This window comes from Mesonia sediminis (assembly GCF_042684705.1).
Classification (GTDB): domain Bacteria; phylum Bacteroidota; class Bacteroidia; order Flavobacteriales; family Flavobacteriaceae; genus Mesonia; species Mesonia sediminis.
In genome coordinates, this window is sequence record NZ_JBHULZ010000004.1 from 1 (window position 1) to 57,671 (window position 57,671).

Sequence of the window (57,671 nt, forward strand, 5' to 3'; positions counted from 1 at the left end):
AATAGGTCAGGGTGAAATTAGCTGGTGTTGCTTCATTGGCCAAAATGGCTGCAGATTGACTGGTTAAGTCAAAGGTCTGCACACCATTTTGCGCATCGTCACAAGCTTCTAAAGCCGGTAGATTGGTCACCAGGTCTGGACTAGGCAACACATTAAGATCTACTGCAATTGTATTATAACAACCAGCAGGGCCGTTATCTTCTACTCTTGCATAAATTGTAGTAGTTACTGTACTGTAATTCATGGGCAGCGTTGCCGTTGCATTGTCTGCATCGGCTTGTGTAGGATGGTAGGTAGTGGTTACACTTCCTGCCGCTCCACCTTCAATAGTCGCCGTTAGGCTGGCTAAATTAAATGTTTCGCTACCGTCTAAATTCGCATCACACAATTCAAGTGGTCCCGCAGGATTCACTGTTGGTGAAGCCACTACTTCTAAATCTAATTGATCTACTATAGTACAACCTGTTGTGGTATCTTCAATCAATACATAAATAGTCTGATTGTAAGGAGTTGTATTATCATAGTTGTTAGCTAAAGTATTCGTATTAGCAGCATTCGCATCTGCTTGAAGCTCATAATAACTCAAGTTAAGATTAGCAAAACCAGCTGTTATTTGTGCGGTTGCTACACTTAAATCGAAAGTAGCAATACCATCTTGTGCTCCTTGATCACAAATAGAGTACAAGTTAGGCGTATTATACGTTGGTAATGGGTTTACTACAAGGTCAAAACTAATGGTTGCAATACAAGTATTAGCCCCTTCTACTTCAACCACAATACTTTGCGGATTGCTTATGTTGTCATAAGCCGTAAGGTTAGCGCCAGGTATAGGCGTACCGTTATTATAGTCGGTTTGACTCGCATAATAAGTTAAGGTTGCACCAGCGGGATTAGCCATATTAGCCGTAATTGCCGCCGCTTGTGAAGTCAAATCAAAGGTTTGAACACCGTTTTGCGCATCGTCACAAGCTTCTAAATTAGGTATAGAAGCAGGAAGATTTGGCGCATCACCGATTTCTAAATCAATGGCTACTGTATCATAACAACCTGCACCCGAAGTATCTTCTAAACGTGCATAAATAGTGGTAGTTGCACCACTAGCTGTATAGGGCGAATTCAAAGCAGCTGTACCGGCTTGAGCATTAGCCAAGCTTGCATGATAGGTTACTGCTAAGTTAGCTCCACCTCCAGATATGGTATTATCCATAGCGGTTAAAACAAAATCTTCGCTACCATCGCCGTCACTGTCACAGGCAAAAAGCGGACCAGCAGGATTGGCTACTGGAGCAGGAATAACATCTAAAGTTAATGGTTCTACTACATAACAACCGTTAGAAGTGTCTTCTATATACACGTAAATCGTTTGTTGGTTGGCAGTAGTATTGGTATAGTTTAAAGGCAATAAATCGCTAGGATCTTGTGCATCGGCTCCCGCTTGGGTTTCATAGAAGTCTACCGAAGTATTTGGGTTTCCTCCAATTATTTGATTTGCCGCTGCATTTAGATCAAATTGCGTAAATCCGTCTTGGGTACCTAAATCACACTCCGCGATATTTGCTGGCGGGTTGTAATTTGGTGGCGTACCTACCACTACATCAAAAGTTGTGATTTCATAACAACCTTCTGCATTCTCTACACGGCCATATACCGTTGTGGTTACTGCCGGACTATAGTTAGTTGGATTGGCAATAGGAGACAAATTATTTTGTGCATTATTTAAATCGTCAAAATAAGTAACGCTAACCATTGTGGTAGCTTGCGCTGAAGCCGCCGCATCTTGAGTGGTTAAATCTACAGTTCCCCCACCACAAATATTCATATTTGCGATAGTAGCTGGAACAGCAGGCACATCACCGATTAAAATATCTAAAGGCACTACATCATAACAATCGGCAATGGCTGGTATAGCATCTATACGGATGTACACCGTTGTAGAAGTGGTTACTGTATAATTATTTATGTTGGCTGCTGGAATCTGTGAAGGACCAGAACCATTTAAGGCGTCGTTTTGATCTGTCCAATAGGTAAAGTTAAGATCTGATGCATTCATACCATCTAATACGGCACTTTGCGTGTTAGGATCTTCTAAGTCTACACTAAAGCTAGAACCTGTGGTACCACAGAAAGAAACAGCTGGCGGACAACCGGCAGTAGGACAAATTTTAAAACCATTACTGATGGCCTGTACTGGGTAGGTATATCCTACACCACCACAATTATCCATTATATACTCTGCATTACCCACAAAGTTGTAAGTACCATAACCTGATGGTATGTCAGTTTGATCAATAGTGTAGTAATAATAACCGGTTACAGGATCTGTACTTACTGTCGAAGGCACGGGAGAGTATACCGAATTCCCATTTGCATCAAAGATATCAAACTGCAATTCGTTTAACTGCCCACCGATAGGGGTATCATAATCAAAATATACATCTATAGGGAACTGTGGGTTCAAAGCAGGTAGCGCTGGCGCACAATTAGGATCTTGAGGAACATCAAATAATGAACACGAAGCGTAAGTATCTGGTCCATCATCCAAAGGTATAATAGATAAATAACCAAAAGCAGAATCATCGCAAACCCCTGCTACATCATCTCCGGTGTAAAAGTTATCCAGATAACCCGTCGCCCAGTGACCGCCTCTATCACAGTCTCCAATGGTTACTTGCAATTTAGCTTTTTGTCCTTGTAACTCACCGGTATTTAATTTAATACACGACCATTCACTATACAGAATGGGCGTTGGACCGCTATTAGGATTAGCTATCTCAAATATACAATCTTCCGGATTTGACACCACACAACGGGTTTGTACTAAATTTCCGTTTTGATCAAATACCCGAATCGTCATAAAAGGTTGCTCTGGAAAACTATGATCTGAAGGATTCTCAAAAATCAAAGCAAAATCAAAGACAAGCACTTCACCTGCGATAAATTCTTTTTCTAAAATACCAACGGTTTTACCTCCCCCAGTGTTATCATTCAACTTAATAGAGTTAGAAGAACAACCAAAAGGACTGGTGGTAGGAATATATACTGAATAAGGCGTCAAAACCGGTATATTATTACCGGCGGTAGCATAAGAAATCGCTGCGGCTTGATCATTGGCTGGAATACTGGCTCCGTTTATCGAAGTTGCTCCAGGCATATAATCCATCCCTTGACAAGCCGTAATACTACTAAAGGAATTGGAGTAAAAATCAAACCCAGCTGGAGCAAAATTACCGCCTTGGTCTTGGAAACTTGGATTCTCCAAACAAGCACACTCTTGTTCTGTCACGGTTATAGCCAAAAGATCACTTTCACAACCTAAAAAAGTTTGACTTACGTAATAGGTTTGCCCTTGTACCAAAGCCGTACTAGTTGGAATAACTGTTGTACCCGCCGCATCTGAGTACCAGGTTAAATTTTGACCACAAATAATTAAATCTTCTATGGTGTCACCGGGCTGGGCAGGAAAACCTGCAGCCGCCCAAGTGGCCGCTGTACAAAATTCTTGCGTACTGGCCGCTTCGGGTACTGGCGATTTGGAACTGATTTGCACCGGCACCAAAGCACAACCTAAACCTAAATCGGCATAATAAATTTCCCTAAATTGCAATTGGGTATTACTCGGTAAAACGGTGGTTCCCAATGCATCATCGTACCAAGTAATACTAGGATAATTCCCCAAAATAGGGATATCGTTTTCTAAATCGGTTAAATCTTTTACATCTCCCCTACACAAGTCGTCATAGGTAAAACCAGTGGTAATTAAAGTAATATCAAAAGTATCTTGCCCACAACCTGGTATGGTAAAGGTACCGGTATATTGATAACTGGTATAATCTTGCGCCCCAGAGACGGGATTGGTGTTACCAGCACCACCTGCGTGCGGGTTACCGTTCCAATACACACTAGGCAATGGAGGTGAGGTTTGACCTGAACCTCCAGGATTTGGCAATGGTCCCGTTTGACCAGGAGCCACATAAATCCAATCATTATTGTTTAACGTAAAAGTTAGTGGCGCACCCCCAGCATCTTCCAATGTAATTTGAAGTTCATAGGCCGGATCTACAATATAGAGTCCGGTAGCTGGATCGGCACAAAGCACAGGTGCGGTAGGATCTGTATACGCCACCGTAAGGTTAGGTGTACATTGCCCAAACGCCGCAAACCTAGCGAGTACTAACAGTAGTAGTAGGGTAATTTTCTTCATAAGTAATCTTTTAATCCAAGTTTTTATCTTAATGGTTACTTATAAAACAACTATGCAAGGAAAACTCCTACCTCAAAGTTGTTTTATTTATGATAATTTTTGAGTTTCGAAATTTAAACAATTTTTTGGACTTCTCTTAACAAGTATTTAACCTTTCTTTTAAAAATGATGAAAACAAAAAAAGCCTGTGAACAATCACAGGCTTTTTTGAGATTAAAAGTAAGCTAAGCTATTCTTTAACAATCTTAAATTCAGATCTACGGTTTTCTTGGTATTGCTCTTCTGTACAAGGTGAACATTCAACTTTTGGTTGACTCTCCCCGTAACCTTCTCCATCAATACGACTTGCATCTATACCTTGATCGATAACATATTGCACCGTGCTCTTGGCTCTAGCTTGAGACAACTGTAAGTTGTAAGCTTCAGAACCGCGTTTATCGGTATGTGCACGAACAAAAATCTTTAAGCTGTCGTGTTTTTTCATAATTGCCACCAATCTGTCTAGCTCATAAGCACCTTCTTTGGTAATTTCAGACTTATCAAACTCGAAGTAGATAGGATTCAATACAATTTCTTCTTCTTGAATCATCGGTTTAATCGGCGTAAGCTCGATAGTGATTTTTTTAGGTCCTTCTACACTAGTAACGGCAGCCGAATTACTTTCGTATTCTTCTGCATTAACTTGAACTGCATAATCTTCTTGTGAAGAAAGAACAAATTTAGCATTTCCTTTTGCGTTGGTACCGGAAGATTTAAGCTTCTCTTCTGCTTGGTTATACACCGCTACTTCTGCATTAGCAATGCTTTCGCCCGTTTCCATATTGATTACGTTTACCATAAGCTCTAGATCTCTGATGATATCTTTGAACATATAGATATTATCGTTGGCGATATTTTCTAAAACTTCGCCACGATTTGAACTCACAAAACCGTATTCTCTACTTGGGTAGTAAGCAAATGCGAAATCATCTCCTTCGCTATTAATCGGTTTACCGATATTGATAACTTGACCGTTTTCGTATTTAAAAACATCTAATCCTCCTACTCCTAAATGCCCATCACTTGAGAAGTATAAGATTCCGTTTTCATCAACAAACGGGAAACTTTCTCTACCAGAAGTATTGATTGCAGTTCCCAAATTTTGAGGCGAACCAAAGGTACCATCCTCATTGATGCTCACTTTATATAAATCTGATTGACCTTCTCCTCCTGGCATATCGCTAGAGAAGTAAAGCGTACGACCATCAGGGCTAAGTGCAGTATGACCTGTAGAATAGTTTGAGTTGTTAAAAGGCAAAGGCTGTACATCTGCCCACTCCCCTTCTAACAAGGTAGCTTTAAAAACCTTTAATTGGTTGATTCCTGTGCTATCCTTTTCGTAATCACCGTCGTAATAATCATTACGCGTAAAATACATAGTTTGCCCGTCTGGAGTAATACTCACTGTACCTTCGTGGTACTTAGAGTTTACATCTCCTGGTAACAAGCTAGCCTCTGAATATTCACCAGCCATTTTGGTAGCCACATAAACATCTAAAGTTGGTTGCTTGTTCCACCCGTAATCTTTTCTTGATTTATTACGTGAAGAAACAAAGTACAATTGATTATTGAATTCATAAGCTCCAAAATCTGAAAGTTCTGAGTTCAAGTTCTCTAGAGCCATCATTTCGTAAGCAGGTTGTTTGCTTAACAAATCTTGCATATAGTTAGGATTTGCCATAAAGCTACGTGCTCTACCGTCTCTTGGAAACTTTTGTGCAAAATCTTGCATCGCCTTTTGGGCTAAATCATACTTTTTATTGGCTTTAAGCATTTGAGCATAGTTGTAATACTCTTCTGCCGAAGCATCTTCTGCAGTCTCTAGGTACAATTTATAATAACGCTCTGCTTCTTTGGTGTTGTAAAGATTGTAGTAGCTTTTAGCTAATCTCCCATACACATATGCATCTGCGTCTCCGTCTTCTACGATATCTAAATATTTATCGGCTGCTTTTACATATTGCAAGCGCTCAAAATATTTGTCGGCCTTTTTGGCATCGTAATTTTGTGCAAAGCCCATGGTCATAGAACCCATAAAGCCAAGTATAAATAAATAATATATTTTTCTCATAATTAAATTCACTTAAGTTTTTAGCATTAGAAGTAACGAGGCGATCTATAGGTTTTCTTGTTGAAGAACACATCAAATATGATGAAAGCTTCGTACGAAGGCTCATCGATATCAGAAATTGAGTTATCATATGCAAAACCAATATGCATCCAATCGGTTGCTCTAACTCCTACCAAACCACTGATAGCATCTTCATAACGGTAAGAAGCCCCTATTTCAAAACGGTCATAGAATAAAAAGTTAGCATTCACATCGAATGACAAAGGCGATTCAAAAGAAGCCTTAACTAAGGTAGAAGGTTTAAACTTTAAGTTTTCTCCTAACTGAAAAACGTAACCGGCCGTTGCAAAGTAATGCATTTCTTCATTACCATACTCTCTCCCGTCTGGATCTGCATCAAGGTGAGTTGACTTAAGAAAGTTTGGCGCCGATAAACCGATGTAGTAATTGTCTCCGTAAAGCAAAACACCAGCACCTACATTAGGATAGGTATTGTTGATGTTACTGGCAAATGCTGGATCTGCCGAATCATCTAATTGCAGGCTATTCAAGTTAACATCGTGAAAAGTAGCTCCCGCTTTAAGACCAAAAGCCAACTTGGTAGTTGCCCCTAAGTTTAAAGTATACGAGAAATCTGCATATACGTTAGTTTCTTTTACAGGCCCTATCTCATCTGAAATAGCCGATAGCCCTAATCCTGTTTTTTCTCCTACAGGTGAATGAGCCGAGAAAGTGAATGATTTGGGCGCACCATCTAGACCACTCCACTGATCTCTGTACAATAAGCCTATACTCAAGTTCTCTTTTGAGCCAGCATAAGCGGGGTTCACCACGTTCATATTGTACATATACTGCGTATACTGTGGATCTTGCTGCGCTTGGGCGTCAAAACCGAAAAGCGACATCCCTGCGAACAGTAAAATATATAGTTTTTTCATATTTAATATTTCAAGTTTTATAAAGCACCCCACCCATAGGTTGAGGTGCTTGATATACAATTATTAATTAGCCTCACGGTTAATGTAAATCCAACCTTTTTTAGATTTACCAAAAACAGCATCTTCTTGCTTGAATTCGATCACATAGAAATAAGTTCCTGTTGGTAATTTATTTCCATCTTTATCTTGACCGATGAATGAATCTCTGTAGTTGTTCTTTTCAAAAACAATTCTTCCGTAACGGTTAAAAACCTGCAAAGAGCTTATTCCTGTTCTGTCATCTAAGAAAGCTAAGTCAAAATTATCATTTTCTCCTGGGGTAGTATCAGGCGATAAACCTTGTGAAATCACACAATTTTCATTGGCATAGAAACCTACGTTAACCGTTGATTCTCCAAAGCAATTACCTACTCCTACTTGATTAACTTTTACTTTATAAACACCTGCTTCACTTACGTTAAGCATAGTTCCTGTTTCTCCTGTAATTTCAACATCATCTCTAAACCAAGTAAATTCAAGGCCACTAGTATCGGTAAAGTTAGAAACATCGGCCATCAATTGGTTAGACTCACCCGCACAGAAAGTAATATCCTCTCCTAAAGAAACAATTGGTTCAATGGCCAATTGTACATTAATCATTTCGGTTACTGTACAACCCTCGTAAGTTACATCAACTGAGTAGTCTCCAGACTCAGTAACATCTATACTAGGAGTGGTTTCACCATTGCTCCAAGCGTAGGTTACCTGACTCATATCCATACCTGCTGAAGTATTGTCAATAATATTAGCGGTAATCGTATAAGAAGAATTACTACAAATTTCTACCATAGGGTCTCCTAAATCTACATCAAACTCTATTACTTCTACGTTTACGGTTTCTGAAACCTCACAATCATTATTCGATACGGTAAAGGTATATTGACCAGGTTCTGTAGCGGTATAATAACTACCTGTATGTGGCAACTGTACGCCGTCTTTGAACCACACATATTTAATATCTTCTAGATCTGCTAAGTTATCTGGTGTAGCCACAATATTTGTAGAAACCGATGAACTAGACCCACAAACGGTTCTATCGGTATCGATATTGATTACTGGAAGAGCATCTACATTTAGCTCAACTTTTACCAAGTAGAAGCAATCACTTCCGGTAACACCGTTTGGATTCCAATCTACACGAGCATAAATAACTTGCTCATAAGCGATGGTATTATTATAAGCCGATAGGTTGGTAATTTCATTTCCACTTGCTGCAAAAGCATCTGCCTCGGTTTCGTAGTAAGTAATATCTAAATCACCTGCCGCCCAAGAAGCTTGAATTTGAGGTGTTGCTTGAGTTAGATCAAAAGTACCGATACCTGTTCCTGTATCATCACAAACCGTGATTGGTGCAGGACAACCTGCATCTGGACAAATATCTATAGAGGTTTGATCATCTATTGGCACCACTTGTGGTTGACCACAGTTTAACCCGAATTCTGCATAGGTTTCAAAATTAAATTGTCCATATGGCGAAGCATTTACATCTTGCGCTGTTACAGTAAAACAGAAAGTTCCGTTTACCGGATCTAAAGTAGGATTGGTAAGTGAACCAACTACTGTATTATTCTGAATGATATCTAACCTAAACTGATCAATTGTAGCAGGATTTCCTGAACTCTGTGGCAATACATAAGTACCACAAACTTCTAATGGAAAAGGTAAAGCGTCGGCAATATTAGAAGTACCACAAGCACCAGTAGTAGTGCTGGTTGCTCCAATCACACATCCTTCTTCTCCATTGTTCCCTGTGGTTTGTAGGTTATCAATTGCAACGTAACCAAAAGCAGGGTCATCACAATTTGCATCTGCCTCGTCACCCACGAATAAATCATCTATATACGTATATCCGTAGTGACCCCCTAAGGTACAGTCGGTTGCTGTAAATTCAACGCGTACACGCTGGCCTACTAAACCAAGTGTATTTATTTTAACGCAAGACCATTCACTAAATAAAAGGTTGTTACCCGTATCATCTGTAAAAATACAGTCTGTAGGGATAGATACAATACATCTATCGGCATACAAATCGCCTGAAGCCACATCATATACTCTCACCTGGAAGTGCGGTAATTCATCATAAGTATGTGGGTTTGACGGATTTTCCAAAATCATTGAAAAGTTAAAAACAAAAACTTCTCCAGCCACAAATTCGGTTGTTGCATGTGCTACCTGACCAGTACTATTACTATTCAATCTAAGTGAACGCTGCGAACTTGGGTTGTTAGGATTGGTCATAGGCACATTGGCTGTTTGAACCATTGGATCTATTCCCGAAGCTACAATCGATGCATCTTGATCTCCACCAGTTATAGTATTAGCCCCTAAAGTTGTTCCTCCACAAGTTTTATGACCCGCCTGATAGGGTTGCTTATAAAAGCTATAACCCGAATAATCGGCTTGTCCCTCTTGTGTTTCAAAGGTTCTGTTTTCTATACAACCACAGCCTTTGTCGTTTACCGTAATAACTAACGGGTTACTTTCACAACCTCCGGCTGGCGTCTGGGTTACATAATAGGTAGCCCCATCTACCATTTCTTCGGCTGATGGATTAGCAATTGGGTTTCCTGGAACCCCATTGTTATCATCATACCAGGTTAAATTCTCACCAGAGATAAGTAAATCGGTTAAAACATCTCCTTCAGAAACGTTAAAACCTCCATTATTCCAACTGGTTTGAGAACAAAAATCTTGTAAGGATTCTCCAACCGGTGGCGGCGTGGTACATTGAGCCATTGCCGAATTGATAGAGAAACCTAAAACACCAACTAATATAACCAACCAACGGGTATCTATTAGCGGTAAGTTGAGTAATTTCATATTCATTTTATTAAAGTTTTATAAGAGCAAGCTCAGTAACCACTAAGCTTGCTCATATTTTAATTGATTAATCTCTTATTATTCTAACCATTTTAGCGGTTTGATTCGATACTACCTTCACAAAATAACTACCCGAGGCTAATGCACTAAAGTCAATTTGCGCACGGTTATTATTTACTTGCTTCACCATAATTTGCTTACCAGAAATGTCATACACTTCTAAACGCTCCATTTCAATTTGGTTTTCAAAGTTAACCAAGTTTGAAGTTGGGTTCGGGTAAAAATTAAATCCGATAAAAGCTGGGTTAGCGCTACTTAAGTTATTGGTATCGAAGTTAATTGTTTCTGTATTACCTCTTACCGGGTTCGCACTATTTCCATCACAAATCGTTGAGAACTCTAAGGTATAGTCTTCATCTAGCGCTAAGTTTTGGAATATAGCGAAGTCATTACCTACGGCCACATTCTTTTGTGCTATTTGATTTGATTGGCTATCTAAAAGAATTAACTCATAATCAACCACACCATCTAACATGGCAGGCTCTGTCCAAGTTACCACTATGCCTGCGGTGGTAGAGCCTGGTTGCTTAGATGCGCTTACCGTTACATTAGTAGCTTCTGGACACTCCATTGCCACTGTCACAGCAAGATAATCGCTTTCACAATTACTAGTAGACTGTGTCACATAGTAAGTTTGTCCATCGCTTAATGGCTCATTGATGGTTACCTGTTGGTAATCACCATTATTATCTAAAACATACCACTTCAAATTGGTTCCTGTTACCACTAGATCACTAATGGTTCCTGAACCAGTATAGGTTTGGTTAGCCGCTCCAGTAGGTGCAACTACCTCGGTTACATTTACTGTTACAGTATTGGTCACCGGGTTACAACCTAAAACATCTAAGCTTGCGGTATAAGTAGTTTGCCCATTGGCATTTCCTTTTACGTAAACCACAGAAGCTGGTGAACCATCATAAGGTAAAGTTCCTTGATCATCAAAATACAAATCGGTAGTAGGTGTCCACTCCACTTGCGCATCTAGGTAAGATCTTGCAACTGAGACATTGTCTACAGCCCAATACCATCCCCAACCGCCTTCGTGACGGAAACGTACGCGTACATCATTAGAACCTGTATAGTTAGAAAGGTCGACAGTTTGCATTGCAAAATTATCTGGTGTTCCTACATCAGGCGAAGGGGCGTCATACTCCTTCAACAACTGCCAAGCACCCTGATCTACAGAAACTTCCACTCTAGCTGAAGTAGTTTGGTTGGTCATATTACTAAAGTAACCTTTAAAGTAGTGGTAGAACGTTAATTCTGCCGAAGATACTCCTGCTAAATCAATAGAAGGTGAAACTAAACTTGCATCTAGATTAGCTCCAGGTCCTAAATCATCTGCATTTGAAATATAGAACGAAGAATTATCGTTACTAGCGATTGAAGTTAACTTAATACTATAAGGAGAATTCACTTTTACCCAATCTGAAGAATTTGGATTCAATCCAGAAACTTGAACTGTTGAATTGTTCACATTGGTCCATCCCATTGGTCCTGATTCGAAATCATAAATAATACTACCCGCTTCTAAAGCAACTACATCATTCTTACAAATGTCTACGCTTGATGGCGCTACAGGTAAGAAGCTAATACCTTTTGTGATAATATCAATAGTGTTTACATACTCACAGTTGGTTACTGAATTAACAGCAGTAACGGTATAAGTTGTATTTCCGTTTGGATTAACGGTAATGTTAGCACCAGTGTCGGTCTGCAATTGACCACCACTATTCCATTCCCAAGTATATACATAATCTGGGTCTGTACTAGTTACCGATAAATTCACAGGGTCACCTACACAAACTAAAGTGTTATCTGCTGAAACAGTAGTTGGAATAATGTCTTCTACAACTGCGTCAACTTGCGTTCTTGTTGTTTCGCAAAGAACGGTAGGTCCTGTAATGGTCCAATTATAGAAGTAATAATAATTACTTGAAGTTCCCCAACTTGTTCTACCTCCGGTAACTTCACCCGACTGCCCTAAAGCATATGGGAATGTAGCATTACTTGAAGTACTGTATAATAAATTCGCATTATTGGTTTTAACCAAACGGTAAGTACCTGGATTAGTAATTTCCCAATTTAAATTCACTTTGGTTAAAGTAGGGTTATTAGAGGTACCACTATTTAATGGAACTAATGCAACATCACCTGTTGGGTTTCCACTTCCATCTTGCAATTCTAAAGCTAGATTACCTGAACCAGCAGAATATACATCTATACTAACAATGGTCATTGGTTGGTTAACCGTAAAATCTAGACCATAATCTGTAGAACTTGAAGTTGAAATGGTAGTAGGTCCTGGCTTGGCCTGACCGTTAATTTGGCCTTCTCCTAAAAACACTTCAGACACCCAGTAAGGAGTTGTTTGCGTAAGGTTAGGAGTAGTAAATGAACTACCTACCCCTACTACCTCTCCACCAGTTGGCGCATCATACCAATAAATTTTAGTAGGATCTGCTGCGGTAGCTTGTAAAGTCATTGATCCTGATTCACAAACATAAGCATTGGTAGTACTGGTAATTCCTGCTAAATCGGTATTACAGTCAAACTCATCAAAAGTTACCTGCAAAGCTGGGCTTTCACAAGTTCCAATATTTTGAGTCACCCAATATACGTCTTGATCGTTTAAGTTGATACTAGCCAAGTTGGTAGTAATTGCAGCTCCTTGCGCACCGTTATTATCTTGGTACCAAGTTAAAGTAGCTCCTGTGATAGTAGGCTGAACCCCTAAAGATGAATCTGAAAAATCATTCAAAGTTTGACCTGATACAAATTGTATATTACTAGCACCGTTTGGAGGTGTCCAAGTATTACAATCAAATCCTTCGATATCAATAGTGAAAGACGCATCTAATGGCTCAAAAGTATTATCTGTACTTGCTAGAACAAAGTAATAAGTTTCACCTTGATTAATAAAAATACTGTTTACATTGATTGGTGTTCCATCATCAGAAAAACCACCTGCAACGCAGAAGTTTCCTATATCGGCACAACTTTCATATACAAACAATCCAACATTAGCGTTGGTTGGTAAATTAGTCACGTTAACCTCAAGAATATCATCTTGCGAACTTGTATATTCATAAACTACTTCATATCCGTTAAGGATAGCGGTAGCTACTCCACAATTAGCACCTGGGGTTCCTGATTCAAAATCACCATAAACCATAGTCTGGCCAGATTGAGTATAAGGAAGGTCTCCAGCAACTGGATTATTTGGATCTGCATTAATCACTAAAGGATCATTACAGCTCGAACCAATGGCAATAGTTTGAAACTCCACTACTTCAGACCAACTGCTATCTCCGTTAGTTCCTCCACAAAGGGCTCTTATATAAACGTAATAGTTGGTTGCATCATTCAATCCTGTTAAACTAAGCGAAGTATTGCCTGTTACAATAGTGTTGGTACAAAATGCAACATTCCCAGGTAAACCAGGTAGTGTACATACAGACACTTCATATTGTGCAGCGTTTGGATTGTTTATGTCTTGCCATGAAATATCTGCGCCAGTAGTTGTAATCGAAGTTTCATCGATATCTACATAAACCGGTTGAATACAAGCTAGTTCTTCATAAGCATAAAAATCATCTACAAAAACTTGAAAGCTACCATTCAGACGGTTGGTAATTAGTTTCCAACCAAAATTTGAGCCAGCTGGCAAGTTAGCTGCTGGAATAGTAAAAGAATGATTAGCACAACCTGAAGCTTGCACATCTGTTTGATCTAAAGTCTCGTAGGTAGTCCAAGTGGTTCCACCATCTGCAGTGTACTGCAAGTCAATGGTTCCAAAATTACCGGTAACCGGGGTGGTCCCATTAGAACCTGTAATTTTATAATCAAAGGATACCGTAACGGCTTCACCCGTGGTGGTATTTGGCGACAAATAACGCACAAAAGAACTTAGTGTTGTAGCATTATTCTCTGCTTTGATGGCTTGGCTCCCTTCACAAGCATTAGAGGTAGTCAAAATAAAAGGCGGAAGTGGAGAAAACCAACCTGGAAAGTCGGTGACCATTGAGCCGTCCTCGAAGTTTTGAGTCTCCAAGACTTGAGAATGTAAATTGCTAAACGTCATAAACAAGGTAATAACGCTTAAATACAAGTATATTTTCTTCATATTTAAATAAATTTAGTTGTGTTACAATAATAAGATATTTTTTAACACAGAGAGCAATAAAATTCACTCTCTGTGCTAAAAAATTTACATTAATTTTTAATTAATTTAACAATAACCCAATTACTTCCCACTTTTACACGCATGAAGTATGGACCACTAGCTAAATTACCAACATCAAGGCGAGCTTCGTTAGCTCCTACTTTTTTACTAGCAATTTCTTCGCCTAGCAAGTTATATATGGTTAAACTTTCTATAGGTGAAGTATGCGTAACTTGTATAAAATCAACCATCGGGTTCGGGTAGTATGACAAACCTTCTAAAACTGGGTTGGTTGCACTTAATTCTGAATGCACCGTAATTCCAAGCAATTCACTTTCACATTCATCTGTAGGCGTTTGACTTACATAGTACGTCGTTTGGTCTACTAATGCTTCTGTGGTTGGATCTGCTATAGGATTTAGTCCGAATGCATCGCTATACCAAGCCAAGTTAGAGCCCGTAACCACCAAGTCGCTTACCATATCTCCAGCTCTAAAGCTTTGGTTTCTGTTACCTGCTGGCATTGACGCTTGATCAAGCACAACTACCGTAACCGCCAATCTTGAAGTACTTTCGCAAGCATCTACGGTTTGGGTTGCATAGTAAGTTTCTCCATTCACCAAAGGAGTAGCCAATGGTAAAGGCGAGTTACTTGTGTTTGAGTCATACCATTGAATATCACTACCAGCAGCCTGCAGATCGCTCACACGTGCATCTTCACAGAAATTCTGTGTGGTCGCACCAGAAGGTACTCCTGTAGGTTGATTATTTACGGTAACCGTTATTGCTTGTCGTGGTGATTCACATAAAACTGTTCCTGTAGTAATGGTCCAATTGTAGAAATAATAATAGTTTGAACTCGTCCCTGTTCCACTAGCGCCATTGGTAATCGAACCATACGAACCACCCGGACCAATATCATAAGGGAAATTATTCCCTGAAAAATCACGTATCATACTAGGACCCGACACCGCCTCTAATCTATAAGTTCCTGGTGTAATTGCAAAATTAAGATTCGCAATATAAGACGTAGGATTACTGGTTGTTCCGACTGGAAGCGTAACGGTACGGCTATCTATAACCGCTCCCGAAGGGTCTTGTAACTCTATCACTGCTGGACCTCCACTTCCTGAACTAAAAAGCTCAACGCTAATTAAATTAAAAGCTTGGTTGGCGTCAAAAATCAATCCATACCCACCAGAAAACGGACTTGTTCCTGAGTTTCCTGTCGGGGCCACTTTTCCACTTCCGGAGCTGGCCGACTCGCCATCGATATACACTTCGGTAGCGTAGAAAGTAGTAGTATTACTCACATCTGGTGAATAATTTGGACCTACATTAACTAATTGACCTGCAGTTGCGGCATCATACCAATAAACTTCTGAACCAACACCAGATGGGGTTGCTGTTAAGTCAACTACACCACCGGGAGCACAAATAGTAGTATCTCCTGAGGTAGTAATTCCCATTAAATTACAGTCGAATTCAACTGGAGTAATAGCAAAGGTCGCACTCTCACAACCCAAGATTGTTTGGGTTACATAGTAAGTAGTACCACTTACAAGAGCTGTACTAGTCGGGATTGAAATTGTACCCGCTGCATCACTATACCAATTAAAACCAGTATTATGTACAGAACCAGTTACCTCTAAATCAGCAATCGTTTCACCTGCAATAAAATAAGGCGCTTGATCACCTTGTGGAAGATCTACGTTTGCACAGTCTAAACCTTCAATGGTTAAAGTATAATTGGTTGAACCGGACTTAGAACTCACTACAATAAACAATTGTTCACCAGCCTGAACCAAGTAATCTTCAATACTAATTACAGAAGCTCCCTGGTTTTCTACCCCATCAATACAATTTGTTCCTACATCACCACAACTAGAGTACAGGTACATACCCGTTTCTTGATTGGTAATTCCTGACAATTCAATATTAATTATATCATCATTGGCAGGATCTGCAGTATATTGATAAATCACATCATTTCCGCCTAAATATCCTGCTCCAGGACAGTTTGAACCTGGATCTCCATCAAAATTATCACCAAAAACCGAAGTTGAATTCGTATCAACATAAGTTAAATCGGTATAATTCACTTGAACATCACCAGTTTGGTTGATTGTTGCTGTAACTTTTGTTCTAGGGGACTCACAAATTACTTGTCCCATCATTACTAAATAATCGTGGGTTTCTCCATAAGTACCTCCAGCATCACAAGAATCTGTAGGCGCCCCTAACCAGCGTGAGGTAACACGCATTCGAGTAACACCTCCTAAGGCATTTCCTGGAATGGTAATCGAACCACTATGAGCATTCGCTCCACTTGTTGAGGCATAAAGCATCTCTCCTGGATCTTCAAATGAACCGTTCTGATTGGCATCTACCCAAATTTTCACGTAGTGCCCAGAATAATTATGAGTAGTTGAGAAATTATACGTTGAACCCGGCGCCATCATAGCATGTAAACTTGGATCATTAGTAAAGTCTCCATAACCATTAGGAGAACAACCCGTGGCTAGATGATTAATACCTGCATCATTCATAATAAAGTCATTAATATCATCACCTACACCACAATTTTTGTTAGGTGGGGTACAATAACTATTAATACCTCCAGATCCTCCTCCGGTCTCGGTTTTTACTTCTGCCACCCAATAATCTGTAGTGGTTGTAATCTCTGGAGTTGTAAATGAAGAACCAATTCCTATAATCTGTCCTCCAGTTGCAGCATCAAACCAATAAATATCATCACCTGTACCACTAGCGGTTGCCGTTAAAGTCAATTGACCTTTACAGCTAGCTGAATCATCTGTTGTTGCCGTTATAGCTAAAGTAGTACAATCTATTTCGTTTACAGTAACTGCGGTTAATCCGCTAATACATCCATTAAAATCTTGACCTACATAGTAAGTAGTTCCATCAACCAAAACAGTCGTATCAGCAATTGGGTTATTCCCTTGCGGATCACTATACCAGACTAAAGTAGCATTGGGTTTTGTGGTATCTGCTTCTAAGTCGGCCAAGGTATCCCCTGCCACGTATTCTTGCGCTGGCGGAGCCGTGGGACTCGCTAAGTTATTACAGTCAAAAGGTATAATATCTAAGGTGAATCCAACATGATTAACCAGCCAACTAGAAATTACAATATAATAGGTTTGGCCAGCAGTTACTTGAAAATCTTCTATAGCCATATCATCATCGCTAGGACCTGCCACCAAAGAAGCCACACAACTTGAACCAATATCATTACAATCTTCATAAACAAACAAACCTGCATAATATGCAGATAAATCCGAAAGTTCAATATCAACATTTTGTGTGGTAGCTGCAGTAAATTCAAACACCACTTCGTCACCATTTAAATAATTTTCGGTGGTACCACAAGTAGACCCTGGGGCTCCTTGATAAACATTTAAATAGTTTTGTGTGTCTCCAGTAAATGTATAAGGTAAGGCGTTAACCACTAAGGGTACGTCGCAACTTGCCCCTGGCGTAAAGGTTCTAAAATCGTAAGGCCCTTCCCAAGTTCCCAGGTCTCCTCCTCCACAATCGGATTGGATGTAAAACTCATAAGCCGTTCCTTGCGTTAATCCTGTTAAGGTGTAAGGATTTGTAGTAGCCACCACTGTTGTTCCTGTACCCTGTGTAAATCCTGGTGCACCATACTCAATATTCCACTGCGTACCCGCTCCGTTGAAATTCAACCAAGAAATATCTACTTGGGTTAATTGTTCATTAGACACCACTACGTCATCTACATCAATACAAGCAGGCATTTCTAAAAACTCTACATCATCAATTAAAATATCATTATAAAACGCACTTCCTGTCCCGCTGAAGCCGGTCACTGTAAATCGAACTTGAACATCTCCTGTGATGGTTAAGTTAGATAAACTAAAAATATATCTTTTCCAATCTGCGCCAAGCAAACTATTTACATTTAGCAAAGGATTCCAGTTTGCACCATCAAACACCTCGACATCTATAACATTAATAGCTCCGTCATTTGTATTATTACTAAAAAGGTAAAACTGAACAGCAGGTTCGGTAAGCCCTGAAACATCAATCTTAGGACTCGTTAAAGTACTTACATCTCCGTTTGAATTAAAGGAACCGTCCATCCAAGCATAATTGGTACCTCCTCCTGGAGTATGATCTGGTGTATTCGCTGCAGCGTAAGCAGGTCCAGTACTATATTTCCAAGCCGTATCGCCGCTTTCTGTCCAACAATTAGGCGTAGAAGATCCTGCAAAATCCTCATTCCAAGGAGCTACGAATGTTACACAAGGTGTTGTGATTTGCAAAGGACCCACCCAGTTTCCTGGAGTACCGTTACATACATATCGAATATAAATATCATAATCTGTAGCCGCAGAAAGCCCAGTGATCGTTTCCCCGGCAACACCATCGGTATCATTGATTATGGTACCAGTTGTATTCGGATCAAAGCCGGCAGCACCGTAAATCATATCCCAAGTTGAAACATTCCCGCCTTGTTGCCAAGTTACATCAACACTCGTAGCCGTTAAATTAGAGAAAGAAGCATTATACGGGTTGGTACAAGCTGGCATCTCATCAAAAGTTATATCATCAAGTAATATATCATTATAGAAGGTACTTCCGCCATTGGCTGTACTTCCTGTGATGGTAAATCGAGCTTGCACTATTGGCCCAGTAATGTTGGAAGCAGATAAATCAATTGCAATTTCCTCCCAAGAGGCTCCTAACAAGCTATTTAAAGAGTAGGCATTCACCCATCCAGTGCCATCATTAAGCTCTACACTCAATAAATTTACGGCCGAATCATTTGTATTATTACTAAACACATAAAAAATAAGGGCTGGATCGGTTAAAGTAGACACATCTATTTGCGGAGTGGTTAGCGTACTAGAATCGCCATTGGTATTAGAACTACCATCTATCCAAGCATAATTGGTACCACCTCCAGCGGTATGATCTCCGGCATTAGATGCAGCATAATCTGCACCCGTGCTATATTTCCAAGCGGTGTCACCACTTTCTGACCAGCAATTAGGTGTTGAGGAAGATGAAAAGTCTTCAACCCAAGGCAGAGTTACCACCACACATGGTGTTGTAAAACTAAGGGGGCCTAGAAAGTCGCCGTTTGAGCCATTACATACATTTCGAACATAAAGCTCATAAGTAGTACTAGCAGAAAGTCCAGTTATACTCTCACCTAAAGTCCCATCATTATCTATTATTGATGTTCCAGCGGTTAGCGGATCAAAACCAGGTGTACCGTATACAATCTCCCATTGCGTAATCCCAGCTCCAGGCTGAGTCCAACTAACATCTGCTCCAGTAGCCGTTAAATTATTTAATTCTATTCCATATAAATCTGGACAGGTAGTTATTTCATCAAAGCTTACATCATCGATTAAAATATCATTATGAAAGGTACTTCCTCCATTTGCATTTCCAATAATTTTAAACCGAGCTTGCACATTTCCTGTTACATCAACATAATCTGCTAAATCAATTACAATTTCTTTCCAGCTAGCACCAAGAAGGTAATTTTGCTGATAAGCATTTACCCAACCCGAACCATCATTAAGGTCAACTTCTAAAATATTAACTGCAGAAGAATTGGTGTTATCTGAAAATGCATAAAAAATTAAAGCTGGACTAGTTAAAGTCGACACATCTACATTTGGCGTTTCAAGTGTTGAAGCCTCACCATTGGTGTTGGTACTACCATCTATCCAAGCATAGTTTGTAGTACCTGAAGCCGAATGGTCTGCTACGTTTGAAGCAGCATAACCTGCCGAGGTACTATATTTCCATGCGGTATCCCCTCCTTCGACCCAGCAAGATGGCGTCGAAGAGGCCGAAAAATCTTCGCTCCAAGGAGCGGTTAACCCACTACACTGCCCATAAGACAGCCAAGAGTTTAAAAATATGACGACAAGCGTCAATAAACAGTAATTTCTTTTCATAAAAAATTAATTTTAGGGTAAGTTATATTTAACATCATCCCCAAATATATGGATTTTTTTAAAGACTTATTAAGAATGTTTATGATAATTTTAATATGTATAGCTAATAAAAAAGCGGGAGTCCAATGAGTCCCGCTTTTTAGATTTCTGTTAAAATTAGTATTCTTATTTTTTAACAAGCTTTAACATGACAGATTGTCCGTTAATCGACACTCGCATAAAATAAGGCCCGCTAGCCAAATTAGAAACCTCTAGTTTACTTTGTTGAGCATTTACCGATTGAGTCATCACTTTCTGACCTAAAAGGTTGTATATCTCAATAGTTTCAATTGGATTACTATGATTTACCTGAATGAAATCTTCCATTGGGTTAGGATAATAAGACAAATCTACCAATAAAGGATTCGCTGTACTCAATTCAGAATGAACGGTAATTTCAACCAAACCACTTTCACATTGATCGGCAGGTGTCTGACTTACATAGTACTTACCTTGATCAACCAGAACTTCTGCAGCAGGGTTAGTAATTTCATTAGCGCCAAAAGCATCATAGTACCATTTTAGGTTATCTCCCACTACGGTTAAATCCATAACCGTTTCTCCTGCTACAAACGACTGGTTGGTTTGAGCTGTTGGCAGACTAGAGTTAGGCAATATACTTACCATCACTTCTAATCTAGCCGTACTTTCACAAGCATCAACTGTTTGTGTTGCGTAATAAGTAGAACCATCTACTAAAGGCATTGCGTTATCTAATGGTGTAGTGTTCGTATTGCTATCATACCACTGCAGATTAACCCCGCTAGCTTGCAAATCACCTACACGAGCTCCCTCACAAAATTGTTGAGTTGCGTTTCCTGTTGGAACAGCAGTTGGCTGATTATTTACATCAATGGTTACACTTTGCCTAGGTGACTCACATAATACTTGCCCAATCATTACGGCGTAATCGTGTGTTTCTCCAAAAGAACCCTGCGGATCACAAGAATCTGTTGGCAAGCTAGCATATCTATCCATTACGCGCATTCTGGTTAATCCGCTAGGAGTATTCGCAGGCAAGGTAATACTACCAGTAGTATTGTTAGATCCTGAACTTGAGGTAAATAAAAGTTCTGTTGAATCGTCAAATACACCGTCTTTGTTTAGATCAATCCAAATTTTCACATAATTACTTGAGAAATTATGCGTGATACTAAATGGATAATTTCCACCAGGAACCATTGCCCCAATTAAATTAGGATCGCTTGTAAAATCACCATAACCATTGGCTGAACAACCACTTGACAAATGAACGATATTAGCAGAAGCCATATCAAAATCATCTATATCATCACCGGCACCACAATTTTTATTAGGTGGAATACAATACGTCACGCCTGCACTTCCAGAACCTCCTTCAATGTAAACTTCTGCCGCATAAAAAGTGGTAGTTGTTGTAACATTAGCAGCAAAATTTGCTCCTACATTAACCACATTACCTCCAGTTGGAGCATCATACCAATATACATCGGTTCCTAAACCACTAGATTGTCCAACTAAATCTACTACACCGCCTGGCGCACATACTTTTGTTGAACCAGAAATAGTTACACCCATAGCGTTACAATCAAATTCTTCGGGGGTAACCGCTAATAAAGCTCCTTCACAACCTAAAACAGTTTGCGAAACATAATAGGTTACTCCGTCAACCATTGCTGTAGTATCTGCAATTGGCATTGTTCCAGCCGCATCACTATACCAGTTAAATGAAGTTGCATATTGAGAACCATCTATCTCTAAATCGGCTAAGGTATCACCTGCCGTAAAGAAAGGAGATGCCTCATCTGTAGTTGGGGCTGCAATATTATTACAATCAACACCATTGATATTCAAAGTATAGTTTGTACTTCCGTTTTTAGAACTGATTACAATAAAAATTTGTTCACCTGCATTTACATAGTAATCTTCGATAAGAATACTACTCGCCCCTTCATTAACATCTCCAGCCAAACAATTGGTTCCTACATCTCCACAGCTAGTATAAATAAACATACCCGTAAAGTTGTTGGTAATTCCTGTCAATTCAATATCTAGTATATCATCATTATTTGGGTCTGCCGTGTATTGATAAACAACATCATTCCCATTTAAGATATCAACACCTGGGCAGTTACTCCCTGCATCACCATTAAAATTATCGCCAAAAACACTAGTAGTATTGGTATCTGTATACGGCAAGTTGGTGTGATCTAGTGCAATATCACCAGACTGATTCACGGTTGCTATTACTTCTGTTCTAGGAGACTCACAAATAACCTCCCCTTCGATCACCTTCCAATTGTTAAAGTAATAATAGCTTGTAGAAGGACCGCCAAAGGCATATGCCCCAGTAATTGATCCTGTAGAACCAAGCGTATAAGGGTAGTTTACACCGCTAAAGCTATACATCATAGCCGGACCTGTTGCCAATAATCTATAGTTACCAGGCGTGGCCGCTGTGAAGTTTAAAGAAAGATCAACCGGCACAGGGTTTGAAGAAGACCCAGCAGGAATATTAATCACTTTTGATTGTAACACCGTACCGTTATCATCGGTTAACTCAACCGTAAGCGGACCTCCGCTACCAGAAGAATAAACACGGGTACTTAATATAGTTGTGAACTTATTAACAGTAAATGTAAGCCCTCTTGGAGTAGATGGTGTACTTGAAAAATCATTTGGAGTAACTTTACCTTGATCCTGATAAGTACCTCCCATAAGCATCACTTCTGAAGCCCAATAAGATGTAGTTGCAGTTAACTCATCTGTAGTAAACTGATTTCCTACGCCGACGATTTGCCCTCCAGTCGCAGCATCATACCAAAATACCTCAGAACCTGTTCCGCTCGGTGTAGCCGATAATTGCATTACACCCTTACAAGAAACAGTATCATCTGTAGTTGCCGTAATCGCTAAAGATGTACAATCAATTTCATCAACCGTTATTGGGGTTAAAGCACTTTCACAACCGTTAAACACTTGCGCTACATAATAGGTTATTCCATCAACCAAAGTAGTAGTATCGGCAATCGGATTATTTCCTTGAGGATCGCTATACCATGCAAGGGTGGCTGTATTTTTTGTGGTATCTACTTCTAAATCCGCTAAGGTGTCTCCCGCTACAAAATCTTGGAGTGGGTCTGCTACAGGACTAGCTAAACTAGCACAAGAGAAAGGTATAATATCTAAGGTATAACCTACGGTTGAAGTTAACCAACTTGACACTACAATAAAATAGTCTTGACCGGCTGTCATTTGAAAATCTTCGATTCCAAAATCATCGTCGCTCGGACCTGCAACAGCGCCAGCCACACAGTTAACGCCTAAATCGCCACAACTTTCGTATACAAAAACACCTGCATAGTAACCTGACAAATTAGACATTAAAATATCTACCAACTCGGTATTCGCTGCCGTATATTTATAAATTACATCATTTCCACTCAGGTAATTTTCAGAACCTGCCCCACAGTTTGCACCAGGAGTACCTTCAAATGGATCGCCATAGTTAGCGGTGTCATTACTATTGTTGTAAGGCAGTGCAGTAACGGCTAAATCACCAGCAGCAGAAACGTTTGCTGTTGCGGCTACACGAGGAGACTCACATTCTAAATCTGCGATAACAACTTGATAATCGTGTGTTTCTCCAAAAGAACCACCGGCATCACAAGCAGTTGCTCCGCTGCCGAACGAACCATATTTCCCCATTACACGCATCACTGTTGCCCCACCAACAGATGCAGGAATCGTAATGCTTCCATTTGTTGTACTTCCTCCGTTTGGAGAATCAAATAACATTTCTGACGGATCGAAGTTACCGTCCATATTTAAATCGATATATATTCTCAAATGATGATTTGAGAAGTTGTGCGTTGCACTAAAGTTATAGGTTGAACCAACTGATAAGGTACCTATTAAGCTAGAATCGTTTGTGAAATCGCCATAAGCACCCGTTGAGCAACCTGAACCTAAATGATTTATTCCAGCATCACTCATAATAAAGTCATCAATATCATCTGAAGAAGTACAACCTATACTGTAAGTAGGCGTACAATAGGTGGGTAAACTAGACCCTCCTGAACTCCCTCCAGAAAAAGCTACTTCCGAGGCATAATAAGTGGTGGTTTGTGTTAGGTACGGAGTAGTAAAACTAGAACCAGCACCAACAAGGTTACCGCCTACCGCTGCGTCATACCAAAAAATATCGCTACCGTTACCACTAGCCGTTGCTGTCAAAACGGTACTACCCGCACAGGTAATAGATCCATCTGTAGTTGAGCTAATCCCTAAATTCAATGGTCCGCAATCAATAGTTGTGGTTCCAGAAATAGGACCTACCCAGGCAGAATCACCATTGGCACCACAATTTGCACGTACATAAAAGTCATAAGTTGTACTATCTGTAAGTCCTGTTATGGTAGTATTTGGATTTGTGTTTACCACTACAGTCGTCCCGGCACCTTGAGTAAAACCAGGAGCCCCGTATTCTACTTCCCAAGAAGAAACCGTTCCGGTTTGACTCCAAGACAAATCTAAAGTTGTATTGGTTTTATTTGAAACCTGAATGTTATCAGGCGCTATACATGAAGGGGCTAATTGATAATTAACTGTAATCGTCCAAGTATTGTCATCTACTTTATTATACTGGGTATCACATTGAGAACCTCCCCAGGTTCTCCAAGCCTTCATTTCAAAAGTCAAAACATCACCTCCGTTATAAAAACCGTTTGCTATAGCGATATTGGTTCTATTATAATTTTGAGTCCCTGCCGAGGAACCTGAGCCATTAACAACCGCCTCTTCTATACCATTAATTGCTACTTGGGAGCGTTGCTCGCTCATCCAAGCACCAGAGGCAGCCGTCATATCGTAGGCGACATCAAATCCGGTAACCTCCCAAGGCCCTCCGGCAGGCATTGTAATATCTAGAGTCGTACTAGGCCCTGTACAACTAGCATCGTAACTGCCGTAAGAAGTAGGTATATCACCTAAGTTGTAAGTAGCAGAAACCGTAGACTGCGCAAAACCGCTGGCCACGCCCAATACCACTAGGCAGAATGTTAAAAAAAAGCTTAAGTAGTTTTTTTTCATAATTATTATTTTTGAATATGTTGATTAAATGGTTTACAAAAACTTAACAAATATATACTTTTTAGGTTTAAATCCTAATTATGTGATAGCTTTTTAAAGCAAATAGATAGAATTTAATTTTCGTAAATAAATCTTAAAAAATTATATTTCTGCAATAGACTCGGGTATTTTCCTATCTTTGTCCTCGTTAAACAGGGAAAGATTTGACTGATTGCAACCCTTAAAAAATGCTAAAGCAGAAATTCTACTTTAGTGGCGTGGCTCAAATCTTTCTAAATTATTTAAAACATGCCTTACTTATTTACCTCTGAAAGTGTTTCTGAAGGACATCCCGATAAGATAGCCGATCAAATCAGTGATACATTACTTGACAATTTTTTAGCTTTTGATAAATCTTCAAAAGTTGCCTGCGAAACCATGGTAACTACGGGTCAAGTAGTTTTGGCGGGTGAAGTAAAATCAGACACCTATATAGATGTACAGCAAATTGCGCGAGAAGTGATAAATGATATAGGATATACTAAAGGGGAATATCGCTTTAGCGGAGATTCTTGCGGAGTCATCTCCTTAATTCATGAACAATCACCCGATATTAATCAAGGAGTAGATCGAGCTACTCAAGAGGAACAAGGAGCAGGAGACCAAGGAATGATGTTTGGATATGCTACCAATGAGACTGAAAACTATATGCCGCTGGCATTAGACATCTCACACAAACTGCTTATTGAGTTGGCCAAAATTAGGCGAGAAGGCAAAGAAATGACCTATCTTAGACCCGATTCAAAAAGTCAGGTTACCATTGAATATAGCGACGAAAACGTACCTCAAAAAATTGTAGCTATTGTTTTGTCTACCCAGCACGATGAGTTTGATGAAAATGAGGCTGACATGTTGGCTACGATTAAAAAAGACATTCAAGAAATTTTAATTCCGCGCATAAAAAATCAACTTCCTGAAAAGCTTCAAGATTTATTTACAGATGATATTATTTACCACATTAATCCTACAGGAAAATTTGTGATTGGTGGGCCGCACGGAGATGCAGGATTAACCGGCAGAAAGATTATTGTTGACACCTACGGCGGAAAAGGCGCCCACGGTGGTGGTGCCTTCTCGGGTAAAGATCCTAGCAAGGTAGATCGAAGCGCCGCATATGCCGCCAGACATATTGCTAAAAATTTAGTTGCCGCAGGTGTTGCCGATGAAATTTTAGTACAAGTATCTTATGCTATTGGTGTGGCAGAACCTACTTCTATTTTTGTAGATACCTATAAGAGTAGCCATTTGAACATTTCGGATGGGGAAATTGCAAAAAAAGTAGCTCAGATTTTTGATATGCGCCCTGCTGCTATAGAAAAACGACTTGCTCTGCGCAATCCTATTTATAGAGAAACCTCGGCATACGGCCATATGGGTAAGACCCCAAGAACGGTAACAAAAATTTTTGAAAGCCCTTATTCTGGCGTGGTAAAACACGAAGTTGAACTCTTTACTTGGGAAAAATTAGATTATGTTGATAAAATTAAAGAGGTTTTTGAAATATAGGACACATTTGAGATATCACCAACCGCCCTTCTAAATACCATATAGAAGGGCATTTTTTTTGATCATTTAAATCAGTAGTTGCTTTGACCTAAATTACCGATAAGCTTGATAGGGATAATTCTATTTTTTACTAGCCGGAGTATCCCCATAGAAGTTTCGGTTTTGCATTTAAAAAATTCAAACCGAGGCTGTTCTATTGCGGTACATATTTCACACCTATCCTATTTGATTTTATTGCCCTTAATACCCTAGGCTTTTGGTAAACTTTATAGCATAAGCCTATCAACTTCTTCTCAAAGCTAGTCTTTAGTCAACCTGTACCTACTCTAACTCTATATTGCATTTACAGCAGATCTACTTTAATCCACTTTTTAGTGGACTCACTGTGGACTCACCGTGGACTCAGTGTGGACTCACTATACATAAGACAGGGATTTAGTATGGAATAAAAAGGTATCATGTAAACCCGAAGAATGCTTTAGAAGAGATACATCCACACTGATAAATAACCCCTACGCTACCATTCAATGAAAAATAGGCGAAAGTTATACAATCCTGCTCAGGACCCTTTTTTTCTTAATTCGGAATTTCAATTTAATACTTATAAATAAAACTTAGCTTTTCAATGTTCTAAGAAGAGTTTATTCTAAAATCATATGACATTTTCAATTTTCACAAAACACTTGAGAAAAATTCTAGTTCATTTCTATTTAAATAACGCCAAATACATCTCAATTTTGTTGCTTGATTTTTTTTTGTTTTCTTGCATTAAAATTTAACTGGCCGTTATGAGCGATTTACTTGGTTTTGGATTATTAGCATTTACTTCTTTCTTCACTTTGATTAATCCTATAGGGACTATGCCTGTTTTTATGAGTATGACCTCTGAGCTAGATGCAGAGCACCGCAATAAGACGGCGAGAAAAGCAACCATTGCCGCTTTTTTAACAATTGTGGCTTTTGCTTTTTCAGGACAACTTCTTTTTCAATTTTTCGGTATATCGGTAAATAGTTTTCGATTGGTGGGAGGGGTTATTTTCTTTCTTATGGGTATGGACATGCTTCAAGCAAGATTAGCCAGTGTAAAAGTAAAGACCAAATCAGAAAAGAAAAGCTATGTAGAAGATATTTCAATTACCCCACTGGCAATACCCATGATTTCTGGACCAGGATCAATTACCAATGCTATTATAATGATGGAAGACGCTAAAACCATTCAGTCTAAAATAGCCTTAATAGGAGCTATATTCTTGGTTTTATTACTCACCTATTTAATATTGCTTAGTTCTTCTAAAATTTTAAAAATTCTAGGCAATACCGGAAAAAATGTCTTGATGCGTTTAATGGGATTAATAGTAATGGTTATTGCAGTAGAATTTTTCTTTAGCGGATTAAAACCCATATTAATAGATATTCTCAATAGTTCGAATTTATAGATTTTTTCAGCTTTTAAGCGTTAATTGCTACTTAGTAACTATAAGTTTATATAAAAAGGTGGATCCGATATCAACTAAACCACTACATATTAGCGGTAGCTCACGCTTAACTTACTATTTATAAGTAGAAATATTTACCTCTCAATCATTTGACACCTTAATAAAAGAGATTGCTACTACTCTAATAAAAGCAAACACCTATAATAAATCCGAAAAGGAAATTTTAGACTCAGCTATACGTGAAAATGTAATTAAAAAGGTCAACACTTTAAGAAATTTAAATCCAGTTTTAAAAAATCAATATAAAAATGACGAAATAAAAAAATTGGCTCGATTTATGATATAGAAATTGAAAAGGTTGGCTTTATTAAGTAGATTATTAAAATCTATCTAAACATAAATATTAGTGTTAATTTACTGTCCCGCGTTAAAGCGATATAAAATTATGGTTTTATATTCTTGTTTTATTTGCCATTAGCCAAAATGTTATTCAACAAGTTAAGCTAGTGGGACAGTTTTTTTTTACTTTTCGTTCAATTTTATTTTTTTGAGTTGTATACGCTTTCGCGGAAGATCTATCTCGAGTACTTTCACCAATATTTGTTCATGTAAGTGTACATATTCATTTACATCACTTACAAATTCATCGGCTAGGTTAGACACGTGAATCAAGCCACTTTCCTTTATTCCTATCGATACAAAACAACCAAAATTGGTAATATTATTTACTATTCCAGGTAAACGCATACCTACTTCTAAATCGGCAATGGTTTTTATATTCTGATTAAAGCTAAAAGCCTTAGCTTTTTCTCTTATATCTCTGCCCGGTTTTCTCATCTCTTCTCTTATGTCTTCGAGGGTTGGTAAACCAAACTTTGTTGTACAATATCGCTCTAAATCAATACTGTTTAATAAAGCATCATTACCTATGAAATCAACCACCTCAACCCCTTCTTCTTGCGCTATTTTTTTTACCAATTCATATTGCTCTGGGTGTACAGCAGAATCATCTAACGGATTTTCACTTTGCTTCACTCGTAAAAAACCAGCCGCCTGTTGATAAACCTTTGCTCCTAATCGCGGAACTTTTTTAAGGTCTGCTCTTTTGGCAAATGCACCATGCTCCTGCCTAAATGCCACAATATTATCGGCTAGTTTTTCGCCAATACCCGATACATGTTGCAATAAAGACTTACTCGCCGAATTTAAATTAACTCCAACCGTGTTCACGCAGTGCTCTACCACTCTATCTAAACTGCGCTGCAATTCAATTTGATTTACATCGTGTTGATATTGGCCCACACCAATTGATTTAGGATCAATTTTAACCAGTTCGGCCAAGGGGTCTTGTAGTCTTCTCCCTATGGATATTGCTCCTCTAACCGTAATATCATAATTAGGAAATTCTTCTCTAGCAATCGATGAAGCCGAATAAATGGAAGCACCCGCCTCGCTCACCACAAAAACTTCTATAGGATGTTTAAACTGTATGCGCTTAACCAAAGCTTCGGTTTCTCGCGATGCAGTCCCATCGCCAATGGCAATTGCCTCAATTTTATAAGCCTCGCATAAAGTACTTATCTTCTTGATACTTTCTTTGTGTTGTTTTTGTGGCGGATGCGGAAAAATAGTTTCATTATGCATTAAATCGCCTTGTTCATCTATACAAACCAGTTTACAACCTGTTCTAAAACCAGGATCTAGCGCCAAAACTCTTTTTTGCCCCAGTGGCGCACCCAATAACAACTGTTTTAAATTTTTAGCAAAAACACTTATAGCGGTAGCATCTGCTCTTTGCTTAGCTTCTTGAAAAATTTCTTTACTCAAGCTAGGATACATCAAACGTTTATAAGCGTCTTTAATAACATCTTTTAAAAAAGAGGCAATTACTCCTTGTGTTTTTATCAATTTACTTTCAAACTTCGCCAACAAAGCTTGTTCGTCTATCACCAGTTTTATTCGTATAACACCAGCCTGTTCGGCTCTTGAAATCGCCAAAAATCGATGCGATGGCAGGTTTTTCAATCGCTCTTCCCAATCAAAATAATCCTTATACTTTTGAGCGTTTTCCTCCTCCTTTTTACTGGAAATTACTCGTGCCTTTAAAAAACTAAATTCTTGCAATTGAAAACGCAAATAATTCCGTAAATCAATTCGTTCAGCTATCCACTCGGCAATGATAAACCCTGCCCCAGTAAGCGCGTCCTGACTCGTCTTTACTCGGCTCGAACAGTAAGACTTACTTAAATCACCTAGGTCTGTATGTTTTTGTACCATAATTTGTTTGGCCAGTGGTTCAAGTCCTAAAGCCTTTGCTTCATCGGCTTTGGTTTTTCGCTTTTTCTTATAAGGCAAATACAAATCTTCTAGCCTTGTTAAGTCTTGAGCCTCTTTTATTTGCTTTTTTAAGTCTGTCGTTAGCACCCCATCCGCCTCTAAGCGATTTAAAATAGATTCTCGTCGCTTTTCTAGTGCCAAATAGTCTTCTTGTGCTTTACGGATTTGCTCTAGGTCAACTTCATCTAATTGCTGGGTAAATTCTTTTCTGTACCGAGCGATAAAAGGTATGGTGGCATCTTCAGAAAAAAGTTGTAATGCCTTCTCTATACGAAGACTTCCTAGCTTGGTGTGCTGTTCTATATATTGGATTACTTGCATAAAAGCGAATGTAGTAAATTAAAAGCATTCTTATTTATTTAAAAAAAACGCACTTATCAAATTCTTTTTAATTCGCAATTCTTTAACAGCGAGAGAAAAATTATTTCAATAATTTTAAACTAACTATAAATTAAACGCTATGACCTTCTTTCAAAAAATAAAACAAACGATTAATCTTTTAAAAGAGGTCGATTTAGATCAATTAACTCAAATTAACGAGAAAATCGATTTAAAGCAAACCCTAGCAACTTTAGAAAAGTTAGATGACCGGCAAATAAAAAATATGCTCAAGTTGTTGCATCATCAAGGTAAACGCGGGCAGCATCAATTACCACCTATCGATGGAGATTTTTATAATTTAGATCTCAAACTAACCGATACTCAACGCAATTTACAACTGCGAGTACGACAATTTATGGAAAAAGAAGTACGCCCCATTGCCAACGATTATTGGAACAAAGCAAAATTTCCTTTTGGCATCATTCCTAAATTAGGCGAATTGAATATTGCCGGAATCGCTTACGAAGGCTACGGTTGCGCGGCTATGCCTTTTTTAATGGAGGGAATTATCGCCCAAGAAATTGCTCGGGTAGATGTTTCTATTTCTACTTTTTTTGGTGTACATAGCGGATTGGCTATGGGCTCAATATACCTTTGCGGAAGCGAGGCTCAAAAACAAGAATGGTTGCCTAAAATGCAAAAATTAAAAACGATTGGAGCTTTTGGTTTAACCGAACCAAATGTAGGTTCGGCCGTTTCGCAAGGAATGGAAACCACCTGCCGTTTTGATGGTGAGCACTGGATTTTAAACGGTCAAAAAAAATGGATTGGTAATGCCACTTTTGCCGATGTTATTGTAATCTGGGCCAAAGACATCGACTCAAAGCAGGTGAAAGGATTTTTGGTACGTAAAGAAAACCCTGGCTTTAAAGCCGAAAAGATGGAAGATAAAATGGCTTTGCGTATCGTTCAAAATGCCTTGATCACCTTAACCGATTGCAAGATTCCAGAGACCGATCGTTTGCAAAAAGCTAACTCTTTTGCAGACACTGCCAAAGTCTTAAAAATGACTCGAGCGGGCGTGGCTTGGCAAGCAGTTGGTTGTGCGCGAGGGGCTTATGAAAGTGCCTTAAAGTATACTAAAAAACGTGAGCAATTTAGTAAACCTATAGCCAGTTTTCAACTCGTTCAAAATCATTTGGTAGAAATGCTATCTAATTTAACCGCTATGCAAACCATGGTTTTTCGTTTGTCTGAATTACAAGACGAAGGGATTTTAACCGATGAGCATGCCTCACTGGCTAAGGTGTTTTGCAGTTTGCGCACCCGTGATGTGGTAAGCCGAGCACGAGAAGTGCTAGGTGGCAATGGCATCTTGCTCGAGCATGATGTGGCACGCTTTGTTGCCGATGCCGAGGCAATTTATAGCTATGAAGGAACCAAGGAAATCAATACATTAATCGTTGGTAGGGCCATAACAGGCTATAGTGCGTTTGTTTAATCCATAAAAAACACCTTAAAATGAATAACAAGATTGTTATCATCGCTCCTGATAGAAGTTTAGACCAATGGGTTCAAGCCTTAAAGGATGAAAATAAGAATTTGACCATAGAAATTTATCCAGATGATACCCAACGAGAAGAAACCGAATTTATCTTAACCTGGCGGCCTCCAGCGGGAGTTTTTGACCAATACCCTAATTTAAAAGTAATCGCCTCTATGGGGGCGGGTGTACATCATATTTTTGCTCAAAACACCATAAAAAAGCATATACAAGTCACAAAAATTGAACACCCGCGTTTGGCAACCGATTTGAGTCAGTTTGTGCTATCGATTTGCTTGATGCACATTCGTGATTTATATGCCTATTTTAAACTTCAACAAAAAAAGAAATGGAAACCTATTGCTTACAAACGCCCTAATGATACTGTTGTAGGTATATTAGGTTTTGGTCAAATTGGTCAATCGGTTGGTGAACTTTTGATTAAAAATAATTTTCAGGTTTTAGGCTACTCTTCTAGCTCAAAAACACACGAGAATATTACCACGTATCATTCTGAACAACAACTGCCTCAATTTTTGCAGTCTTGTGACATCTTAGTCTGTCTTCTACCCTTAACATCTAAAACCCGTGGTATTCTTAATAAAACGCTTTTTGATCAGCTTAAGCCTGGTTGTTATTTAATAAATGTAGGACGTGGTGCACATTTGGAAGAGGACGACTTGCTAGAGGCTTTACAAAACGGACAGTTAAGTGGGGCTAGCCTTGATGTATTTACAGAGGAGCCTTTACCTCAGGATCATGCTTTTTGGGATCACAAACGCATTCAAATTACACCGCATATGGCTAGTGCTACCGATCCGTTTGTAGTAAGTGAACAAATTATAGCTAATTTAGAACGGTTGCAACAAGGTAAAGCAATGAAAAACCGAATTGATCAAAAGCGAGAATATTAGCTATAATGTTTTAACTTTATAAAACATCATAAAGAAAAGGCTTTATGTATTTAACCATCACCTTTATTATAATAGGCATAGGTATCTTTCTTTTTGTGAAAGACTATTTTAGTATAGACACCACTTCTATACTCATAATGTCTTTGTTTATTGTTTCTGGTGTATTAAATCCTGAAGAAGGTTTTGCCGGTTTTAATCATCCCGCCACTATAACCTTAGGCTGTATGTTTGTGCTTAGTGCTGCCGTGTTTAAATCGGGTATTATTAATGGCTTAAGCTCAAGAATTGTAAAAATAGCGCGGGTAAACTACGTATTGGCTTTAATTGTTTTTTGTCTTACGGCTGCTGTTTTTTCTGCCTTTATTAATGATACGGCCGTGGTCGCTATGCTTATTCCTATGGCGCTAATGGTATCACGAGAAACCGGTATTGCGCCTTCGCGTTTGCTTATTCCTATTTCCTTTTCGGCTCTGTTTGGAGGCACTTGTACGCTAATAGGTACATCAACCAATATTTTGGTTAGTAGTTATGCTCAAGAACTAGGCAGTACTGGCTTTGAGATGTTTGAATTTTCACTTGCGGCTTTAGGAATTACTGCAACTGGCCTCATTTATATTTTTATTGTAGCTCCCTTGATTTTACCCAAGCGCATTAAAAAATCTGAAACTCTACAACATGAAGCCGAAGATTATATGGCAGAAATTGAAATTTTACCCAAAAACCCAGACATCAACAAGGCTATCGGTAAAACCTTTTTGATTAGTGATTTACAAGTGCAAATTTTAATGATAAAGCGAAATCATCTTCGGTTTTATGAGTTTAATGAAGAGACTATTTTACGAGAAGGAGACGTGCTCAAGGTACTTATGAATCCCAGCAAAATCAGTAAAATAAGAGAAAGCAAATACTATAAGTTTAGCGGTATAGGAGAAATTAGCGAAGACGATAGTGAAAAGCGCATCTTTGAGGTTATGATCCCTCACGGATCTTCGCTTTCTGGAAAAACTCTGGCGCAAACCAAATTTAGAAACAACTATTATGCTTCGGTTTTAGCTATTAGGCAACGCAAAGAGACCATTACAAAAAACGTAGCTAATGTTTCTCTAAAAGAGGGAGATATGCTGCTTATTTATACAGCGCGCCATAATATACAAGCTTTAACACGCAACAAAATGCTTGTGGCTTTATCTGAATATGAAGACCGTAAAATAAACTACAAAAAGGCTATACCTGCAATTCTCATTTTAATGGGTGTAATTTTGGCCGCCGCTTTTAATATCACTTCAATACTCATAAGCGCCTTGGTAGGGAGTTTACTTATTGTAACCACCGCTATACTTAAACCCAACGAAGCTTATAAGGCAATAGAATGGAAAGTGATTTTTATGGTTGCTGGAGTTTTATCTATGGGTAAAGCTTTAGAAAAAACAGGTGGCTCAGAGCTAATATCTAACTTTCTTTTTGAGAATTTAGGCGGACTACCCCCACAAATAATGTTAAGTCTAATTTTCCTATTTACCTTTTTGGCAACCAATGTATTATCAAGTAAAGCAACTGCAGTTTTAATGACCCCTATCGTTATAGAGTTTGCTCAAATTTTACAAGTAAGCGAAAAACCCTTTCTAATTGCCGTAATGTTTGCCTGCTCACTTACTTTTATGACACCTGTAAGTTACCCAACCAACACCATGGTTTACGCACCAGGAAATTATAAATTTACCGATTATTTGAAAATAGGCACCCCACTTAATTTTGTTGTCTGGATTGCTGCTTCTATTATCATACCTTTGTTCTTTCCCTTTTAAAGTCTGACTATCATGAAAAAGCGATTAAAATTACATAACCCGTTTAAACCTCGCATTACCGATGAAAAAAACTTGCGCGAACATTTGGCGCTTGAAAGAACCAAACTTGCCAATGAGCGCACCTTGTTATCTTATATCAGAGCCTCATTGTACCTATTGTTAGGTGGCATAGCCCTACTACAAGTAAAAGAATACACCAACTTAAAAATCATTGGGTATATCGCACTATTTATTTGCGTGGTTTTCTTATTGATTGGTATTGGCCGTTATATATCTTTAGAACGCCGCCTCAACGATTTACTTTTACCCGATGAAGACGATATAGAAAAGCCAGATTGATGCAAACTTTCACCCACTACTTTTTACATTTTGGCTTTATTTTTCTCATCGCTTATTTAATAGATAAGAATAATATTAAGCAAGTTTATTTAATATTATTAGCTAGTATGTTAGTCGATTTAGACCATCTGCTAGCCGATCCTATATTTGATCCAAAGCGTTGCAGTATTAATTTCCACCTGCTGCATACTTATTGGGCATGGGCATTGTACTTGTTAGTAGCCTTTTTAGCGAAAAATAAAATGATAAAAACTTTTGCAATTGGATTAAGCTTTCATCTTTTTACAGATGCTATCGACTGTTTATGGAGCTATAATTGGGATTTTAAAGTACTTTTGTAAGATGAAATTGATTTTATTTTTCTTTGTACTAAGCATTAATTTACTTCATGCACAAAAACAAGAAAGCACTTTATTAAGTCCGCTTAAAGCGGATAAATTTGTGGGAGTAGATGCATTTGATCGGTATTATTTTATAAAAGACCAAGTTTTTTATAAAAAAAGCCCAAATGACTTAAAACAGTACATTAATTTGAATTTGGGAGATTTAAGCCATGTAGATATTAGCAATCCGCTACGCATTAGCTTATTTTATCAAGACTTCAACACGGTGGTTATATTAGACAATCAATTGAATCCCATAACACAAATCAATTTTAACAACTTATCGCCTTTACGGATTTTAAATGCGGCTTACACCGCTCAAAACAATAGTTTATGGCTGGTAAATACTGAACAAGGTATTCTTGATTTTTTTAATTACCCCCAGCAAAAAACCTTGCACCAGTCGCCTCCTATTTTATCAAACCAAGCGCTTTATACGGCAAATTTAACGCACTTTTTTGAGGCCCAAGAAGATAAAATTCGGGTTTTAAATGTCTATGGAAACATCACCCAAGAATTTTATTTTAAAGGTACTGAGCAACTTATGGCTACAGCCAATTATTTGTATACATATGCAAAAGGTAATTTTTATCGTTTAAACTTAAAAACTAAGGAGGTTTTAGAACTTGATCTTTATGAAAATGACGTTAAAGATTTTTATGTGAGTAAGGAAAACCTTTATATTTACAAGCAAAACAAACTAATTTATTACCAAATAAACACAGACTAATCTATGCACGTAGCCATAGCCGGAAATATAGGCGCGGGAAAAACAACCCTAACCAGACTCTTAGCCAAACACTTTAATTGGGAAGCGCAATTTGAAGATGTATTAGAAAATCCGTATTTAGAAGATTTTTACAATCAAATGGAGCGCTGGTCATTTAATTTACAGGTTTATTTCTTGAACTCGCGGTTCAGACAAATTTTAGATATCCGCAAAAGCGGAAAAGACATTATTCAAGATCGAACCATCTATGAAGATGCCTTTATTTTTGCTCCCAACTTACACGCAATGGGACTTATGACCAATCGTGATTTCAACAATTATAGTTCGTTATTTAACTTGATGGAACGCGTTACTGAGGCACCAGATCTTTTGATTTATTTGCGTAGCAGTATACCCAATCTTGTTGCTCAAATTCATAAACGCGGAAGAGATTATGAAAGCAGCATTTCTATTGATTATTTGAGCCGACTTAATGAACGTTATGAAGCTTGGATTGCGACTTACGACAAAGGCAATTTATTGATTATTGATGTAGATAACATTAACTTTGTAGACAACCCTGAAGATCTTGGAGAAATTATTAATAAAATAGATGCCGAAATCAACGGTCTCTTTTAAATAACAGCCCTATGGAATCAACAAAATTAAAAAGACCTAAGCACAAAGGATCACCTAAATTATTTAAAAATCCTATTTTAGAAAAATTAACGCACACCCATATTTCTTTGCCCTTGATTATCTTTTCGGTAATTTCTGCGGCTCTTATCTATTATGGAATTGTAGAAAAAGGATTTGAAACCCCTACAATGGTTTTATTGTTCTTTGCAGGATTATTCTTTTTTACTTTTATTGAGTATATCATGCACCGATACTTATATCATATTCCTGCTACAAGCGAACGAAAGAAGAAAATTAGTTATACCATGCACGGGGTACATCACGATTACCCAAAAGACAAGTCTAGGTTGGCCATGCCACCGGTTTTAAGCCTGATTATCGCCACAGTACTCTTTATTGTGTACCGCGTGTTTTTAGGTGAATTTGTTTTTGGCTTTCTAGCTGGTTTTTTAATGGGCTATGCTGCATATCTAGCGGTACATTATTCGGTTCATGCTTTTAAGGTACCCAATAACTTTTTAAAGGTTTTATGGCACCATCACAGCATTCATCACTACCGTGAACCAGACCGAGCTTTCGGAGTGTCTTCCACCCTTTGGGATCATATTTTTGGCACTATGCCCAGAAAGGATATTAAAGCTAAAAGAAAACAAAAAACCAATGTTTATATAGACCCAGAAACAACCTAAATTAATTGATAAATTACCTTATAGGGCTTAATTTTATTGAATTAAGCCCATTTTTTTTGCCGCAATGATAGCTTCTTCTCCATTTGAGAAAAAGACCACAGGAGTGGATTTAAATTTACTTACAATGCGACTGGCGAGCCTCATTTTAGATTTACTTTTTACTCGCCTTAAAAATATAGCTTTAATTCTGCTAGGATGCATTTGAGCTATTTCTGTATAAATACTAGGATCATGCTCACCGCTGTCGCCTATGAGTACAAAAGACTTGTCTGAGAAAATATTTAAAATTTGTAAAATTTCTTTTTGTTTATGCGGTTTTTCCCGGTTAAACATTTGCTGCCAAAGGTTAGGAAAATCCCGTAATAGCAATACCCCTCTAGGGAAATTATGAATGCGTAAAAAAGCGTGTAAGTAACTAAATAAATTAAAAGGACTATTGCTTAAATAAAAAAATGGCCGATCTACCCCTTTAGATTGGTTTTGTAATGCTTGATAAAATTGACTCGCATAGTCAATAGGAACTCTTTCTTCTGCTAGGGTGAAAATAGAATTTTTAATTAGCTCCCATTTAAAAAAGGAATTCACCCCCGTATGAATAAGTGTGTCGTCTATATCACTAATAATTCCATAATCAAAATTAGAATTAGGCTGTAAAAACCAACATTTCTTCTCTTGGGCAAGTTTTTGATACACGCATTGTATTCTATAGGGCAGCCATTTTGTTTGGGTTTCATCTATTGTCTCACACGGCACATGCACGTCAAAAAAATAGTAACCTTCGCTATTGGTTAAACAACAAGCTACAGGTTTCCCATTATACCAAAGCGTTACTTGAACATTTTCAATTTCATAGGTATTAAAATTGGCAAAACTAGCCCGCCAAGCAGAAGGTGAAATATCTGTTTTACTATTTCTTGGTTTATGATTTAACACTCTTCCCGCCACCCTTAAGCCATCCGCGGAAGCATAACCTGAAAACGACTGAATATACAAGTGATCGACTTGTTTAGACAACCGAAGAAATTTAAGAAGTTGTTTCAAAGTAATATATTTTAAAACGCAAATTGCCGCCTAATTGGATTTTGTTTTTACCAAAATAATATTTTCATTTTGATTGTTCAAGTTTTTGTCTAATTGAGCCTTACGCGGCTCTTCATGCTGTACTTCGGCAATTAGAGGTGCCATAACTAAGCCTACAAGACATGTAAGTTTAATAAGAATGTTCATACTAGGGCCAGAAGTATCTTTAAAAGGATCGCCTACCGTGTCTCCTGTCACGGCCGCTTTATGTGCATCGCTACCTTTAAACATTCTTTTACCATCGATAAGCACACCTGCCTCAAAAGATTTTTTAGCATTATCCCATGCTCCACCAGCATTATTCTGAAAAATAGCCCACATTACTCCCGAAACACAAACCCCTGCCATATACCCACCAAGCGGTTCTGCTCCCAGCCATAAACCAATTAGTATAGGAGTTATGAGTGTTAATACCCCTGGTAAAATCATTTCTTTTAGAGCCGCTTGCGTAGATATAGCGACGCATTTTGCGTGTTCGGGTTCAGCTGTACCTTCTAAAATTCCTGGTATTTCTCTAAACTGTCTTCTCACCTCTTTTACCATCTGCATGGCCGCTTTCCCTACCGACTCCATAGCTAGTGCCGAAAAAACTACAGGCACCATACCGCCTACAAACAAAGTGGCTAAAACATCTGCTTTAAAAATATTAATACCCTGAATACCTGTAAAGGTGACATATGCCGCAAAAAGTGCCAAGGCAGTTAAGGCAGCCGAAGCAATTGCAAAACCTTTACCTACGGCAGCAGTTGTGTTTCCTACAGAGTCTAAAATATCTGTTCTTTCTCTTACTTGTGCAGGTAATTGACTCATTTCGGCAACTCCTCCAGCATTATCGGCAATGGGACCAAATGCATCGATTGCCAATTGCATAGCTGTTGTTGCCATCATAGCCGAAGCTGCCAAAGCAACACCATAGAATCCCGCAAGCGCATAAGAGCCGAAAATAGCTACCGCAAAAAGCAAAACGGAAGCAAAAGTAGATTTCATTCCTACAGCCAAACCGGCGATGATATTAGTGGCCGCTCCTGTGGCACTATTTTTCACGATACTCATAACTGGCTTTTTACCCAGGCTGGTATAATATGCCGTAACCACCGAGATAAGTGCTCCTACTGCCAGCCCAATTACTGCTGCCCAAAAAACATGCGTTGCAGGTATGCGTTGCATTCCCTTACCAAAAAACAACATTTCAAGCGTTTCGGGAAGCATCCAGTCTATCAAAAACCAAGTAGCAAGTAGCGTAATACCTATAGCTATCCAATTGCCACGATCTAAAGCGGCTTGAACTTGGGGTTCTTTAGCCTTATTCGTATTTATTCTTACTACAAAAGTTCCTAAAATTGTGGCGAGAATACCAACCCCTGCAATTAGTAGTGGTAGTAATATGGGACCCATATTACCAAAATCGTCTGTAAAGTTAGTAGAGATGTACATATCTCGAATCAAATAGTTACCCAATACCATAGCCGCTAAAACGGTAGCTACATAGCTACCAAATAAGTCGGCACCCATACCTGCCACATCTCCTACGTTATCGCCAACATTATCGGCAATTGTAGCTGGGTTTCTTGGGTCATCTTCGGGAATTCCAGCTTCAACTTTACCCACCAAGTCGGCACCTACATCTGCAGCTTTGGTATAAATACCACCGCCTACTCGTGCGAATAAGGCAATAGACTCGGCTCCCAAAGAAAATCCTGCTAGGGTTTCTAAAACAAGGGTCATATCGTAGTAAAAACTGCTTGTAGCTCCTAAAAATTGGTTGATAAAAAAAAGAAATAATAAACTTAGTCCCAAGACTGCTAAGCCTGCTACGCCTAATCCCATAACTGTCCCCCCATTAAACGAAATTTGTAAAGCTTTAGGCAGACTTGTTTTGGCTGCTTCGGCGGTTCTAGAATTGGCTTCTGTAGCTATACGCATTCCTATGTTTCCTGCTAATGCAGAAAAAAAAGCTCCTATAACAAAAGCAGGAACAATCATCCAATGAGTTGAACTTACTTGCGTGGAGACAAAAAATAAGGCCGCTGCGGCAATTATCACAAAAATTAATAGTAAACGGTACTCTGCGTGAAGAAAAGCCAAAGCACCTGCTTTAATGTTCTTAGAAATGCGCTGCATGCTTGCATCTCCTCGTGCTTGTTTCTTAACCCAAACGGCTTTAAATAGCATAAAAACAATACCTAAAACAGCACACAAAATAGGTAGATAAAAGACCAAAGATTTCATAAATTATTGATTTTTAATTTACTAAATCTAAGTTTTTCTTTTTAATAAATAACAAAAAAAGCAGCACTTTTTACAAAATGCTGCTTTTTTAATAATATAAATTATACTGTTATTTAATACTTACTTCGGCTGTTGGCACATCACTTTCTTTAAATCTTTCTACACATTTACGTACAATTTCTTTAGCTTCTTGGGCATCCCCCCAACCGCCTACATCAACTTTCTTCTCTTCTAAATCTTTATACACACGGAAGAAATGCTCAATCTCTTTGATTAAGTGAGGGTTTAATCCAGAAAGGTCATCTACTTTGTTTGCAATAGGATCGCTTACTGGTACACATATAATTTTTTCGTCGGGACCTTTTTCATCGGCCATATGAAATACACCAATAGGAGCAACTTCCATTACGCAGCCTGGAAAAGTAGGCTCGGTAACCAAAACTAAAACATCTAATGGATCTCCGTCTAATGCTAATGTTTCAGGAACAAAACCGTAATCTGCAGGATACATCATTGATGAAAATATCATTCTGTCATAACGAATTTTCTTTAACTCAAAATCGTATTCATATTTATTTCTGCTCCCTTTTGGGATTTCAATCAATACATCAAAGGTCATTTTTCGTTTATTTTAAAAATTAGATTTATTTCAAAAAATTCAAGATTGCAAATTTAAGAAATATAACTCGTTCTGTAGTACTTTTTTAGAAATAAAAACCGAAGGCTCCCGTAACTCCAAAAGAGCGTGCTTCTGGGTTCTGAAAATAGTTTCCACGGAAATGAAAATCGATTCGAAAGATTTTAAAAATATTACCTATACCCGCACTCCAAGACCAATAAGGATCTTGATCTGGAGCCAGCAAAATAGGGTTAGAAGTACTGGCGTTTAAATCTCGATTGGCTTGCGATAGTGTACCATAAACTCCTCGTACACTAATAATTTCTCGTAAGTTCCAGTCGCGCACCACGGGAATTCGGCTAAAAAATCGACCGTTAAAGTTATGCTCGATGTGCAAACTCGCATACTCATCGGTTACAAACTCGTAAAAATCTAGAAGCGGGAAACTGCCGTATATAGAAAATAAGGTTTGATTTCCAGGCACCACATTAAGTAAACTCAATGGCACCTCACCATAGGTTTTTCCTGTTTCTAAGGTGGTGGTTAGTTTACCAAAGCCCCCTAACTGCCAAGGATGTCTGTAATAAAACTGCAATTTTTTATAATCAAAATCGCTTGAAAGCACATCTTTTAAACCTAATGAATAATTCATGAACAACTCAGGATAATCACCATCATTCACCACTATCCGCTCTACACCATAACCTGTTGTTTTGCGTTTGGGAGTGTATTTTAACATGGTTGAAAATTGCGTTTGGCGTGTTTTATTTTCAACCTGTGTTCTAGCCTCATCCGTAAAGTAGGCTAAACTAAATTGATTTGATGCCGATTCGAGCGTACGAAAAGATCCGCCAAAGCGAACATTAAAATTTTTAAAAGGCTCAAAAGAGAGTGCGGCCGTAGTTAGATTGATATTGGTTAAACTAGTATTGGCCCCTATTGTAATTAACGATGAAGAAGCTAAGCTACGCCCTAAAACGTCATTGGTATTAGTAAGGCTAGCCCCCAATTGCTCCACGTCTCGCCGGTTACCCCCAGCAATTATAAGTCGCATCTTTTTATCGAGCAACCATTTTCCCGAAATTCCGTATTTAAATTTGTTATCTTTTAATCCGTAAGCCGTGTAACCTTCGATTCGCCAAGGATCGTTCCTGCCAAAATAGGTACGTCCGCCTACACGCAATCGCAAGCCTTCGACATCATTATAGCCAAAGGTGGAAAAAATGGGACCAAAATCGAAGTTATCAAATTCAACATAACCTGAGGCTAAAATAGAGCCCACATTATACAATCGCTGAAAAGCTTTTACGGTTTTAAGCGTATCTAACATTACGTACACTTGGCGCTCATCTTTGTTTAGCTCCTCCAAACGGTTGTTTTCCCAGAAGCTAGATTCACGATTGTAAACGTGATCGTTATAATATTGCGGCTGGTATTTGTAAAATTGCGCTCCTTTCTCTTGGTCAAAAACATACTCGTCATACAATGTGGTACGTTTGCCATATATACCTCGTGATTCTTGCTTTTTATTCAAGGAGAAGTCAGACATAAAATGATCTCGTGTAATCAAGAATACAGAATCATTCAATACCTTAAAATCTTGCTCAATATAAATTTCTTTGACCCAATTTATATTGGCGCTTTTAGTCACCTGCAACTTGATATTTTTAATAGCCCAAGTAGTATCGTTTACCCAAAAATCACCTTTAAAAGTAAGTTCATTTTTTCTTCTAGGATAATAGACAATTTTGTAACACCACTTATTATCTACAAAGGCACTATCGGCCAAGACGTAATTATAGTTATCAATACCTGTTGTGCTAAGCGGACTAACAAAGCTTTTATCGAAAAATTTAAGGTAATTATCATAAACATCATACTCGGCATACAAATCTTTAACAAAGGCAATTAAGGTTTGGTTATCGCTAAAACCAGAATTTTTATTGCCAAGCAAAATTTCTTTTTCTTTGTTTAATTTATTATCCCCATAAACGCGATACACGGCCTCATTTAAAAAAATTGGCAAATAGGTTTTACCAGTTACCGCATTGGTGTCTGTTTCTTTAAAGATAAACTCCATACCTTTAAAAATTGGACTTTTAATCAAGCTGCTATCAATAGTATTTAGATCAAATTCTTGTTTTTCGTATTTTTTGTATTGGTATTGATCAAAAAGTTTAACGCCATTTTTACGTTTATTGGCCCATATTTTACGTAAAATATCAATAGCAGGATTGTTCTTTTTTGAGGTTTTTCCCTGATAAATGACCACTTCAGATAATGCACTGGCCTCCTCTTTTAACACGATATCTAGCTTATAGTTAACGGCATTGTTTAAGGTTAACGATTTAGTCTCGAAGCCTACGAAAGAGAACACTACGCTAGAATATGTGTTTTCAGATTGCAGATAAAAGGTACCGTCATCATTAGTTATAGTACCTTCGCTAGAGTTGGCAAACACAACATTTACAAAAGGTATAGGCTCACCCTGTTCATCGGTTACCTTACCCCCTACCTTTGTTTGTGCATAAGTAAAAACAGTACACAAACAGCATAAAAAAACTGTGATTTTAGCCATAAAAAAACTTCATCTTTTGAAGATGAAGTTTCAAATATAAATCTATAATTTATTTATGCGTCTTTATATAAAACTTTTTTCACAGCTTTAACAACGTCTTCACTATTTGGTAACCATTCTTTTAACAAAACCGGTGAATATGGCGCTGGAGTATCTGCGGTATTAATCTTTAATATTGGTGCATCTAAATAATCAAAAGCATTTTCTTGAATGTGGTAAGTAATCTCTGTAGAAACATTACCAAAAGGCCAAGCTTCTTCTAGAATAACTAATCTATTGGTTTTCTTTACGGATTTGATGATTGCTTCATAATCTAAAGGGCGTACCGTTCTCAAATCGATAATCTCACAAGAAATATTTTCTTTTTCTAGCTCTTCTGCCGCTTGATAAGCCTCTTTTATAATCTTCCCAAAAGAAACGATGGTTACATCTTCTCCTTCTCTTTTAATATCTGCTTTCCCGATTGGAATGGTGTATTCTTCTTCTGGAACCTCACCTTTATCACCATACATTTGCTCGCTTTCCATAAAAATAACCGGATCGTCATCGCGAATAGCCGACTTTAAAAGTCCCTTTGCATCATAAGGATTTGAAGGAACAATAACTTTTAAACCAGGACAATTGGCATACCAACTCTCAAAGGCCTGAGAGTGTGTTGCTGCTAATTGACCCGCCGAAGCTGTAGGTCCTCTAAAAACTATAGGGCAATTAAACTGCCCGCCAGACATTTGTCTAATTTTTGCCGCATTATTGATAATCTGATCTATTCCTACCAGCGAAAAATTAAAGGTCATAAACTCTATAATAGGCCTTGTACCTGTCATGGTAGAGCCTACACCAATACCACTAAAACCAGCCTCTGAGATTGGGGTACCCCAAACGCGTTCTGGCCCAAATTCATCAAGCATTCCCTTCGAAGCTTTATATGCACCGTTGTATTCTGCTACTTCTTCCCCCATTAAATAAATGCTTTCATCATGACGCATTTCCTCACTCATAGCTTCGGCAATCGCTTCTCTGAATTGTATTGTTCTCATAATCTATTACAATTTATTTCGTGTTCTGTCTTAAAAAGCAAAAGTAGGTATATCTACGTCATAAAACTACTGCATTTTATTAAATTTTTACTATGCGTGCATAGTATTTTTTACAGTTTTTTTGTATATTCGCAACGCATAAATTAAAAAAACTTGAAAGCATGAAAATTTTAGTATGCATAAGTCACGTACCTGATACTACTTCAAAGATAAATTTTACTGACAATAATTCCGCATTTGACACCAATGGAGTTCAATTTGTAATCAACCCAAATGACGAATTCGGATTGACCCGTGCCATGTGGTTCAAAGAAAAACAAGGAGCTAGCGTAGACGTTGTAAACGTAGGCGGACCAGAAACAGAGCCTACACTACGTAAGGCTTTGGCCATTGGGGCAGACAACGCCATTCGCGTAAACACACCAGCATTAGACGGTTACCAAGTAGCTAAAGAGCTGGCTAAAGTAGCTCAAGATGGCAATTACGATTTAATCATTGCAGGAAGAGAATCAATTGATTATAACGGAGGTATGGTTCCTGGAATGATGGCTCAAATCTTAAAAGCTAACTTTGTAAATACCTGTGTAAGCCTTGAGATAGATGGAAACCAAGCCACCGCCATTCGAGAAATTGACGGGGGGAAAGAAACGTTAAAAACCAGTTTACCGCTAGTGATTGGAGGACAAAAAGGTCTTGTTGAAGAAAGCGATTTAAAAATACCAAATATGCGTGGCATTATGATGGCCAGAAAAAAGCCCTTAAACGTAGTTGAACCAAGTTCTACCGAAAGCTTTACCGAAACTAAAAGCTTTGAAAAGCCAGCGCCAAAAGGGGAGGTTAAAATCATTGAAGAAGATAATCTTGACCAATTAATAGACCTATTGCATAACGAAGCAAAAGTAATATAAGGCCCTGCGCGATTGTTGAATTAAAAAATTAAAAACATGTCAATTTTAGTATATACCGAAACCGAAAACGGAAAATTTAAAAAAGCCTCATTTGAAGCAGCCTCTTACGCTAAAGGAGTTGCCGAAAAAATGGGAACAGATGTTACTGCAGTTGCCTTTAATGCCGAAGACATAAAGGCTTTAGGGGATTATGGCGTAGCTAAGGTTTTACACATACAGAACGATAAATTAAAAACTTTTAACGCCGAAGCTTACGCGGATGCTATTGCGCAAGCCGCACAAGAAGCAGGCGCTGAAGTTGTAGTATTAGGTCAAACTGCAAATGACAAGTATCTTGCACCACTTTTAGCTGTTCAGTTAGAAGCAGGTTATGCTTCTAATGTGGTAGAGTTACCTGAAACTGAAAATGGTTTTACAGTAAAACGTAGTGTCTTTACCAACAAAGCTTTTAATCATACCGCCATAACTACCGATAAAAAAATTATCGGGGTTTCTAAAAACGCCTATGGCTTAAAAGAAAATTCGGCCGCAGCCGAGGAAAGCAGTTTTTCTCCCAACTTAAAAGAAGAAGATTTCAATATAGAAGTAGCTAGCGTAGACAAAGCTACCGACAAGGTAACCATTGCAGATGCCGAAGTTGTTGTTTCTGGCGGACGTGGTTTAAAGGGTCCTGAGAACTGGAATTTAGTTGAAGACTTAGCCGATGTTTTAGGCGCAGCAACAGCTTGTTCTAAACCCGTAAGTGATATGGGATGGAGACCTCACAGTGAGCACGTAGGGCAAACCGGTAAACCTGTAGCCTCTAACCTTTATATCGCAATTGGTATTTCTGGAGCAATTCAACACTTGGCAGGAGTAAGCGCTTCTAAAACTAAAGTAGTTATCAACAATGATCCAGAAGCTCCATTTTTCAAGGCAGCAGACTATGGTATTGTAGGTGATGCTTTTGAAGTTGTACCAAAGCTAACCGAAAAATTAAAAGAATTTAAAGCGAATAACGCATAATTTTTTATAAATTGTGCCCCTATTTAAAGGGCGGTCTAAATAGGTTTTTGTCCTTGTTTAGACCGCTTTTTTATTGAAAAGCATTTAAATTGCAAATTCTATGAGTTTAGTGCGATTAACCATAAAAGGAATATCTTACAGCCAAACCCAAAACGGCGCATATGCATTGCTATTAAGCGAGCTAGATGGCGAGCGTCAATTACCCATTGTGATTGGAGCATTTGAAGCCCAGTCAATCGCCATTGCTTTAGAAAAAGATATTAAACCGCCCAGACCACTAACCCACGATTTATTTAAAACTTTTGCAGATCGATTTGATATTCAAGTTAAACAAGTCATAATTCATAAATTGGTAGATGGAGTGTTTTACTCCAGCCTTATTTGCGAACGCGATAAAATTGAAGAGATTATCGATGCGCGTACCAGTGATGCCATTGCACTTGCACTTCGTTTTAATGCACCTATTTTTACTTATGAAAATATTTTAGACAAAGCAGGCATTTATTTAAAACCCGAACAACAAACCCCAGAAGAAAAATCGACCTCTGCTGATTTTATTTTTGATGAAGATCAAGAAGACACAGAAGAAGAACAAAGTTCTGCCTCAAAACCAAAAGGAGATTTTGCGCATAAAAGTATTACCCAGCTCGAGAAAGAATTAGAAGAAGCGGTAAAAAAAGAAGACTACGAGAAGGCAGCTAGACTGCGCGACGAGATCTCTAAAAGACAATAATTATGAAACGCCATATTGTAATAAGCCTGCTTTTTTTCTGGGTAGGTGTACTAGGAATAAACGCCCAATCGATTGAGAAGCAATGGGAATTGCTTGCCCCCCATCAAAACGACAGCTTAGCTATTGACCGTTTAAATTTAAAAGATGGCTTATTTGAGTATCAGCAGAAAAAATTAAAAACTAGTCAGCAAGGGGATTTTCTATATCAAAACGACCTTCTTCTGCTCTTTATCCCCGAAAACAATTCAGAAAAAATCCAGAAATATAGAGTAAAGCAACTATCTGATAGTTTACTCACCCTAAAAACAAACAATAGAGAATACACCTATATTACTCGCCAAAAAGCCAAAGAAACTGTTGTAGCACCGCTTCAAAAAACAGCTATTCCCAGTCAAGGATTCTCTATTGAAAGTCTTTGGAAGGGTATACTAGGGATGTTCTCTTTACTAGTTATCGCCTTTCTTTTTAGCAGTAACCGTAAAGCTATAAACTGGAAAACCGTTGGCGCTGGGCTTAGTGCTCAATTGTTATTAGCCTATGGGGTTTTACAAGTAAAATGGGTTCAAGTTGCTTTTGAATTTGTTGGTGAAATATTTGTAAAAATTCTTGATTTTACAGCTGCTGGTAGCGAATTTTTATTGGGCGGTCTTATGGATGTAAATAGTTACGGGTTTATTTTCTTGTTTCAAGTATTGCCAACAGTAATTTTCTTTTCAGCACTTACCTCAATATTATTCTACTTAGGTGTAATTCAAGTTATCGTAAAAGGATTGGCCTGGATGCTTACCAAACTATTAGGCGTTTCTGGTGCCGAAGGCTTAAGCGTTGCCGGTAATATTTTTTTAGGTCAAACCGAAGCACCTCTAATGATTAAGGCTTATTTAGAGCGCATGACCAAATCTGAAATTTTATTGGTAATGGTAGGTGGTATGGCCACTGTTGCTGGTGGAGTTTTAGCGGCTTATATTGGTTTTTTAGGCGGCGATGACCCTGTAGTTCGTTTGCAGTTTGCAAAACACTTATTAGCTGCATCGGTAATGGCTGCTCCAGGTGCCATTATTATTTCAAAAATTTTATATCCGCAACAAGAAGAAATAGATACTCGGGTTGAAGTTTCTCAAGACAAGATAGGTACCAATATCCTAGATGCCATAGCTAACGGGACTACAGAAGGGCTTAAATTAGCAGCCAATGTAGGTGCAATGCTACTTGTTTTTGTAGCGCTTATTGCAATGGTAAATTATGGTTTCGGAAAAATTGGAGAGTGGACGCACCTCAATGCTTTTTTAGCAGAAAACACCCCCTATCAAAGCTTCTCAATCGAAGCGGTACTTGGATTTGTTTTTGCGCCGTTAATGTGGCTTATTGGTATCGCCAAAGAAGATATTATGCTTATGGGGCAATTATTGGGTATTAAATTAGCAGCAAGCGAATTTGTAGGTTATATTCAATTGGCCGAATTGAAAGACGCCACCACTGGTTTAAGCCTCACCTATGAAAAATCAATCATTATGGCTACTTATATGCTTTGTGGTTTTGCTAATTTTGCTTCTATCGGTATTCAATTGGGTGGTATTGGTTCATTAGCGCCAGGGCAACGAGAAACCTTATCTAAATTTGGTATCAAAGCGGTTATAGGAGGAACTTTAGCTTCATTGCTTTCGGCTACCATTGCTGGAATGATAATTGGTTAAAATCGCTTTTTAAAGATTATATTTATTCTATAGATTTTTATAAAACTCTGCTTGCGTTAAGGATTGAGTGATTGTTGGAGCTCTTTTTTGTACCGATGTTTTTTAAGCATCTTGAAGATGTTTTGTAGTGATTATTTATTATTTTTACCCTTAAACACAAAAAAAGCGACTCACGAAAGCCTGCCACACGACTTTTTTAGGCGTGTGAACGCCCAAATTATTAAGCTATGAAGCAATACCACGATTTATTAGAGCACATTTTAATTCACGGTCACCAAAAGGGAGACCGAACGGGTACAGGTACAAAATCTGTCTTTGGATACCAAATGCGCTTTGATTTAAGTGAAGGTTTTCCTATGGTAACCACCAAGAAACTACACCTAAAATCAATTATTCACGAGTTGCTGTGGTTTTTAAATGGAGACACCAATATTAAATATTTACAAGAAAATGGTGTGCGAATTTGGAATGAGTGGGCCGATGAAAATGGTGATTTAGGGCCCATTTATGGTCATCAGTGGCGCAATTGGAACGGCGAAGAAATAGATCAAATCAAAGAAGTAGTAAATACGTTAAAAAACAACCCGAATAGCAGGCGTATGCTGGTAAGTGCTTGGAACCCGAGTGTTTTGCCTAATACTAATTTATCGTTTAGCGAGAATGTAGCCCAAAATAAAGCTGCATTACCACCCTGCCATGCATTTTTTCAATTTTATGTAGCCAATAACAAGTTGTCTTGCCAATTGTACCAGCGCAGCGCCGATGTGTTCTTGGGTGTGCCATTTAACATTGCTTCTTATGCGCTCTTAACACTTATGATGGCTCAAGTGTGCGGATATGAACCGGGAGATTTTATTCACACTTTTGGCGATGTACATATTTATAACAACCACGTAGAGCAGGTAAAACTTCAATTGAGCAGATCACCAAAACCGCTCCCTAAAATGATTCTTAACCCAGAGGTTAAAGATATTTTCTCATTTACTTATTCTGATTTTACGTTAGAAGATTACAATCCGCATCCTGGCATAAAAGCAAAGGTTGCTATTTAAATTTATACTATGAAACGCTTTATTTTATTTCTTTTTATACTTTCATCTCCAATTGCTTTTTCTCAGGTAAGCGGCAACACGGTTACGAGCAAAGAAAAAGCTCCTATCTGGCCGGGCTGTGAAGAAGTAAAGGTTAAAGCCGATTGCTTTAACAAAATGTTGAGCAAGCATATTCAACAAAATTTCACCTTCCCAAAAGAGTACACCTCAGCCGATAAAGGCAGCAAGGTAATAGTTCGTTTTGTTATTGACAAGCGAGGCGAACCGGCTATAAAAAAGGTTACTGGCGGTAAGCCTTATTTGCAGGAAGCGGCTAAAAAAATCATTCTTAGCATTCCTAAAATGCAACCTGGAAGCCTTAACGGCGAACCCCGAGCAATTAGCTACGCGGTACCTTTTAATTTTTAAGCTTAAAGCGGATTTCTTATTTCTTAGAAGACCCAATCAGCCAAGCTATAAGGGTTTTGATTATTCATTTCTTCGTAAATTTTGAAAATGCTTTGTCTTTTTAAATGGATGAGTTAACTTTCGTCTATTGGATTTAAACAAATTAAAATTGAGCCAGTTTTAGCAAGCCCTTAACACATAAACAATGTTGTGATTCAATTTAAATTGTACCTTTGAGAAAGACCTTAAAAAGACACATTTGTCATGCAAAACCGCGCTTTACTCCAACTCTTTAAAAACACCCGGCAACAATCTGAAAAAATTTGCAGTCCGCTTCAGGTCGAAGACTATGTCATACAACCGGTTGAATTTGTATCTCCGCCCAAATGGCATCTAGGTCACACCTCGTGGTTTTTCGAAGAATTTATCTTAAAACAGCATAAACCAAATTATAAAGTTTATGATAAAGATTTCGGTTTTGTTTTTAACAGTTACTATGAAAGTGTGGGCGAAAAGGTAATTCGCACCCATCGAGGTAATTTATCGCGGCCAACCGTAGAAGAGGTATACAACTATAGAAAATATGTTACACAAGAAATTTGCGCATTTTTAGAACAGCATGTAATAAGTGAAGATCTTGATTCGGTTTTTCAAATAGGAATACATCACGAAAAACAACATCAAGAATTACTGCTTACAGACATAAAATATATTTTAGGTAATAATCCTTTATTACCCGCTTATGACAAGGATTTTATCGAAAATAACACAGAAAATCAATCACTGCAATGGTTACAAGTACCTGAAGGCTTATATAAAATAGGTCTGCCTGAGACTAGCACAGATTTTGCTTACGATAATGAGAAAGCAGAGCATCGCGTTTTCTTACAAGATTTCTTCATCGCTAACAAATTGGTTACCAATCAAGATTATCTAGATTTTATTAATAGTGGCGGATACCAAAACGTTTTGCTCTGGCATGCCGAAGCTTGGGATTGGCTAACAGCAGAGAAGATTACCGCTCCCGCTTATTGGCACTTAATAAATGATGAGTGGCACCAATATACTTTAGCCGGTTTAAAACCCATTGATTTACAAGCTCCGCTTACCCATATTTCTTATTATGAAGCCTTTGCTTTTGCCCAATGGAAAAACTTACGCCTACCTACCGAATTTGAATGGGAAGTAGCCCAACACCTTTTTAATTGGGGTCATCGTTGGGAGTGGACAGAAAGTGCCTACCTACCCTATCCTAAATATAAAAAAGCCGAAGGTGCCTTAGGCGAGTATAACGGTAAATTTATGGTTAATCAAAAAGTACTGCGTGGCGGTTCTATTGCCACCTCAAAAAATCATACGCGAAAAACTTATCGTAATTTCTTTCACCCTTACCTTCGCTGGCAATATACAGGCTTAAGACTCGCAAAATAACAACACGACTAAAAAATATGAAAAAAAACAAAATAAAATCCTTAAAAAGCGATTTTGAAAAAGATGTTTTAAAAGGATTAAGCAGCTATCCTAAATATCTCGACAGTAAATATATCTATGACCAAAAAGGCGATAAGTTATTTCAACAAATAATGCATATGCCCGAGTATTATTTGACCCGCTGCGAACATGAGATTATAACCACCCACCAAAAAGAATTATGTTCTATTTTTAGCGATAACACAGGGTTTGATTTAATCGAACTTGGCGCAGGCGATGGTAAAAAAACAAAAGTTATTTTAGAAGGCTTGCTAAAAGCAGATGCAAACTTCACTTATTTACCAATTGATATTAGCCTTCATAGTTTAGAAGACTTGCAAGAGAGGTTGTTACTAGAACTCCCAGACTTACATATAGAACCATTACAGGGAAGTTATTTCAAAGTTTTAAAGCGGTTAAAACGTTATATAAACCGTAAAAAAGTCCTTCTTGTTTTAGGATCAAATATTGGTAATTTAAACCATAAGAAAGCGATCCTCTTTTTGAAGAATATTCAAAAGTCTATGCAAGAAAACGATTTGCTTTTTATGGGATTTGATCAAAAAAAAGACCCTCAAGTAATACTTAATGCCTACAACGATGCTGCCGGTATTACCGCTGAATTCAACAAAAACTTATTGCACCGCATCAATAAACAGTTGGATGCAAATTTTAATGTAGATCAATTTAAACATTGGGAGACTTATAACCCAGAAACCGGTACTGCTAAAAGTTTTTTAGTTTGCCAAGAACCGCAACAAGTGCTCATTAAAAAATTAGATCTTGTCGTAAATTTTGAAGCTTATGAAAGCATACATTGCGAAATAAGTCAGAAGTATGACGATGCCACCGTAGCTTGGCTTGCAAATAAAGCTGGATTAGAAATAGTCAATACTTTTACCGATCAACGCGCTTATTATAAAAATTATATTTTCAAGAAAAAAGCAGGATTTGCTTAATAAGGTAAATTTTTAAGCGCCTTTAGCAAATAGTTTAAGTCTTTGATACTATTATAATAATGAAAACCAATACGAATACCTTGGCCACGCTGTGCACAAATAATATTTTGATTTTTTAAATAGGCTAAGTTTCTAGTATCTATTTGCAAATTAAATATGGGAGAAGAGGTGCTCTGTCTTATGATTTGATTTTCTAACAAGTTCAACTCAGCAAAGGCTGATTTTGCGGTTCGACTAATTTTCTCAATTTTTTTGTAGATTTTTTCTTCCCCAATTTCAAAAAGGGTCTCTAAAGCAGGCGCCAATGAACCCAGCTGCATTAAATCTAAATGCCCAGGTTCTAATTTTTTATGTAGAGCTATAGCTTGCAAAGAGCTCTCTTTATTTACAGCATTTGAGCCTATAGTTTTAGGCTGCACACGCATTTCTAATCCTTTACGAAAGACAAAAAAGGCACTACCCCAACCGGCGTGCAGCCATTTATAGGCACTAACCCCTAAAATATCTATACCTGATTCCTCAAAATTGAAAGATTCGGTACCGCAAAATTGGGTGCCGTCGGCTATAAATAGCGTTTGTGGAAAAATTTGTTTTAAGTTCTTTATAAAAGAAGCATTCAATTTTAAACCGTTTAAATACTGAATGACACTAAAGATAAATACATCGGGTTGTTCTTTTTTGAAAGCCTTAAATATAGTTTCTTCGATATCCGCTTTAAGCGCTATTTCTCGAAATTGAAAATCCCATTTTTTAACGGCTAAGGTGATTGATGGGTAATCATTTTCTATAAACATAATTTTGCTATTCGGTGAAATACCACTCAATACCCCGTGAAATCCGAATGAAAAGTTAGGGGTAAAAGCAATATTCCCTGTTTTAACTCGTAGCAAGCGTTTTAAATAATTAGTTACTTGGTTCAATTGGGAATCATAATTTTCAAAATACCTTGTCGGATGCTGCAGGTGTAAATCAAGTATATCTTTCTTATAATTATAAACATTTTGAGGAATAAGACCCATAGCCGGGGTGTTGAGATAAACGCTATTTGAAAGCCCAGGAAAAAGTTGGTCTAAATTGTTCATGCCTCTTGTTTTATATAGAAAAATAGTACATTTGAATATAATCAAATTAATCTAAACATTATGGCTCCTTCATCGACAAAAAAACCCAGTATCGATCCTGAGCAAAAACAGCTTATAGAGAATGCACAACACCGCATTAAACAAAAGAAAAACTTATCTCGACACTTCGTGTTTTTCTTGGCAGGTAGCATTCTATTCATTCTACTAAACTTGGTTCTTGGTTTTGGCAAAGATTTCAGGCTTTTTGACGTCGACTGGTTTGTTTGGGCGATTGTTCTATGGCTTTTCATTTTATTAATTCACACTATAAATGTGTTATTGATGAGTAAGTTTATGGACAAGGATTGGGAGAATAAACAATTAGAATTATTGGTAGCCAAGCAAAAAGAGCGCATTGCAGAGCTTCAAGCAAGAGTAGATAAGGAATATCCTTTACCTCATTTTAAAACGAATAATCCCCATGACATTAATAAGGATGACGATTTAGATAGCATTAAACCCTATAATCAATAATTTTATGATTACTATGATTGCCGCAATTGGGCAGAATTTTGCTTTAGGAAAAGACAATGAGCTTCTTTGGCACCTGCCAGATGATTTTAAAAGGTTTAAGAAAATCACCTCACATCACGATATTATAATGGGCCGAAAAACCTTTGAATCATTTCCAAAACCACTGCCTAATCGAAGACACTTGGTAATTACTAGGCAAAAAGACTATCAAAAAGAAGGTGCGGTAGTGGTACATTCTTTAGAAGAAGCGCTAGAACAAGTTCCTAAAGAAGAAGATTGCTTTATAATTGGAGGAGGTGAGATTTATGCTTTAGGATTAGAAAAAGCAGATCGCTTAGAGTTAACTTGGGTAAACGGCACCTTTGAAGCAGATGCCTTTTTTCCTCGTTTTAATAAACAAAACTGGAGAATCACAAAACAAAAATTCCACCCGGCAGACGATAAACATGCATATAGTTTCTACTACACCAGTTATATCAAAATTTAAACTCCAATGTTGATCAGTCAGATCGCAAAAAAAGAACAATTTAGATTAGGCAACCAAACTTGCATTAGCCAAAACGAACAAGTTGGAGTTTATCTTATTACCGACATCAATCAGGTTAAATTTGTGCTTAAAGTCTTTACTGGAAAAAGCGCTCTGCAGCAATGCCAACAAGAAACCGATTCGCTCCGCTTTTATGGAAGAAAGGCTGCATTAAAAACGCCACAGATCACTCAAATTAACAAGATAAAACAGGCTCATTATTATTTGATGGAATATATGCCCAACCAAATGAAGGCTAACGATTATTGGAAAATATTTGGTAGGCAACTCGCTTTAACTCACTTGACTTCGGCTGATTTATTCGGCTTGCATTTTGATAATTATATAGGGCAATTAGAACAATTAAACGCTGCTAAAAAGCCAAAAGCAGCCGATTTTTTCATTCATAATAGATTAGAAACACAAATTGAGTTGGCACGTAAAAAAGGATTCCATTTTAAGGCTCTCGACAGTTTTTATAAAAATATAGAGAATCTTATTCCAGATGAAAAGCCAGCTTTGATTCACGGCGATCTATGGCACGGGAATTTATTATCTGATGAAAAAGGGAATCCTGGTGTAATTGACACCGCTTGTTGCTTTGGTCCACGTGCTATGGATTGGGCTATGATGGAGTTATTTGGCGGATTTGATTCGTCTTGGGTAGATAGTTACCACGAAGTTTACCCCTTGCCCACAAGCTGGAAAAAACACCTAGGCATTTGGCAACTTTATTACTTACTGGTTCATTTAAATATTTTTGGCAAATCATACTACAATCCTTGCCAAGAAATAATAACAAAATACAGGTAAATTAACAAATAGAGTCGTTTTTTTAATAATTTTTAAACAGTAAACTGTCGCTTTCGATTGTAACTTTAAAGAAAAAACATGAGTACTGTAAACAAAAACAATCAAGAAGCCCTTGAAAAATTATAAAAACTAACAAACTCAATAGAAACTTGCATGATGCTTACGGGATTAGATAAGCGCCCCATTCATGCTAATCCTATGACGCAAAAAAAGATTGACGAAGAAGGGAATATTTGGTTTTTAAGTCCTGGTGACAGTGAGCACAATAAAAACATCACTCAATCCAGAAATACACAACTTATCTACAACGATACCCAAGCCAATACCTTTGTATCGGTTTATGGCGAAACAGAAATTGTATTGGATGATACTATTTTAAAGGACTTATACACGAGTATTTCTGATAATTGGTTTAATGGTGTAGATGATCCTAATTTAACCGCGCTTAAGTTTACGCCTACTAACGCTTATTATTGGGATACCAAAACCAATAAATTCATTAGCTTTTTAAAAATAGCAAAGGGTAGCATAACTGGTGAAAAACAAGATATAGGAAACAAAGGACATCTAAATTTATAAGTCAGTCCCTTATTAGTGGTCATCAAAAAAGTCAAAGCAAGGAAAATTAATTTCGCGTTATAAAAAGTTAATTTTTACAAGCTATCTTTTTTCTTATTTTTGCCGCAACTAAATAACATGACTATGAAAGCATATGTTTTTCCAGGACAAGGAGCTCAATATCCCGGTATGGGATTAGATTTATATGAAAAATATCCCGAAGCACAAGATTTGTTCAACAAGGCAAATAAGATATTAGGATTTTCTATAACCGATATAATGTTTGAGGGTAGCGCTGAAGATTTAAAGCAAACCAAAGTAACACAACCGGCTATATTTTTGCATTCGGTAATAATGCATAAG

37 protein-coding genes (1 of these 37 running past the window's edge) are annotated in these 57,671 nt (G+C 38.0%); 23 read left to right on the forward strand and 14 right to left on the reverse strand.

The genetic code is table 11. The features are described 5' to 3' along the window. The 7 genes from ACFSQ0_RS00470 to ACFSQ0_RS00500 all read right to left on the reverse strand — a co-directional run. A partial coding sequence (locus ACFSQ0_RS00470) for a hypothetical protein (protein WP_379042583.1) occupies positions 1-4,201 on the reverse strand: 4,201 nt, incomplete at its 3' end. A 229-nt stretch (positions 4,202-4,430) separates the two neighbouring features. After that, positions 4,431-6,311: an OmpA family protein gene (locus tag ACFSQ0_RS00475; RefSeq protein WP_379042586.1), complete on the reverse strand. Its 1,881-nt coding sequence runs from the start codon at positions 6,309-6,311 to the stop codon at positions 4,431-4,433. Positions 6,312-6,337: 26 nt separating this feature from the next. Next, positions 6,338-7,249 carry a PorP/SprF family type IX secretion system membrane protein gene (locus ACFSQ0_RS00480; protein ID WP_379042589.1) on the reverse strand — a complete coding sequence of 304 codons (912 nt, stop codon included), beginning with the start codon at positions 7,247-7,249 and terminating at the stop codon, positions 6,338-6,340. Between the two features lie 63 nt (positions 7,250-7,312). Beyond that, positions 7,313-10,114, reverse strand: coding sequence for a T9SS type B sorting domain-containing protein (locus ACFSQ0_RS00485; protein WP_379042592.1), 2,802 nt, complete (start codon positions 10,112-10,114; stop codon positions 7,313-7,315). Positions 10,115-10,175: 61 nt separating this feature from the next. Beyond that, entirely contained in the window at positions 10,176-14,294 is a 4,119-nt protein-coding gene (locus ACFSQ0_RS00490; RefSeq protein ID WP_379042595.1) for an Ig-like domain-containing protein, read from the reverse strand. 89 nt (positions 14,295-14,383) lie between these two features. Further along, on the reverse strand, positions 14,384-20,296 hold the full coding sequence (locus tag ACFSQ0_RS00495; RefSeq protein ID WP_379042598.1) for an Ig-like domain-containing protein: 5,913 nt from the start codon (positions 20,294-20,296) through the stop codon (positions 14,384-14,386). Between the two features lie 165 nt (positions 20,297-20,461). Further along, positions 20,462-25,405, reverse strand: a complete 4,944-nt coding sequence (locus tag ACFSQ0_RS00500) for an Ig-like domain-containing protein (protein ID WP_379042601.1) — start codon at positions 25,403-25,405, stop codon at positions 20,462-20,464. Positions 25,406-25,693: 288 nt separating this feature from the next. Between ACFSQ0_RS00500 and metK the strand changes: the two genes are divergently transcribed. Then, entirely contained in the window at positions 25,694-26,950 is a 1,257-nt protein-coding gene (gene metK / locus ACFSQ0_RS00505) for a methionine adenosyltransferase (RefSeq protein WP_379042604.1), read from the forward strand. A 788-nt stretch (positions 26,951-27,738) separates the two neighbouring features. Next, complete coding sequence (locus ACFSQ0_RS00510) at positions 27,739-28,386, forward strand: MarC family protein (protein ID WP_379042607.1); 648 nt, start codon at positions 27,739-27,741, stop codon at positions 28,384-28,386. A 522-nt stretch (positions 28,387-28,908) separates the two neighbouring features. On the opposite strand, the gene ACFSQ0_RS00515 is transcribed toward ACFSQ0_RS00510, so the two are convergent. Continuing rightward, positions 28,909-31,044 carry a Tex family protein gene (locus ACFSQ0_RS00515; RefSeq protein ID WP_379042611.1) on the reverse strand — a complete coding sequence of 712 codons (2,136 nt, stop codon included), beginning with the start codon at positions 31,042-31,044 and terminating at the stop codon, positions 28,909-28,911. 139 nt (positions 31,045-31,183) lie between these two features. Between ACFSQ0_RS00515 and ACFSQ0_RS00520 the strand changes: the two genes are divergently transcribed. The 8 genes from ACFSQ0_RS00520 to ACFSQ0_RS00555 are packed head-to-tail and all read left to right on the forward strand — an operon-like array spanning position 31,184 to position 38,065. Then, on the forward strand, positions 31,184-32,545 hold the full coding sequence (locus ACFSQ0_RS00520; protein WP_379042614.1) for an acyl-CoA dehydrogenase family protein: 1,362 nt from the start codon (positions 31,184-31,186) through the stop codon (positions 32,543-32,545). A 20-nt stretch (positions 32,546-32,565) separates the two neighbouring features. Beyond that, complete coding sequence (locus tag ACFSQ0_RS00525; RefSeq protein ID WP_379042617.1) at positions 32,566-33,501, forward strand: 2-hydroxyacid dehydrogenase; 936 nt, start codon at positions 32,566-32,568, stop codon at positions 33,499-33,501. Positions 33,502-33,545: 44 nt separating this feature from the next. Continuing rightward, entirely contained in the window at positions 33,546-35,306 is a 1,761-nt protein-coding gene (locus tag ACFSQ0_RS00530) for an SLC13 family permease (protein WP_379042620.1), read from the forward strand. A gap of 12 nt (positions 35,307-35,318) precedes the next feature. Further along, entirely contained in the window at positions 35,319-35,645 is a 327-nt protein-coding gene (locus ACFSQ0_RS00535; protein ID WP_147861105.1) for a DUF202 domain-containing protein, read from the forward strand. Then, positions 35,645-35,986: a DUF6122 family protein gene (locus tag ACFSQ0_RS00540; protein ID WP_379042623.1), complete on the forward strand. Its 342-nt coding sequence runs from the start codon at positions 35,645-35,647 to the stop codon at positions 35,984-35,986. The genes ACFSQ0_RS00535 and ACFSQ0_RS00540 overlap by 1 nt, the downstream gene beginning before the upstream one ends. Position 35,987: 1 nt before the next feature. Next, positions 35,988-36,758 carry a hypothetical protein gene (locus ACFSQ0_RS00545; RefSeq protein ID WP_379042626.1) on the forward strand — a complete coding sequence of 257 codons (771 nt, stop codon included), beginning with the start codon at positions 35,988-35,990 and terminating at the stop codon, positions 36,756-36,758. Between the two features lie 3 nt (positions 36,759-36,761). Further along, the gene (locus ACFSQ0_RS00550; protein ID WP_379042629.1) at positions 36,762-37,376 is read left to right on the forward strand and encodes a deoxynucleoside kinase; all 615 of its coding nucleotides are present in this window, start codon (positions 36,762-36,764) and stop codon (positions 37,374-37,376) included. An 11-nt stretch (positions 37,377-37,387) separates the two neighbouring features. After that, the gene (locus ACFSQ0_RS00555; protein WP_147861109.1) at positions 37,388-38,065 is read left to right on the forward strand and encodes a sterol desaturase family protein; all 678 of its coding nucleotides are present in this window, start codon (positions 37,388-37,390) and stop codon (positions 38,063-38,065) included. A 33-nt stretch (positions 38,066-38,098) separates the two neighbouring features. Here the strand turns inward: ACFSQ0_RS00555 and ACFSQ0_RS00560 are convergent, their stop codons facing one another. From ACFSQ0_RS00560 to ACFSQ0_RS00580, 5 genes are all read right to left on the reverse strand, one after another. After that, complete coding sequence (locus ACFSQ0_RS00560) at positions 38,099-39,106, reverse strand: phosphatase domain-containing protein (RefSeq protein WP_379042632.1); 1,008 nt, start codon at positions 39,104-39,106, stop codon at positions 38,099-38,101. 30 nt (positions 39,107-39,136) lie between these two features. Beyond that, positions 39,137-41,374 carry a sodium-translocating pyrophosphatase gene (locus ACFSQ0_RS00565; protein WP_379042635.1) on the reverse strand — a complete coding sequence of 746 codons (2,238 nt, stop codon included), beginning with the start codon at positions 41,372-41,374 and terminating at the stop codon, positions 39,137-39,139. A gap of 109 nt (positions 41,375-41,483) precedes the next feature. Then, positions 41,484-41,993, reverse strand: coding sequence for an inorganic diphosphatase (locus tag ACFSQ0_RS00570; protein ID WP_147861112.1), 510 nt, complete (start codon positions 41,991-41,993; stop codon positions 41,484-41,486). Positions 41,994-42,078: 85 nt separating this feature from the next. Next, positions 42,079-44,571, reverse strand: coding sequence for a DUF5686 and carboxypeptidase-like regulatory domain-containing protein (locus ACFSQ0_RS00575; protein ID WP_379042638.1), 2,493 nt, complete (start codon positions 44,569-44,571; stop codon positions 42,079-42,081). Between the two features lie 53 nt (positions 44,572-44,624). Then, complete coding sequence (locus ACFSQ0_RS00580; protein ID WP_379042641.1) at positions 44,625-45,608, reverse strand: pyruvate dehydrogenase complex E1 component subunit beta; 984 nt, start codon at positions 45,606-45,608, stop codon at positions 44,625-44,627. A 161-nt stretch (positions 45,609-45,769) separates the two neighbouring features. Here ACFSQ0_RS00580 and ACFSQ0_RS00585 point away from each other — a divergent pair, with 161 nt between their 5' ends. From ACFSQ0_RS00585 to egtD, 8 genes are all read left to right on the forward strand, one after another. Beyond that, positions 45,770-46,516, forward strand: a complete 747-nt coding sequence (locus ACFSQ0_RS00585; protein ID WP_379042644.1) for an electron transfer flavoprotein subunit beta/FixA family protein — start codon at positions 45,770-45,772, stop codon at positions 46,514-46,516. A gap of 36 nt (positions 46,517-46,552) precedes the next feature. Next, positions 46,553-47,521 (forward strand): electron transfer flavoprotein subunit alpha/FixB family protein, encoded by a 969-nt coding sequence (locus tag ACFSQ0_RS00590; RefSeq protein ID WP_379042647.1) that lies wholly within the window; start codon positions 46,553-46,555, stop codon positions 47,519-47,521. 100 nt (positions 47,522-47,621) lie between these two features. Next, positions 47,622-48,254 carry a bifunctional nuclease family protein gene (locus tag ACFSQ0_RS00595; RefSeq protein WP_379042650.1) on the forward strand — a complete coding sequence of 211 codons (633 nt, stop codon included), beginning with the start codon at positions 47,622-47,624 and terminating at the stop codon, positions 48,252-48,254. A gap of 2 nt (positions 48,255-48,256) precedes the next feature. After that, the gene (locus tag ACFSQ0_RS00600; protein WP_379042653.1) at positions 48,257-49,948 is read left to right on the forward strand and encodes a NupC/NupG family nucleoside CNT transporter; all 1,692 of its coding nucleotides are present in this window, start codon (positions 48,257-48,259) and stop codon (positions 49,946-49,948) included. A 227-nt stretch (positions 49,949-50,175) separates the two neighbouring features. Beyond that, positions 50,176-51,000 (forward strand): thymidylate synthase, encoded by an 825-nt coding sequence (locus ACFSQ0_RS00605; protein WP_379042656.1) that lies wholly within the window; start codon positions 50,176-50,178, stop codon positions 50,998-51,000. A gap of 9 nt (positions 51,001-51,009) precedes the next feature. Next, positions 51,010-51,408, forward strand: a complete 399-nt coding sequence (locus tag ACFSQ0_RS00610; protein WP_379042659.1) for an energy transducer TonB — start codon at positions 51,010-51,012, stop codon at positions 51,406-51,408. 243 nt (positions 51,409-51,651) lie between these two features. After that, on the forward strand, positions 51,652-52,818 hold the full coding sequence (egtB, locus tag ACFSQ0_RS00615; RefSeq protein WP_379042662.1) for an ergothioneine biosynthesis protein EgtB: 1,167 nt from the start codon (positions 51,652-51,654) through the stop codon (positions 52,816-52,818). Between the two features lie 17 nt (positions 52,819-52,835). Beyond that, positions 52,836-53,816, forward strand: coding sequence for an L-histidine N(alpha)-methyltransferase (gene egtD, locus ACFSQ0_RS00620; RefSeq protein ID WP_379042665.1), 981 nt, complete (start codon positions 52,836-52,838; stop codon positions 53,814-53,816). On the opposite strand, the gene ACFSQ0_RS00625 is transcribed toward egtD, so the two are convergent. Then, positions 53,813-54,898: an aminotransferase class V-fold PLP-dependent enzyme gene (locus ACFSQ0_RS00625; protein ID WP_379042668.1), complete on the reverse strand. Its 1,086-nt coding sequence runs from the start codon at positions 54,896-54,898 to the stop codon at positions 53,813-53,815. The two genes, egtD and ACFSQ0_RS00625, sit on opposite strands and share 4 nt — an antisense overlap. Positions 54,899-54,958: 60 nt before the next feature. Here ACFSQ0_RS00625 and ACFSQ0_RS00630 point away from each other — a divergent pair, with 60 nt between their 5' ends. From ACFSQ0_RS00630 to fabD, 5 genes are all read left to right on the forward strand, one after another. Beyond that, positions 54,959-55,411, forward strand: a complete 453-nt coding sequence (locus ACFSQ0_RS00630) for a 2TM domain-containing protein (RefSeq protein ID WP_379042671.1) — start codon at positions 54,959-54,961, stop codon at positions 55,409-55,411. 4 nt (positions 55,412-55,415) lie between these two features. Continuing rightward, on the forward strand, positions 55,416-55,898 hold the full coding sequence (locus tag ACFSQ0_RS00635) for a dihydrofolate reductase (RefSeq protein ID WP_379042674.1): 483 nt from the start codon (positions 55,416-55,418) through the stop codon (positions 55,896-55,898). Positions 55,899-55,904: 6 nt separating this feature from the next. Continuing rightward, complete coding sequence (locus ACFSQ0_RS00640; RefSeq protein ID WP_379042677.1) at positions 55,905-56,750, forward strand: fructosamine kinase family protein; 846 nt, start codon at positions 55,905-55,907, stop codon at positions 56,748-56,750. A gap of 141 nt (positions 56,751-56,891) precedes the next feature. Beyond that, on the forward strand, positions 56,892-57,329 hold the full coding sequence (locus tag ACFSQ0_RS00645) for a pyridoxamine 5'-phosphate oxidase family protein (protein WP_379042883.1): 438 nt from the start codon (positions 56,892-56,894) through the stop codon (positions 57,327-57,329). A 123-nt stretch (positions 57,330-57,452) separates the two neighbouring features. Next, a protein-coding gene (fabD, locus tag ACFSQ0_RS00650; protein WP_379042680.1) for an ACP S-malonyltransferase crosses the window boundary here: on the forward strand, positions 57,453-57,671 show its 5' end (the start). The gene runs 663 nt beyond the window's last position; the window shows 219 of its 882 coding nt (coding positions 1-219); the start codon lies at positions 57,453-57,455; its stop codon lies off the right edge, out of view.

What these genes read in the sequence shown, in the direction of transcription:
- ACFSQ0_RS00475 (WP_379042586.1), bottom strand. Translation starts at nt 6,311, where the DNA reads ATGAGAAAAATATATTATTTATTTATACTTGGCTTTATGGGTTCTATG.
- ACFSQ0_RS00480 (WP_379042589.1), bottom strand. Translation starts at nt 7,249, where the DNA reads ATGAAAAAACTATATATTTTACTGTTCGCAGGGATGTCGCTTTTCGGT.
- ACFSQ0_RS00485 (WP_379042592.1), bottom strand. Translation starts at nt 10,114, where the DNA reads ATGAATATGAAATTACTCAACTTACCGCTAATAGATACCCGTTGGTTG.
- ACFSQ0_RS00490 (WP_379042595.1), bottom strand. Translation starts at nt 14,294, where the DNA reads ATGAAGAAAATATACTTGTATTTAAGCGTTATTACCTTGTTTATGACG.
- ACFSQ0_RS00495 (WP_379042598.1), bottom strand. Translation starts at nt 20,296, where the DNA reads ATGAAAAGAAATTACTGTTTATTGACGCTTGTCGTCATATTTTTAAAC.
- ACFSQ0_RS00500 (WP_379042601.1), bottom strand. Translation starts at nt 25,405, where the DNA reads ATGAAAAAAAACTACTTAAGCTTTTTTTTAACATTCTGCCTAGTGGTA.
- metK (WP_379042604.1), top strand. Translation starts at nt 25,694, where the DNA reads ATGCCTTACTTATTTACCTCTGAAAGTGTTTCTGAAGGACATCCCGAT.
- ACFSQ0_RS00510 (WP_379042607.1), top strand. Translation starts at nt 27,739, where the DNA reads ATGAGCGATTTACTTGGTTTTGGATTATTAGCATTTACTTCTTTCTTC.
- ACFSQ0_RS00515 (WP_379042611.1), bottom strand. Translation starts at nt 31,044, where the DNA reads ATGCAAGTAATCCAATATATAGAACAGCACACCAAGCTAGGAAGTCTT.
- ACFSQ0_RS00520 (WP_379042614.1), top strand. Translation starts at nt 31,184, where the DNA reads ATGACCTTCTTTCAAAAAATAAAACAAACGATTAATCTTTTAAAAGAG.
- ACFSQ0_RS00525 (WP_379042617.1), top strand. Translation starts at nt 32,566, where the DNA reads ATGAATAACAAGATTGTTATCATCGCTCCTGATAGAAGTTTAGACCAA.
- ACFSQ0_RS00530 (WP_379042620.1), top strand. Translation starts at nt 33,546, where the DNA reads ATGTATTTAACCATCACCTTTATTATAATAGGCATAGGTATCTTTCTT.
- ACFSQ0_RS00535 (WP_147861105.1), top strand. Translation starts at nt 35,319, where the DNA reads ATGAAAAAGCGATTAAAATTACATAACCCGTTTAAACCTCGCATTACC.
- ACFSQ0_RS00540 (WP_379042623.1), top strand. Translation starts at nt 35,645, where the DNA reads ATGCAAACTTTCACCCACTACTTTTTACATTTTGGCTTTATTTTTCTC.
- ACFSQ0_RS00545 (WP_379042626.1), top strand. Translation starts at nt 35,988, where the DNA reads ATGAAATTGATTTTATTTTTCTTTGTACTAAGCATTAATTTACTTCAT.
- ACFSQ0_RS00550 (WP_379042629.1), top strand. Translation starts at nt 36,762, where the DNA reads ATGCACGTAGCCATAGCCGGAAATATAGGCGCGGGAAAAACAACCCTA.
- ACFSQ0_RS00555 (WP_147861109.1), top strand. Translation starts at nt 37,388, where the DNA reads ATGGAATCAACAAAATTAAAAAGACCTAAGCACAAAGGATCACCTAAA.
- ACFSQ0_RS00565 (WP_379042635.1), bottom strand. Translation starts at nt 41,374, where the DNA reads ATGAAATCTTTGGTCTTTTATCTACCTATTTTGTGTGCTGTTTTAGGT.
- ACFSQ0_RS00570 (WP_147861112.1), bottom strand. Translation starts at nt 41,993, where the DNA reads ATGACCTTTGATGTATTGATTGAAATCCCAAAAGGGAGCAGAAATAAA.
- ACFSQ0_RS00575 (WP_379042638.1), bottom strand. Translation starts at nt 44,571, where the DNA reads ATGGCTAAAATCACAGTTTTTTTATGCTGTTTGTGTACTGTTTTTACT.
- ACFSQ0_RS00580 (WP_379042641.1), bottom strand. Translation starts at nt 45,608, where the DNA reads ATGAGAACAATACAATTCAGAGAAGCGATTGCCGAAGCTATGAGTGAG.
- ACFSQ0_RS00585 (WP_379042644.1), top strand. Translation starts at nt 45,770, where the DNA reads ATGAAAATTTTAGTATGCATAAGTCACGTACCTGATACTACTTCAAAG.
- ACFSQ0_RS00590 (WP_379042647.1), top strand. Translation starts at nt 46,553, where the DNA reads ATGTCAATTTTAGTATATACCGAAACCGAAAACGGAAAATTTAAAAAA.
- ACFSQ0_RS00595 (WP_379042650.1), top strand. Translation starts at nt 47,622, where the DNA reads ATGAGTTTAGTGCGATTAACCATAAAAGGAATATCTTACAGCCAAACC.
- ACFSQ0_RS00600 (WP_379042653.1), top strand. Translation starts at nt 48,257, where the DNA reads ATGAAACGCCATATTGTAATAAGCCTGCTTTTTTTCTGGGTAGGTGTA.
- ACFSQ0_RS00605 (WP_379042656.1), top strand. Translation starts at nt 50,176, where the DNA reads ATGAAGCAATACCACGATTTATTAGAGCACATTTTAATTCACGGTCAC.
- ACFSQ0_RS00610 (WP_379042659.1), top strand. Translation starts at nt 51,010, where the DNA reads ATGAAACGCTTTATTTTATTTCTTTTTATACTTTCATCTCCAATTGCT.
- egtB (WP_379042662.1), top strand. Translation starts at nt 51,652, where the DNA reads ATGCAAAACCGCGCTTTACTCCAACTCTTTAAAAACACCCGGCAACAA.
- egtD (WP_379042665.1), top strand. Translation starts at nt 52,836, where the DNA reads ATGAAAAAAAACAAAATAAAATCCTTAAAAAGCGATTTTGAAAAAGAT.
- ACFSQ0_RS00625 (WP_379042668.1), bottom strand. Translation starts at nt 54,898, where the DNA reads ATGAACAATTTAGACCAACTTTTTCCTGGGCTTTCAAATAGCGTTTAT.
- ACFSQ0_RS00630 (WP_379042671.1), top strand. Translation starts at nt 54,959, where the DNA reads ATGGCTCCTTCATCGACAAAAAAACCCAGTATCGATCCTGAGCAAAAA.
- ACFSQ0_RS00635 (WP_379042674.1), top strand. Translation starts at nt 55,416, where the DNA reads ATGATTACTATGATTGCCGCAATTGGGCAGAATTTTGCTTTAGGAAAA.
- ACFSQ0_RS00640 (WP_379042677.1), top strand. Translation starts at nt 55,905, where the DNA reads ATGTTGATCAGTCAGATCGCAAAAAAAGAACAATTTAGATTAGGCAAC.